General features: G+C 64.6%; 58 protein-coding genes (2 of these 58 only partly in view). 43 read left to right on the top strand and 15 right to left on the bottom strand.

Translation table 11 applies throughout. The features are described 5' to 3' along the window. From KVF90_RS12925 to KVF90_RS12915, 3 genes are all read left to right on the top strand, one after another. Nucleotides 1-328: the 3' portion of a glutathione S-transferase family protein gene (locus tag KVF90_RS12925; RefSeq protein WP_264391990.1), read on the top strand. Its footprint begins 323 nt before the window's first position; the window shows 328 of its 651 coding nt (coding positions 324-651); its start codon lies off the left edge, out of view; the stop codon is at nt 326-328. Nucleotides 329-389: 61 nt separating this feature from the next. Beyond that, nucleotides 390-1,883, top strand: a complete 1,494-nt coding sequence (locus KVF90_RS12920; RefSeq protein WP_264391989.1) for a sensor histidine kinase — start codon at nt 390-392, stop codon at nt 1,881-1,883. A gap of 25 nt (nt 1,884-1,908) precedes the next feature. Next, the gene (locus KVF90_RS12915; protein WP_264391988.1) at nt 1,909-2,265 is read left to right on the top strand and encodes a response regulator; all 357 of its coding nucleotides are present in this window, start codon (nt 1,909-1,911) and stop codon (nt 2,263-2,265) included. 27 nt (nt 2,266-2,292) lie between these two features. On the opposite strand, the gene KVF90_RS12910 is transcribed toward KVF90_RS12915, so the two are convergent. Genes KVF90_RS12910 through KVF90_RS12900 form a run of 3 tightly spaced genes read right to left on the bottom strand, consistent with a single transcriptional unit; the run spans nt 2,293 to nt 5,581 of the window. Further along, nucleotides 2,293-3,834, bottom strand: a complete 1,542-nt coding sequence (locus KVF90_RS12910; RefSeq protein ID WP_264391987.1) for a class I adenylate-forming enzyme family protein — start codon at nt 3,832-3,834, stop codon at nt 2,293-2,295. 35 nt (nt 3,835-3,869) lie between these two features. Next, complete coding sequence (locus tag KVF90_RS12905) at nt 3,870-4,118, bottom strand: hypothetical protein (protein ID WP_264391986.1); 249 nt, start codon at nt 4,116-4,118, stop codon at nt 3,870-3,872. 35 nt (nt 4,119-4,153) lie between these two features. Beyond that, nucleotides 4,154-5,581, bottom strand: a complete 1,428-nt coding sequence (locus tag KVF90_RS12900) for a glutamate ligase domain-containing protein (protein WP_264391985.1) — start codon at nt 5,579-5,581, stop codon at nt 4,154-4,156. Between the two features lie 56 nt (nt 5,582-5,637). On the opposite strand from KVF90_RS12900, the gene KVF90_RS12895 reads away from it, so the two are divergent. The 8 genes from KVF90_RS12895 (at nt 5,638) to KVF90_RS12860 (ending at nt 12,822) form a co-directional block, all read left to right on the top strand. Next, complete coding sequence (locus KVF90_RS12895) at nt 5,638-6,468, top strand: LD-carboxypeptidase (RefSeq protein WP_264391984.1); 831 nt, start codon at nt 5,638-5,640, stop codon at nt 6,466-6,468. Between the two features lie 34 nt (nt 6,469-6,502). Further along, nucleotides 6,503-7,441, top strand: coding sequence for an ACP S-malonyltransferase (gene fabD, locus KVF90_RS12890; protein ID WP_264391983.1), 939 nt, complete (start codon nt 6,503-6,505; stop codon nt 7,439-7,441). Next, nucleotides 7,441-8,019 (top strand): hypothetical protein, encoded by a 579-nt coding sequence (locus tag KVF90_RS12885; protein WP_264391982.1) that lies wholly within the window; start codon nt 7,441-7,443, stop codon nt 8,017-8,019. The genes fabD and KVF90_RS12885 overlap by 1 nt, the downstream gene beginning before the upstream one ends. Before the next feature lie 15 nt (nt 8,020-8,034). After that, on the top strand, nt 8,035-8,799 hold the full coding sequence (gene fabG, locus KVF90_RS12880; RefSeq protein ID WP_264391981.1) for a 3-oxoacyl-[acyl-carrier-protein] reductase: 765 nt from the start codon (nt 8,035-8,037) through the stop codon (nt 8,797-8,799). 37 nt (nt 8,800-8,836) lie between these two features. Next, entirely contained in the window at nt 8,837-9,385 is a 549-nt protein-coding gene (locus KVF90_RS12875) for a hypothetical protein (RefSeq protein WP_264391980.1), read from the top strand. 188 nt (nt 9,386-9,573) lie between these two features. Continuing rightward, entirely contained in the window at nt 9,574-10,701 is a 1,128-nt protein-coding gene (dnaN, locus tag KVF90_RS12870; RefSeq protein ID WP_264391979.1) for a DNA polymerase III subunit beta, read from the top strand. Between the two features lie 28 nt (nt 10,702-10,729). Next, nucleotides 10,730-11,815 (top strand): DUF2855 family protein, encoded by a 1,086-nt coding sequence (locus KVF90_RS12865; RefSeq protein ID WP_264391978.1) that lies wholly within the window; start codon nt 10,730-10,732, stop codon nt 11,813-11,815. A gap of 53 nt (nt 11,816-11,868) precedes the next feature. Continuing rightward, on the top strand, nt 11,869-12,822 hold the full coding sequence (locus tag KVF90_RS12860; RefSeq protein WP_264391977.1) for a glycerophosphodiester phosphodiesterase family protein: 954 nt from the start codon (nt 11,869-11,871) through the stop codon (nt 12,820-12,822). Nucleotides 12,823-12,888: 66 nt separating this feature from the next. Here KVF90_RS12860 and KVF90_RS12855 read toward each other — a convergent pair whose 3' ends face one another. Together KVF90_RS12855 and KVF90_RS12850 are read right to left on the bottom strand one after the other, a co-directional pair. Further along, nucleotides 12,889-13,749 (bottom strand): alpha/beta hydrolase, encoded by an 861-nt coding sequence (locus tag KVF90_RS12855; protein WP_264391976.1) that lies wholly within the window; start codon nt 13,747-13,749, stop codon nt 12,889-12,891. Nucleotides 13,750-13,881: 132 nt separating this feature from the next. Further along, nucleotides 13,882-15,579, bottom strand: coding sequence for a PHA/PHB synthase family protein (locus KVF90_RS12850; protein ID WP_264391975.1), 1,698 nt, complete (start codon nt 15,577-15,579; stop codon nt 13,882-13,884). Between the two features lie 342 nt (nt 15,580-15,921). Between KVF90_RS12850 and KVF90_RS12845 the strand changes: the two genes are divergently transcribed. The 3 genes from KVF90_RS12845 (at nt 15,922) to lepA (ending at nt 22,711) form a co-directional block, all read left to right on the top strand. Further along, entirely contained in the window at nt 15,922-18,492 is a 2,571-nt protein-coding gene (locus KVF90_RS12845; RefSeq protein WP_264391974.1) for an EAL domain-containing protein, read from the top strand. 153 nt (nt 18,493-18,645) lie between these two features. Next, entirely contained in the window at nt 18,646-20,826 is a 2,181-nt protein-coding gene (locus tag KVF90_RS12840) for a putative bifunctional diguanylate cyclase/phosphodiesterase (RefSeq protein WP_264391973.1), read from the top strand. Nucleotides 20,827-20,893: 67 nt separating this feature from the next. Further along, nucleotides 20,894-22,711 carry a translation elongation factor 4 gene (gene lepA, locus KVF90_RS12835; protein WP_264391972.1) on the top strand — a complete coding sequence of 606 codons (1,818 nt, stop codon included), beginning with the start codon at nt 20,894-20,896 and terminating at the stop codon, nt 22,709-22,711. Between the two features lie 196 nt (nt 22,712-22,907). Here lepA and KVF90_RS12830 read toward each other — a convergent pair whose 3' ends face one another. From KVF90_RS12830 to KVF90_RS12810, 5 genes are all read right to left on the bottom strand, one after another. Next, entirely contained in the window at nt 22,908-23,072 is a 165-nt protein-coding gene (locus KVF90_RS12830; RefSeq protein WP_264391971.1) for a Flp family type IVb pilin, read from the bottom strand. Between the two features lie 216 nt (nt 23,073-23,288). Further along, nucleotides 23,289-24,740: a hypothetical protein gene (locus KVF90_RS12825; protein WP_264391970.1), complete on the bottom strand. Its 1,452-nt coding sequence runs from the start codon at nt 24,738-24,740 to the stop codon at nt 23,289-23,291. 246 nt (nt 24,741-24,986) lie between these two features. Then, nucleotides 24,987-25,286 carry a CcdB family protein gene (locus KVF90_RS12820; RefSeq protein ID WP_264391969.1) on the bottom strand — a complete coding sequence of 100 codons (300 nt, stop codon included), beginning with the start codon at nt 25,284-25,286 and terminating at the stop codon, nt 24,987-24,989. Next, nucleotides 25,286-25,546: a type II toxin-antitoxin system CcdA family antitoxin gene (locus KVF90_RS12815; protein ID WP_264391968.1), complete on the bottom strand. Its 261-nt coding sequence runs from the start codon at nt 25,544-25,546 to the stop codon at nt 25,286-25,288. The genes KVF90_RS12820 and KVF90_RS12815 overlap by 1 nt, the downstream gene beginning before the upstream one ends. A gap of 237 nt (nt 25,547-25,783) precedes the next feature. Continuing rightward, a complete protein-coding gene (locus KVF90_RS12810; RefSeq protein ID WP_264391967.1) occupies nt 25,784-26,683 on the bottom strand; it encodes a hypothetical protein in 900 nt (299 codons plus the stop codon). 135 nt (nt 26,684-26,818) lie between these two features. Here KVF90_RS12810 and KVF90_RS12805 point away from each other — a divergent pair, with 135 nt between their 5' ends. From KVF90_RS12805 to KVF90_RS12795, 3 genes are all read left to right on the top strand, one after another. Next, nucleotides 26,819-27,604, top strand: coding sequence for an outer membrane protein assembly factor BamD (locus tag KVF90_RS12805; RefSeq protein WP_264391966.1), 786 nt, complete (start codon nt 26,819-26,821; stop codon nt 27,602-27,604). 185 nt (nt 27,605-27,789) lie between these two features. Then, on the top strand, nt 27,790-28,134 hold the full coding sequence (locus KVF90_RS12800) for a DUF6481 family protein (RefSeq protein ID WP_264391965.1): 345 nt from the start codon (nt 27,790-27,792) through the stop codon (nt 28,132-28,134). Further along, complete coding sequence (locus KVF90_RS12795) at nt 28,131-29,276, top strand: cupin domain-containing protein (protein WP_264391964.1); 1,146 nt, start codon at nt 28,131-28,133, stop codon at nt 29,274-29,276. The genes KVF90_RS12800 and KVF90_RS12795 overlap by 4 nt, the downstream gene beginning before the upstream one ends. Nucleotides 29,277-29,288: 12 nt before the next feature. Here KVF90_RS12795 and KVF90_RS12790 read toward each other — a convergent pair whose 3' ends face one another. Beyond that, nucleotides 29,289-29,837, bottom strand: a complete 549-nt coding sequence (locus KVF90_RS12790) for a pseudouridine synthase (RefSeq protein ID WP_264391963.1) — start codon at nt 29,835-29,837, stop codon at nt 29,289-29,291. Between the two features lie 159 nt (nt 29,838-29,996). Here KVF90_RS12790 and KVF90_RS12785 point away from each other — a divergent pair, with 159 nt between their 5' ends. From KVF90_RS12785 to KVF90_RS12720, 14 genes are all read left to right on the top strand, one after another. After that, nucleotides 29,997-30,347, top strand: a complete 351-nt coding sequence (locus KVF90_RS12785) for an ArsR/SmtB family transcription factor (RefSeq protein WP_264391962.1) — start codon at nt 29,997-29,999, stop codon at nt 30,345-30,347. 8 nt (nt 30,348-30,355) lie between these two features. After that, nucleotides 30,356-30,874: an arsenate reductase ArsC gene (locus KVF90_RS12780; protein ID WP_264391961.1), complete on the top strand. Its 519-nt coding sequence runs from the start codon at nt 30,356-30,358 to the stop codon at nt 30,872-30,874. Beyond that, nucleotides 30,871-31,929, top strand: coding sequence for an ACR3 family arsenite efflux transporter (arsB, locus tag KVF90_RS12775; protein WP_264391960.1), 1,059 nt, complete (start codon nt 30,871-30,873; stop codon nt 31,927-31,929). Before KVF90_RS12780 ends, arsB begins: the two co-directional genes overlap by 4 nt. Then, on the top strand, nt 31,926-32,669 hold the full coding sequence (arsH, locus tag KVF90_RS12770; RefSeq protein ID WP_264391959.1) for an arsenical resistance protein ArsH: 744 nt from the start codon (nt 31,926-31,928) through the stop codon (nt 32,667-32,669). The genes arsB and arsH overlap by 4 nt, the downstream gene beginning before the upstream one ends. Before the next feature lie 88 nt (nt 32,670-32,757). Continuing rightward, nucleotides 32,758-34,425 (top strand): DNA repair protein RecN, encoded by a 1,668-nt coding sequence (recN, locus tag KVF90_RS12765; RefSeq protein ID WP_264391958.1) that lies wholly within the window; start codon nt 32,758-32,760, stop codon nt 34,423-34,425. Further along, nucleotides 34,422-34,868: a hypothetical protein gene (locus KVF90_RS12760; protein WP_264391957.1), complete on the top strand. Its 447-nt coding sequence runs from the start codon at nt 34,422-34,424 to the stop codon at nt 34,866-34,868. Before recN ends, KVF90_RS12760 begins: the two co-directional genes overlap by 4 nt. A gap of 1 nt (nt 34,869) precedes the next feature. After that, nucleotides 34,870-35,778 carry an alpha/beta hydrolase family protein gene (locus KVF90_RS12755; RefSeq protein WP_264391956.1) on the top strand — a complete coding sequence of 303 codons (909 nt, stop codon included), beginning with the start codon at nt 34,870-34,872 and terminating at the stop codon, nt 35,776-35,778. Between the two features lie 58 nt (nt 35,779-35,836). Beyond that, nucleotides 35,837-36,748, top strand: coding sequence for an alpha/beta hydrolase (locus KVF90_RS12750; RefSeq protein ID WP_264391955.1), 912 nt, complete (start codon nt 35,837-35,839; stop codon nt 36,746-36,748). Nucleotides 36,749-36,761: 13 nt separating this feature from the next. Beyond that, a complete protein-coding gene (gene ligA, locus KVF90_RS12745; protein ID WP_264391954.1) occupies nt 36,762-38,912 on the top strand; it encodes an NAD-dependent DNA ligase LigA in 2,151 nt (716 codons plus the stop codon). Further along, the gene (locus KVF90_RS12740) at nt 38,909-39,892 is read left to right on the top strand and encodes a hypothetical protein (RefSeq protein ID WP_264391953.1); all 984 of its coding nucleotides are present in this window, start codon (nt 38,909-38,911) and stop codon (nt 39,890-39,892) included. The genes ligA and KVF90_RS12740 overlap by 4 nt, the downstream gene beginning before the upstream one ends. Beyond that, nucleotides 39,889-40,386, top strand: a complete 498-nt coding sequence (locus tag KVF90_RS12735; protein ID WP_264391952.1) for a CinA family protein — start codon at nt 39,889-39,891, stop codon at nt 40,384-40,386. Before KVF90_RS12740 ends, KVF90_RS12735 begins: the two co-directional genes overlap by 4 nt. An 81-nt stretch (nt 40,387-40,467) precedes the next feature. Beyond that, on the top strand, nt 40,468-41,640 hold the full coding sequence (locus tag KVF90_RS12730; RefSeq protein ID WP_264391951.1) for a sterol desaturase family protein: 1,173 nt from the start codon (nt 40,468-40,470) through the stop codon (nt 41,638-41,640). An 89-nt stretch (nt 41,641-41,729) separates the two neighbouring features. After that, nucleotides 41,730-42,089 carry a YciI family protein gene (locus KVF90_RS12725; RefSeq protein ID WP_264391950.1) on the top strand — a complete coding sequence of 120 codons (360 nt, stop codon included), beginning with the start codon at nt 41,730-41,732 and terminating at the stop codon, nt 42,087-42,089. Nucleotides 42,090-42,118: 29 nt separating this feature from the next. After that, a complete protein-coding gene (locus KVF90_RS12720) occupies nt 42,119-43,306 on the top strand; it encodes an RNA polymerase sigma factor (protein ID WP_264391949.1) in 1,188 nt (395 codons plus the stop codon). On the opposite strand, the gene KVF90_RS12715 is transcribed toward KVF90_RS12720, so the two are convergent. The 3 genes from KVF90_RS12715 to KVF90_RS12705 all read right to left on the bottom strand — a co-directional run bounded on the left by KVF90_RS12715 (nt 43,299) and on the right by KVF90_RS12705 (nt 45,836). After that, nucleotides 43,299-44,204 carry a 50S ribosomal protein L11 methyltransferase gene (locus KVF90_RS12715; RefSeq protein ID WP_264391948.1) on the bottom strand — a complete coding sequence of 302 codons (906 nt, stop codon included), beginning with the start codon at nt 44,202-44,204 and terminating at the stop codon, nt 43,299-43,301. The two genes, KVF90_RS12720 and KVF90_RS12715, sit on opposite strands and share 8 nt — an antisense overlap. Next, a complete protein-coding gene (gene bla / locus KVF90_RS12710; RefSeq protein WP_264391947.1) occupies nt 44,201-45,007 on the bottom strand; it encodes a subclass B3 metallo-beta-lactamase in 807 nt (268 codons plus the stop codon). Before bla ends, KVF90_RS12715 begins: the two co-directional genes overlap by 4 nt. Before the next feature lie 103 nt (nt 45,008-45,110). Then, nucleotides 45,111-45,836, bottom strand: a complete 726-nt coding sequence (locus tag KVF90_RS12705) for an SDR family NAD(P)-dependent oxidoreductase (RefSeq protein ID WP_264391946.1) — start codon at nt 45,834-45,836, stop codon at nt 45,111-45,113. Nucleotides 45,837-45,945: 109 nt separating this feature from the next. On the opposite strand from KVF90_RS12705, the gene sdhC reads away from it, so the two are divergent. From sdhC to KVF90_RS12655, 10 genes are all read left to right on the top strand, one after another. Continuing rightward, a complete protein-coding gene (gene sdhC / locus KVF90_RS12700; RefSeq protein WP_264391945.1) occupies nt 45,946-46,326 on the top strand; it encodes a succinate dehydrogenase, cytochrome b556 subunit in 381 nt (126 codons plus the stop codon). 12 nt (nt 46,327-46,338) lie between these two features. Continuing rightward, nucleotides 46,339-46,725, top strand: a complete 387-nt coding sequence (gene sdhD, locus KVF90_RS12695) for a succinate dehydrogenase, hydrophobic membrane anchor protein (protein ID WP_264391944.1) — start codon at nt 46,339-46,341, stop codon at nt 46,723-46,725. Next, a complete protein-coding gene (sdhA, locus tag KVF90_RS12690) occupies nt 46,725-48,593 on the top strand; it encodes a succinate dehydrogenase flavoprotein subunit (RefSeq protein WP_264391943.1) in 1,869 nt (622 codons plus the stop codon). Before sdhD ends, sdhA begins: the two co-directional genes overlap by 1 nt. Then, on the top strand, nt 48,593-49,066 hold the full coding sequence (locus KVF90_RS12685) for a hypothetical protein (RefSeq protein WP_264391942.1): 474 nt from the start codon (nt 48,593-48,595) through the stop codon (nt 49,064-49,066). Before sdhA ends, KVF90_RS12685 begins: the two co-directional genes overlap by 1 nt. 5 nt (nt 49,067-49,071) lie before the next feature. Then, a complete protein-coding gene (locus KVF90_RS12680) occupies nt 49,072-50,169 on the top strand; it encodes a saccharopine dehydrogenase NADP-binding domain-containing protein (protein WP_264391941.1) in 1,098 nt (365 codons plus the stop codon). Continuing rightward, a complete protein-coding gene (locus KVF90_RS12675) occupies nt 50,166-50,615 on the top strand; it encodes a thiol-disulfide oxidoreductase DCC family protein (protein ID WP_264391940.1) in 450 nt (149 codons plus the stop codon). Before KVF90_RS12680 ends, KVF90_RS12675 begins: the two co-directional genes overlap by 4 nt. 44 nt (nt 50,616-50,659) lie before the next feature. Further along, nucleotides 50,660-51,655 carry a C13 family peptidase gene (locus KVF90_RS12670; protein WP_264391939.1) on the top strand — a complete coding sequence of 332 codons (996 nt, stop codon included), beginning with the start codon at nt 50,660-50,662 and terminating at the stop codon, nt 51,653-51,655. 100 nt (nt 51,656-51,755) lie between these two features. Next, nucleotides 51,756-52,214: a DUF4442 domain-containing protein gene (locus tag KVF90_RS12665; RefSeq protein WP_264391938.1), complete on the top strand. Its 459-nt coding sequence runs from the start codon at nt 51,756-51,758 to the stop codon at nt 52,212-52,214. 17 nt (nt 52,215-52,231) lie between these two features. Further along, nucleotides 52,232-52,801, top strand: a complete 570-nt coding sequence (locus KVF90_RS12660; protein ID WP_264391937.1) for a TetR-like C-terminal domain-containing protein — start codon at nt 52,232-52,234, stop codon at nt 52,799-52,801. Continuing rightward, nucleotides 52,798-53,181: a PaaI family thioesterase gene (locus KVF90_RS12655; RefSeq protein WP_264391936.1), complete on the top strand. Its 384-nt coding sequence runs from the start codon at nt 52,798-52,800 to the stop codon at nt 53,179-53,181. Before KVF90_RS12660 ends, KVF90_RS12655 begins: the two co-directional genes overlap by 4 nt. On the opposite strand, the gene KVF90_RS12650 is transcribed toward KVF90_RS12655, so the two are convergent. Continuing rightward, complete coding sequence (locus tag KVF90_RS12650; RefSeq protein ID WP_264391935.1) at nt 53,178-54,776, bottom strand: esterase-like activity of phytase family protein; 1,599 nt, start codon at nt 54,774-54,776, stop codon at nt 53,178-53,180. The genes KVF90_RS12655 and KVF90_RS12650 overlap by 4 nt on opposite strands. A 125-nt stretch (nt 54,777-54,901) precedes the next feature. Here KVF90_RS12650 and KVF90_RS12645 point away from each other — a divergent pair, with 125 nt between their 5' ends. Continuing rightward, nucleotides 54,902-55,303: a BlaI/MecI/CopY family transcriptional regulator gene (locus KVF90_RS12645; protein WP_264391934.1), complete on the top strand. Its 402-nt coding sequence runs from the start codon at nt 54,902-54,904 to the stop codon at nt 55,301-55,303. Beyond that, nucleotides 55,300-55,923, top strand: the start of a protein-coding gene (locus KVF90_RS12640) for a M56 family metallopeptidase (RefSeq protein WP_264391933.1). Its footprint extends 1,059 nt past the window's final position; only the first 624 of its 1,683 coding nucleotides appear in the window; it begins with the start codon at nt 55,300-55,302; the stop codon falls past the right edge of the window. Before KVF90_RS12645 ends, KVF90_RS12640 begins: the two co-directional genes overlap by 4 nt.

The raw sequence follows: 55,923 nt of genomic DNA, 5'->3' as shown, positions 1-55,923 counted from the left end.
GCAGACGGTCTATATGCGCTTCTGTCTGTTCGAGAAGGACAAGGGGCTACAGGAGGCGGGCCACGCCTATGCCAAGTGGTTCCACAAGCGGCTGGTGAAGATTGAGCAGCGCCTCGAAACCCGCGAATTCCTCTGCGCCGACCGCTTCACCGTGGCGGACATCTGCGTCGGTTACGCGCTGATCCTTGCCCAGAGCGTGGGGCTGGACGAAGGCGTGCCGGACAGCCTCAAGGCCTACCGCGCGCGGCTGACCGCGCGTCCGGGCTATCAGCGGGCCTTTGCGCGGGAGGAAGAGGGACGACTGGCGCTCGACACCGGCAGCGCGTAAACCGTCGCTTCCCGTCTGCGGTGCTGCCTGCATCCGCGACGATATCCGAGCAAGGGGAAGCATGGTCGATACGATTCCCGAGCGAGGCGAAGAACGCCGCGCGATGCGCTGGATCGATAGCCTGCCGCTGACGCGATATGGTCAGGCATTCAATCTGGCCGCCACTCTCGTCATCGTCGTTGTGGCTTGGCAGTCCCGCGTCCTTCTGGATGACGCGCTGCCGCCCGGTTTCCCCTACCTTACGTTTTTTCCGGCAGTAATCCTGACCTCGTTCCTGTTCGGGGTGCGGCTGGGTTGCCTGTCCGCCCTGCTGTGCGGCGCGCTGGCCTGGTACAACTTCATCCCGCCGTTCCGTTCTTTCAGGCTCGCCGGGAATGAGGTGGCCCTGGGATTGTATGTTTTTGTTGTGTCGACTGAAATGGCACTGATCCATGGAATGCAAACGGCCAATCGGCAGCTGCGAAAAGAGCGCCAGATCAGCCAGGACCTTGCCGCAGCAAAGGCGCAAGTGGCCGAGGATCTTCAGAAGCGGGCTGAAGAACGCATGCAAGCTGTCGTGGCCCTGCGCGAAAGCGAAGTGAAAACGCATCTCGCCACGCAGACGGCCGGGATCGGGCTGTGGCAATGGCACATCCCGACCGGCAATGTGCACTGGGACAACACGATGTTCGAGCTGTACGGCATTACGCCGACGCCTGACGGGTCGGTGCAATATTCGGACTACATTGCGAGCGTTCATCCCGATGACGCAGCAGATCAGGACACCGTGCTGCAGCAAACCGTTGCCCAGTGCGCAGAGAGCACGCGCGAGTTCCGGATCAGACGTGGTGACGACGGCCGCGTGCGCCATCTGCGCGCTGTGGAAATCGCGCGGGCTGGCCCCGACGGGAAAACCGAGTGGCTTGTCGGCACCAACCTCGATGTCACCGAGCAGAAAAGCCGCGAGCGTCACGTTCAGCTGCTGCTGGGCGAGGTGAACCATCGTTCGAAGAACCTGCTGGCGGTGGTGCTGTCTGTGGCCAAACGGACGAGCGGTGAGAACCACGACGACTTTATCCAGAACTTCAATGCGCGGATCCAGTCGTTGGCAGCAGGGCAGGATCTGCTCGTCAAAAACGAATGGAAGGGTGTCGGGCTGAAAGCCTTGATCAGTGCACAATTGGGCCATTTCAAGGATCTGATCGGTGATCGCATCCTGCTGTCCGGCGACGATATTCCCCTGTCTTCCACTGCCGTTCAGGCCTTGGGCATGACGATCCACGAACTCGTCACCAATGCCAGCAAATATGGTGCATTGTCCGCGGATCGCGGCCGCATCACCCTCGATTGGCGGCGTGTTCATGGCGAACATGGCGACCGGTTTGTCATGACCTGGGTCGAAACTGATGGCCCGCCGGTGGCCGCGCCGACACGAAGGGGCTTTGGTTCAACCGTGACAGGCGATATGGTCCGCGCGAGTTTGGATGCGGAGGTCGAATGTGACTTCGCGCCATCCGGCTTGTCTTGGAAGCTCGACTCGTCCCTGACTGCAATCGTTGAGCAGGAGCCAACATGAAACCGGATCAACGAGCAGACTTTCGATGAATCCGCGGATCCTCGTCGTCGAAGATGAGTTTCTCATCGCGCAGGACATCGCAGACGCTTTGAGGCTTGGCGGCTTCGAGGTGTTGGGGCCATGCCCGACCGTCGAAAAGGCGCTGGCCTACCTTGACGATTCCGCTCGCTGCGATGCGGCGGTTCTCGACGTGTCTTTACGGAACCAGAGCTCGCTGCCGGTCGCAAAATTGCTGACAGAGCTGGGCATTCCCTTTGCGGTCGTGACAGGTTTCAGTCCGGGCCAGCTGCCTGCGGAGATGGCGGGGGTGCCCGTGCTGACAAAGCCTTGGGACAATATGGAACTTGTGAAGGTGATGCAGCGGCTCTTATCGCCCGGTTGATTTTCTTCGCTGGCCGGATGGCCTCGCTCAGGCAGCCTGATCGGGCGAGACGGGCCTTGCCGAAAGCTCGCGCCGCAGCAACTTGCCGATGGGATCGCGCGGCAGCTGGTCGACGAATTCGATATATCGGGGCCGCTTGTATCCTGCGATCTGGCCCTTGAAGCGCGCGGTGATGTCTTCGCGGGTGAGAGTGTGGCCGGGTCTCAGCACCACGAAGGCCTTCACCGCCTCGCCCCACTGCTTGTCCGGCACGCCGCAGCAGCCCGCGTCGGCGACCTCGGGCATGGCGGCGAACACCGCGTCGACCTCGGCCGGATAGACATTCTCTCCGCCGGTCTTGATCAGCTCCTTGGCGCGGCCAAGCAGATAGCCGCGCCCGCGCGCGTCCATGGTTCCGAGATCGCCGGTGCGCAGCCAGCCGTGGCCCAATGCCGCCTCGCTCGCTTCAGGATTGCGCCAGTAGCCGAGCATCACGGATGGTCCGCGCAGGCACAACTCGCCCTCCTCGCCCGGGGGAAGGTGATTGCCCTCCGGATCGAGCACGGTCATGGTCACGTGCGGCAGCGTCCACCCGATCGAGCGGGGTGCTTCGAGCATATCGGGGTAGTCCATGAAGGTCGCAAAGCCGCAAATCTCGGTCTGGCCGTAGCCGCCGACGACGCGGGCATCCCATTCCTTTTCGATGAACTCGTACATCTGCGGGCGGCCCATGCCGGCGCCCCCGGTGTAATTGGTGAGCGGCATCACGCCATTGCGGATGGGCTCCATTGCCTGCCACGGGAAAGAGATGGTCGGGAAGGCGCTGGTGGTGGTGCAGCCTTCGCGGTGGAGCAGATCGAGGATGGCCGCGTTATCATCGTCGCGGCCCGCGAACACCGATGTGCCGCCGCAAGCGAGCATCGCGGCGACCTGCTGCATGCCGACGACATGGAACAGCGGATTGACCGAAAGCAGCACCTCGTTGTGCGTGAAGCGCCGGTGCTGTGCAAAGCCGAGCGCGCTGGCGGCAACCGCGCTCCCGGCCTGAAGGCAGCCCTTGGGCCGTCCGGTCGTGCCGCTGGTATACATCATGTAGATCGGGCGTTCGGGCGCGAGGTCGAGACCCAGATCGAAGGCGTGGGGGGCCGGGGGGAGGGCGGTTGATGCGGCGGTTTCGAAATGCCCGTCCGCCGCATGGGCCTCGTCCACCATGTGCAACTCTCCCGCCTCGGCCCCGTCCAGCAAGGCGGCAAAGCGCGGGTTGGCGAAGGTCATTGCGGGCTCGGCATTGCCGCAAATCCACGCAATTTCGGCCGGGGCGAGCCGCCAGTTGAGCAGCACCGCAATCGCCCCGATCCGGCCGGATGCGAGCAGGATGGTGAGGAACGGCGCTCCATCGGTCAGCAGCAGCGCGATACGATCACCGGGGCCAATGCCGCGCGCCAGCATCCATTGCGCAAGGTTGGTGACGCGGGCGTCAAGCTCGGCCCAGGTCAGGCGCTGGTCGCCGTCGACGGTCGCAAGGCGGTGGGCATAGCGTGCAGCGCAGTTCGCCAGCAGCGTGTCGAGGGAGAAGTCGCGGGGATGCATGGCCGCAAACTAGCCTCGCATAGCCTCCTCAGCCATCAGCGATTTTGGGAATGGGCCTCGCCAAGATCGAGGCCGCAGCGCGTGCAGGTGCGATTGGGCCAGGGTACGACGAAGACCCCGCGGAAGAACGCATTCTTGCCGCAGCGAGGACAATTGAAGCGCCGCATCGGCACATTGGCGATGATCAGCAACATGATAGCCGCCGCAAAGGCGATTGTGGAATGACCATAGAACCGGTCAACTCCCACCACCAGCAGCACCGCCAGTGCGAGCACCCCCAGCATCCTCCAGGCGTGGCGCGCGGCGCGGGCGTAGAGACTCAGGTCAGGCGGGCGAGGATCGATCGCGCGAACTCCGTCAAAGTGTCGTCACGCGCACCCATCACCACGACCCGGTCACCCGGGCGGGCAAGCGCGATGATGCGCTCACCGCAGTCGGCGCGGTCGGGGATGTGTTCGGCATGCCCCCCGGCGGAGTTGATGAGACCGACAATCCGGCCGCTCCCCTCGCTGCGATCGACCGTGCCGCCAAAGTAGACAGGATCGCACAGGATCGTGATGTCGTCCGGCCCAAGCTCGCGCGCAAAGGTCTGCGCCAGCTCGGCACCCATTTGCCGTAAGGGTCCGTAGCCATGAGGCTGGAAGAAAGCGATGACCCGGCCCTGTGTCGCCTTCAAGGTGCGAAGGGTGGCGGCGCATTTCTCGGGGTTATGCCCGAAATCGTCGATCACCGTAGTCCCCGAAGGCGAGGTGCCGATCACATCGAACCGCCGCGCCAGTCCCTTGAAGCTGCGCAATGCATAGGCGGCATGGCCGACACTGATCCCCGCCGCGCTCGCCGCGGCTATGGCCGCCAGCGCGTTTGAAAGGTTGTGCAGCCCCGGCATTGGCAGGATCAGCGGAAAGACCTCGCGATTGCGGTTGTTGACGACGGCCGCACGGATGCCGAGTTCGCTCTGGTCGATGGAATCCGGATCCACAGTAATGTCGACACCACGCGCCTTGATGCCGAATGTCACTTTCGCTCCGGCACGCGGGACCAGATATCCAGCCTCCGGACTGTCGCAATTGATCACCGCAGTTCCTGCCGTCCCGACGTAATCGCCGAACAGCACCCTGAGCTCCTCGATGCTCTTGTGATCGAGGCTGACATTCAGCAGCACGCCGATCGTCGGCCGGTAGAGCGCGATCGACCCGTCGCTTTCATCCACTTCGCTGACAAACAATTCGCGCGATCCGATCCGCGCACTGGTGAAGGGGTTGGAAGCGGAGACGAAGTTCTTCATCACCGCGCCGTTCATCACTGTCGGTTGGTGACCGACTTCGGAGAGGATCCAGGCGATCATTCCCGTCACGGTCGACTTGCCCGAGGTCCCTCCCACCGCGACCGAGAAATCGGCTGCGTTGAACAGGCGCGAGAGCAGTTCGGCGCGGCTCATTCGTTCGCAGCCCAGCGCTTTGGCGCGGGCGACTTCGGGCACGGTATCCTCGATCGCGGCCGAGGCGACCAACACCTGATTGGCCGAAGTCACGCCGCTTCCGTCCTGCGGGTACAGCGCAAAGCCATTAGCTTCGAGCCAGGCGAACTTTTCGGGACTGCGGCCCTGGTCGCGGCTGCGATCCGAGCCTGCGACCGGATGGCCAAGCCCGTGCGCGATCTGCGCCAGCGGCAACATCCCGGACCCGCCGATGCCGCAGAAGAACAGCGGGCGTTGTGAAAACGACCCGGCCTTGACCCCATTATCCATATCCAGCTTGGTTATTGGCTTGCGCGCCCCCTGACAAGCGCCATAGGCTGGGCGCCATGACGAATATCGCCATCTGTGCGCCAGCCACGCCGATCACCCGCGATCATCAGACAGCACTCGAACAGCTGGTTGCTGCCGAGTTCCCCAGACACCGCGTGACCTTTCACGACCAGTGTTTCGAGCGGGAAGGGCATTTTGCAGGCGATGACCTGCGGCGCCTGACCGCACTGCTCGAATGCGCCAATGATCCCGCCTTCGACGTCGTGTGGTTTGCCAAGGGCGGTTATGGTTCGAACCGGATCGCCGAAGCTGCCGTTGCGCAGATGAACGCTGCGGCGCGGGCCAAGACCTATGTCGGCTTTTCCGATGCAGGCTATCTTCTCGCCGCGCTCTACCGCGCCGGGATCGGCCAGAGCGTGCATGGCTCCATGCCGGTCAGTGCGCGGTCGGAAGGCGGGCGCGAGGCGATCCGGCGGGTGCTCAAGTGGCTGGGAGGCGATACCAGCGGCGTCGAGCCGAGCCTTGATGGCACGACGCCTGCGGCGGCCTTCAACCTCATCACGCTCGCCATGATCGCGGGCACGCCAATGATGCCTGACCTTACCGGTCATGTGGTGATGGTCGAGGAAGTGGCCGAACATCTTTATGCCATCGACCGGATGTTCTTCCACCTTGCCGGAACATTGCCACGCCTTGCCGGACTGCGGCTCGGTTCGGTCACCGATGTGCCGGAAAACTACGTCGAATTCGGCCAGAGCGAGGAAGACATCGCCCGTTTCTGGTGCGCCCGCGCGGGCATCCCCTATCTCGGCCGCGCGCTGATCGGGCATACATCTGCCAACAGGGTTGTGCCCTTCGGCCTTGCCAGCCCGCCCGCCCGGACGTAACGGCGCGCCCCAAAACTCATAAAGAGGGTCGTCGATGCGCGCGTTCATTTTTCCGGGTCAAGGCAGCCAGAAAATCGGCATGGGCGCGGAGCTCGCCGAAGCGAGCGCAGCGGCGCGCGACGTGTTCGGCGAGGTGGACGAGGCGCTGAAGCAGAAGCTTTCGGTGCTGATGTTTGGCGGGCCGGAAGAAGAGCTGACCCTCACCGAGAACGCGCAGCCTGCGATCATGGCCAATGCGATCGCGACCCAGCGGGTGCTGGCGCGGGACTTTGGGCTGGCGACCAATATGACGGCCGATTGCGTAGCGGGCCATTCGCTGGGTGAATACACCGCGCTCTGCGCGGTCGCCGCGTTCGATCTGGCGACCACTGCACGGCTGCTCAAATTGCGCGGTCAGGCGATGCAGGCGGCGGTTCCGGTCGGCGAAGGCGCGATGGCGGCATTGCTGGGGGCCGATATCGAAAAGGCAAGCGCGCTCGCTGCTGCGGCGGCACAGGGTGAGATCTGCGAAGTAGCCAATGACAATGACCCCTCGCAGGTCGTCATATCGGGGCACAAGGGCGCGATTGAGCGCGCGATTGCGCTGGTCAAGGATTTCGAGATCAAGCGCGGCGTGCTGCTTCCCGTGTCAGCCCCTTTCCACTGCTCGCTTATGCAACCGGCGGCAGACCGCATGGCCGAGGCTCTGGCTGGTACGCTGATAGAGGCCTTTGCCCTCCCGCTTTATGCCAACGTCACCGCTGCTGCCCTGACCGACCCCGATGCCGAACGTGCACTGCTGGTCGAGCAGGTGACTGGCCGCGTGCGCTGGCGCGAAAGCGTGCTTGCCATGCGGGCCGATGGCGTGGAAAGCTTCGTCGAACTGGGCGGCAAGGTGGTCGGGCCGATGGTCAGCCGCACCGACAAGGAGGCGCAGGTGACGAGCCTTGTGACCATGCAGGATATTGAGGCCTTCGCGAAGGAGATGACGTGATGCGTGGAATGCTTTTTCTGGCCGGTGCTGCCCTGACGCTGGCTTCTCCTGCCGCTGCAGGCGATACGGGTGAGCTTGCGTGCCTCGAAAAGACTTATACCGCCGCGCAGCGGGCTGAGCTGAATGGTCTGATCGGCACGGTCAACATTCTCGGCACGGGCGAAGATCCCGCGCTGGCGAGGCTTGCCGAGCTGGTGACAACCACCGCTTCGGCATGCGCCGCGCAGCTTGACTGGAGCGAGGCTGAACTGCAGCCCGCATTGCTGTTCGAATTCGGGCGCCTGATGGAAGCGGGTTTCCTGCGCAACGACAAGCTGACGGAAGACGAGATGGCAGCGATCGACGCTGCACTCGCGACCGGTGACCGGTCCGACCTTTGGGCGGCGCTCGAACAACAGCTGGGTGCCGGCATGGCTGGCGACGCGGACACCGTGAGTGACCAGAACGTCGATATCTTCGGCAGCTTTATTCTGGAAACCGGCGTCGGACTTGATCTGGACAAGGCCGAGCTCGTCGGCGTCTATCTTGCCGCCAAGGCGATGCAGCGCGCCAGTGCCCGCCAGTTTGCTGCGATGTAACGGGAGCTGACCACGATGTTTTCACTCAAGGGCATGAACGCGCTGGTTACCGGAGCATCGGGCGGGATCGGCTCGTCGATTGCCCATGCGCTCGCCAGCCAGGGCGCTCGCCTTGCGCTTTCGGGATCGAACGCGGCCAAGCTGCGCGCCTTCCGTGACGAGCTGAACGAGGCCTATCCGCATCATGACCACGATGGGCACGTGGAAATCACCTGCGATCTGGGCAACACCACGCAGGTCGAAGAGCTGATCCCTGCGATGCTCGATACGCTCGGCACGATGGACGTGCTGGTCAACAATGCCGGCATCACCCGCGATAATCTGGGCATGCGGATGAAGGATGATGAATGGGATCAGGTGATCCGCATCAACCTCGAAGCCAGCTTCCGCCTGATGCGCGCCGCCGCCAAGCCGATGATGAAGGCGCGCTTCGGACGCATCATCAACATCACCAGCGTTGTCGGCGCGACCGGTAATCCCGGGCAGATGAACTATTGTGCGGCCAAGGCAGGTCTGACCGGCATGACCAAGGCCTTCGCGCAGGAAGTCGCCAGCCGCGGGATCACTGCGAACTGCGTCGCCCCGGGCTTCATCCGTACCGCGATGACCGCTGCGCTCGACGAAAAGCAGCAGGCCGCGATCAATGGCCGCATCCCGATGGGCCGGATGGGCGAGGGCGCGGAAATCGGCGCTGCGGTCGCCTTCCTCGCCAGTCGCGAGGCAGCTTACGTGACGGGCGAGACCCTCCACGTGAATGGCGGGATGGCAATGCTGGGCTAACGGCGGCACGGGCCGTGCTGATTGGGGGGGTACAAAGATGAAGTCGATCATGACCGCGGCGTTCGCGGTGCTTGCCCTGGTGCCCATGGCTCCTGCCCAGGCGCTGACCCCCGCTCAGGAGGACTGCGTGGGGCTTGGCATGCCCGAGGCTCTCCAAAGCCAGCTTGTCGATGAAATGCTGGCCAATGACAGCGGGGCGCAAACCACCGAAAAGATCATGGCGCTGGCAAAGGAATGCGCAGTCAAGACTGACGTCGCCCCAGCCAAGCATGACGCCTATATCAACTTTGCCGTGGCCAACGCGATCGTGCTGGAGGCCGGTGATCGGCTGGACAAGACCGGATACCCCATCACCACCCTGAATTCCGCGATTGATGCGATGGTGTTTCTCAGCAGCGATACCCAAGTGCCTTACTTCTCGAAGGAAGGGGTCACCGATGCCGGGATCGATTTCCTGTTCAGCTATTTCGACGAAAGGGAGATGAACTTCGAACCCAAGGGCGAAGCCAATCTCGTTCTGCTGTCGACCTATCTGGCCAGTGCGGGGAAGATCGTGTCGGTCTATAGTCAGCTTTTCGGCGGATAGTCGCCGGCGCGAACTGCAAAGCGCCCGCCAATAGCCACGGACCCTCCCTTATCCCCAACGGAGTCGCCCCTCGCCAAGTCGCCAGCTTGCCCGTACCGTGGTGCGCGCTAAGGTTTCAGGCACTTTTCCGGCGCTTGAGGGCGATTCCTTTGCCCCTCTGCCATATACAGGACCGATAGGGACTAGCGATGAAGGCCACGATCGAACGCGCGACGCTGCTGCGGTGCCTTTCCCATGTTCAATCCGTGGTGGAGCGCCGCAATACGATTCCCATCCTTTCCAACGTGCTGATCGACGCCAGCGATGGCGGTTCTGTGCGGGTCATGGCGACCGATCTCGATCTGCAGGTCGTTGAAACCATGGCTGCCGCCTCGGTCGATCAGGCCGGTGCCATCACCGTGTCGGCACACCTGCTGTTCGACATTGCGCGCAAGCTGCCCGAGGGGAGCCAGGTCAGCCTCACCACCAGCGACAACCGTCTCGAGGTCAAGGCCGGCCGTTCGAACTTCAAGCTGCCGACGCTGCCGCGTGACGACTTCCCGGTGATTGTCGAAGGCGACCTGCCGACCAGCTTTGAATTGCCGGCGCGGCTTCTGGCCGAACTGATCGACCGAACCCGCTTCGCGATCTCAACCGAGGAAACGCGCTACTATCTCAACGGCATTTTCCTGCACGTGACCGACGAGGACGAGCCGCTGCTCAAGGCCGCGGCCACCGATGGCCACCGTCTCGCCCGCTTCACCGTGCCGCGCCCCGAAGGCGCTGCCGGGATGCCCGACGTGATCGTGCCGCGCAAAGCCGTGGGCGAACTGCGCAAACTTCTGGACGAGGCGCTCGATAGCAACGTGCTGATCGACCTCAGCGCCAGCAAGATCCGCTTCACGATGGGCGGCGAGGGCGGCGTGGTGCTCACCAGCAAGCTGATCGACGGCACCTTCCCCGATTACAGCCGCGTCATCCCGACCGCGAATGACAAGCTGCTGAAGGTCGATCCCAAGCTGTTCTTCTCGGGTGTTGACCGCGTGGCGACCATCGCCACCGAAAAGACCCGCGCGGTGAAGATCGGGCTGGATCAGGACCGCGTGACGCTGTCCGTCACCTCGCCCGACAACGGGACCGCCGCAGAGGAAATCGCTGCCGATTACCGCGCCGAAGCGCTGGAGATCGGCTTCAACGCGAATTACCTCAAGGACATCCTCGGCCAGATCGACAGCGACACGGTGGAGCTCCACTTGGCCGATGCAGGCGCGCCGACGCTGATCCGCGAGAACGAACAGGCCCGCGCGCTCTATGTGCTGATGCCGATGCGGGTGTGATCCCCGCCGCCTAGGAGGGGAATTGCCCATGAATGCTGTTCAGGTTCACGTCCGCAAGGCGGCTCTGACCGATGCCGTCTTGGCCGAAGTGCCGGTTGGCGATCTGCCGGATGGCGCGGTGCGATTGGCCATCGAGAGTTTCTCGGTCACCGCGAACAATGTTACCTACGCCGTGGCTGGGGACAGCTTCAAATATTGGGACTTCTTCCCCGCGCCTGAAGGCATGGGCATTGTGCCGATGTGGGGCCATGCGCGCGTGATCGAAAGCCGTCATCCGGATATCGCCGAGGGCGAGCGGGTCTATGGCTACCTGCCGATGGCGAGCCATCTTGATGTGATCCCCGGACGGATCAGCGCAGGCGGTTTCATGGACACCGCAGCGCACCGCCAGCCGATGAGCCCGATCTACAACAATTACACGCGGCTTGCGGCCGACCCGGAGCATGATCCCGCGCGTGAGGCGGAGCGGATGATCTTCGGCCCGCTATTCCGCACCGGCTTCCTGATCGAATACTTCCTGCGTGCACAGGACTGGTTCGGGACGGAGCAGCTGATCGTCACCAGCGCCTCGTCCAAGACCGCGCTGGGCCTCGCCAGCGTTGCGCGCCAGACCTCGCCGGGGATCAGGCGGGTGGGGCTGACCTCGAAAAGCAATGTCGGCTTTGTCAGCGCGACGGGGCTGTATGATGAGGTGCTCGCCTATGACGATCTGGAGCGCTTGCCTGTCCTGCGCAGCGTGAGTGTCGATTTTGCGGGAAACGCGGAATTGCTGGGACAGGTGCATCGCCACTTTGACGCTGCGCTCGCCCATTCGGCGCTGGTGGGCATGACCCATATCGAAGCGCGATCGACCTTCGGCGGAGGCGGGGCGCCGCTGCCCGGGCCCAAGCCCGCGCTGTTCTTCGCGCCCGATCACGCTGTGGCGTTTTTCAAGGCGCACGGGCCGGAGGAGGGCGGCAGGCTGGTCGCCGCTGCTTGGCACGAGTTCCTGAAGGCCGCCGATGGCACCGTGGCGATCGAGCGCCACGCCGGTCTCGATGCCGCGCGTACGGTGTTTACCGCCATGGTCGCTGGTCAGATCGACCCTGCAAAGGGCATCGTGATCGCGCCCTGACGCACCACACCGGCGCGCGTTGCGAACCCGCTCTATTGGGCAAGGAAGTAAGAATGCATTTCGGATTGGCCGCCCGTGGGCTCGCCTTTGGACTTGTAGGATTGGCTGGCTGGTCCAGCCCGCTTGCCGCGCAGGACGCGGGCGCATGGCGGCTTGTGCCGGAAACCGACCTTTCCGCCATGCTCGATTGTTTCGAGACGAGCGGTCAGACGCTGGTGTCCGCGCACCGCGGCGGCCCGACACCCGGCCTACCGGAAAACGCAATTCCGACGATGGACGCGCTGCTGGCCGCTGTGCCTGCGATCATGGAGGTCGATGTGGGGCAGAGCGCGGACGGTGTGCTGTTCCTGCTTCACGATGACCGGCTCGATCGCACGACCACCGGAACCGGCGAAGCTGCGGCGCAGGATTGGGCCACGCTCAGCCGATTGAAACTGAAAGACAACTGGGGATGGATCACGCCCTATGCGATCCCGACGCTGGCCGATGCGCTTGTCTGGGCCAAGGGGCGCACCGTTCTCCAGATCGACTTCAAGCGATCGGCCAACATCGACAAGGTGGTCGCTGCGATCCGCGAGGCCGGAATGGGCGGCAACGTGGTCCTGATCGCCTATTCGGTCGAACAGGCAGCAAGCCTCCACCGCGCCGCGCCTGAAATGCTGCTCTCTGTTTCGATCGATGCGCCCGGTGACGTTGCAGCACTGGCCGCTGCCGGCATCCCGAAGGCACGGATGGTGGCCTTTACCGGCACGCGCCTGCCCCGACCGGAACTCTACCGCGAACTTGACCAGCAGGACATCGAGGTAATTTTCGGCACCCTCGGCCGCCCGCCACGATCAATCGATGCGGTGATTGACCGGTTGGGCACGGACGAACGCTATGCCGAGCTTGGCAAGGAGGGTGTCGACATCCTCGCCACCGACCGCCCGCGCGAAGCCGCCGCCGCTTTGACTGAGGCCGGGCGGTTGCCCAAGCCGGGGCAGTGCGGCGTCAGCCGGGGCGGGTAAGTTCCGCCACCGGCTTTAAGCCACTCCCGGATCACCGGTTCGCGCGATCCTGTCCGGTTGGCCGGGTCAGGCCGCCGCGCGTTTGGTTTCCTTGGCCGTGTCGGGCGAATCCAGAAATTCGCGGATCGCCGCCACGCTCTCGTCCGAATGAGTCAGCAGGAACAGGTGCCCGCCGCCTGCAAAGGTAATGAGCCGCGAATTGGGGATCATCGCGTTGAGGATCTTGCCGTTAACGACGGGGACGATCTGATCATCCTCACCCATCATGATCAGCGTTTCCTTCTTCATGAAGGGCAGCGCTGGCAGGCTGCTCCAGCCCATCATGCACATCAGCTGGTACATGTATCCACGCGGTGAGGGGGGCTTCAGCCGGCTGATGTGGCTGGACTTGTGGTCCTGATCGCCCGTCTTGGTCAGCCCGCCGTAAAGCGTCTTGAAGTGCTTCGCCATGAACTCGGGGTCCACGTAGCGGCGCGGGTCGGCCATCTTGGTGAAGGCGGCCGGATTGCCCGGCACCATCAGCATTCCCGGCGTGGTCGCGATCAAGGTCAACCGCCGTGTTCGCCCCGGATGCTGGAGCGCGAAGTGCTGCGCCATCGCGCCGCCCCACGACACACCCATGACGTCGACTTCATCGAGACCATATTTCGCCAGCAGCTGCGAAGCCGTCCAGCTCATGGTGAAGGGGTTGTAGGGGATCAGCGGATCGGGTGATTCGCCCGTGCCCGGCATGTCGAACATCAGGAACCCGCGTTCGGGCATGGTAGCGGCAAGCGGGGCGACAGCCTCGATATTGGCACCGATGCCGTTGAAGAACAAAACCGGCAGATGATCGGAGGGCATATCGAGCCGCCAGGCAGCAGTCCGTAGCGTCCGGCCGCCGACTTGCTCCATCGAGACGACTGCGTCGTCCATGGGATTGGTCACGTATTCACGTCCTTTCTCACGCCCCGGAAGTGGGGCGGGTTGGGCGCGCACGTCGATCCCTAAACGCGCGCGCCCACAAACTTGCGCAAGCTGGCAGCTACCCCCCGGTAACCCCTGCGCTCCGATACAATATCAGACTTCCTCTATAACGTAGAGTCCCGGTGCGGCTTCCATCGTAGGATAGGTAGCATTGCCAAGGCTGGTGGGTGCGGCCTTCTTCTTGCCCGAGCGTGCCTGCACCCACTCCATCCACAGCGGCCACCAGCTTCCCTTGACCTCTTCGGTGCCCTGCAACCACTCGTCTGCGGTGGGCGGAAGCTTGCCCTTCTTGGCCTGCACGAAGTACTTGGCCTTGGGGTTGGTTGGGGGATTGAGGATCGCCTGCATGTGGCCAGACTGGGACAGGACGTAGGTGACGTCCTTGGATCCGAACAGCTGGGTCGACCGGTACGTCGCCTTCCACGGGGTGATATGATCGGTCACGCCGCCAAGGATGAACAGATCGGCGGTGACCTTGCTGAGATCGACCTTGTGCCCTGCCATCTCGACCTCGCCCTGCTTGGTGAAGGCGAGAGTTTCGAACAGCGTCAGGAAGTCGCCCATCAGGGTGGAGGACAGGTTGGTCGCATCTGCATTCCAGAACAGCACGTCGAAGGCCGGCGGGTCTTGGCCGAGCAGGTAGTTGTTGATGACGTAGTTCCAGATGAGATCATTGGGCCGCAGCCACGCGAAGCCGCGCGCCAGATCGTCTGCCTTGATCACGCCCGCCTTCATCGCGCGCTGCCGCGCCAGCTGCATCCCGTTCTCGCTGACCAGCGAGCCGGCTTCGATATCTGTCGGCTTGGGGTGAAGCACGCAGACCATCAGCGTCAGCGTGCCGAGCACCGGATTGCCGGTCGCCGCGAGCTTCGATGCCAGCACCGAAGCCGTCTGCCCGCCTGAGCACCCGGCCGACACGTTGACCTTCTTGGAGCCGCTGATCGCCGAGACCACTTCAAGCGCTTTCTCGCAGGCCGCGATATAATCGTCCATGCCCCAGTGGCCCTGCTCCTTTGAGGGGTTGCGCCACGAGATCACGAAAGTCTGCACGCCGTTGTCGACCTGCCACTTGATGACTGATTTGTCGGGGCTCAGATCGTTGATGTACATCTTGTTGATCTGCGGCGGGATCGTCAGCTGCGGGATCTCGTAAACCTCGTCGGTCGTGGGCGCGTATTGCAGCACCTCCATGATCTCGTCACGGTAGACCACATTGCCCTTCGAGATCGCAATGTTCTCGCCCAGCTTGAAGGGGCGCTTGTCGACCTGGCTGACCATGCCCTTGTTATGGACCAGATCGTTATACGCGTTCTGGAGCCCCTTGATGAGGCTGAGACCGCCGGAATTGATGACCTGCTTTTGCGCTGTGGGGTTGCCGATCAGCGTGTTGGTGGGGGCCAGACCATCGAGAATGATGTTGGCGATGAAGTTGGCGCGATTCCGCTCAAGCTCGTCGAGCTCCAGATCTTCGAGCCAGCCTTTCATGCCCTTCTGCACGGCGAGATAATACTGCGCGCCGGCGCGGAAGAACGGGTTGTACTGCCACGCAGGATCCATGAACCGCTTGTCCTTGGGATCGGGGGCGAGTTCGCTCTTGCCGGTCAGGATCTTGACCATGTCCTGCGCCATTGCCGTCGAATGCCGGATGAAGCGGCTGGGGTCGGACGCAGTCTCGCGCAGCAGCAAAGCGACAGCGCTGACGAAATCCTCGCGAGCGACGCCGATGAGCGGCCCCAGAGCATTGGTGGACTGGGCTGCTTCGTTCTCGAGCTTCACTTCGCTGCGTGCCATGGAATCCCCTTTTTGCTGACCTTGCGCCCGCCGTTTCTGACGGCATTCTGTTAACGCGGTCTCGCCGTCCAGAATGCCGCTTCAAGTGCCAAGTTGCAAGCGCGCTAACGGGGGCGATCTCGTCCGGCGTATCGGCAATGGTTGAAGTATTAAGCATCGCGATTAACGCTTTCATCAGCCATCCCGAGGCAAGAGCGAGCGATGGCCGGGGAACCTATCCGAAAATTTGCAGCGCGCAGTTCGCGCGTGCGAGGCTCCGGGCCGGATCTGCGATCTGTCGCCGTTGCCGAACCGGCTGAAACAGACGCGCGCGGGCGCGGGGATCGGCGCGGAAGCGCGCGTGTGCACGCGGAAACGTCGGGTGCGCTGCACCGCGCAATCGACGAGCCAGCCAGCGAGCAGGTTTTCTTTCTTCCCCGAGAGGCGGGCGGCATGACGCTGTTCCTGCTGGCGGCCTACGGTATCGCGCTTGTCGTCTTTCGGGATCTGCCTTCAAACACAACGATGGGTTTCGCGCTGGCGTCAGCCGCGCTGTTTGCCTGCGGACCGCTTTTTGCAGCGACTGAACGTCAGGCCGAGAAGTTCGGTGCGCTGCAAGTTGCAAGCGTGATCTTGGGTATCGTTCTGCCAATGGCCTGCTCCGGCGTCGCGCTGGCCTTGTGGGTTGGCGAGGGGCTGCCTTGGCAGTGGGCCATCGGCACGCTGGTGTGCATCAACGCCGCTGCCGCCGCGCTGTTCGACATGCGGATCATTTCGCTGTTCTGCGGCAAGATCGCCAGCTGGGCGGGCTTTGCCGTGCTTGTCCCCGGTACGGTCACATTTGGTGCTGTCATCGCCGCCGCACTGACATTGTCGCTGATAGCGCGGCTCGAGTGGAACGCTGTCCAGAAGCGCCGCCTCGCACGCGAAGCGCGCGAGCGTGTTGCCGCGCGCGCCGAGGATATTCTGCGCAGCTTCGAGGAGACCGGGCAGGGCTGGTTCTGGGAAACCGACCGCCGCGGACTAATCACCTACATCTCGCCCAAGGCGGCGATGGCGCTGGGCAAGAGCACTGCCGAGGTTGTCGGCCGGCCGCTCAGCGAAATCGTCGATCCCACGCTCGGCTCCGCCGATGCCGAACGGACGCTGGCCTTCCACCTTTCAGCCCGTTCGGCGTTCCACGATGTCGAGGTGCGTGCCGCCACCAGAGGGGACGAGCGCTGGTGGGCGCTTGCGGGACGGCCGGTTTACGATAGCTACAAGAATTATTGCGGTTTTCGCGGCCACGGCACTGACCTGACCGAAAAGCGGCGCAGCGACCAGCAGGTCTCGCGCCTTGCCCACTATGACTCCCTTACAGGTCTCGCCAACCGTGTGCAGATGAGCCAGGCGCTTGAGCAGATCCTCGCCGCACCCAGTGCCCGCGAGCGGGCGTGCGGGGTGCTGATGCTTGACCTCGACCGCTTCAAGCACGTTAACGATACGCTCGGCCATCCCGCGGGCGATGCCTTGCTGAAGCAGGTTGCGCAGCGGCTTGAGCGTTCGATCGGCGGGGCAGGGCGGTGCGGGCGGCTGGGCGGCGACGAATTCCAGGTGATTGTCCCGGGCCATCAGGGTCGCGATACACTTGGCCACATGGCGCAAGAAATCATTGCGGCGCTTTCCCAGCCCTATTCGATCCAGGGGCAAAGCGTGGTGATCGGCGCCTCGGTCGGGATTGCGCTTGCGCCGGAACATGGGTCGACCAGTGACGAGCTGATCCGCAATGTCGACCTTGCGCTCTACGCTGCCAAGGACGCGGGGCGCGGCGTGTTCCGCTTTTATGCCGAGGACCTGCACGCCGCCGCGGAAGAGCGCGCGGAGCTCGAACAGGACCTGCGCGACGCCATCGCCAATGGCGAGTTCGAGCTTTACTACCAGCCGATCGTTTACGCTGCGACCGAGAAGATTGTCGGCTTCGAGGCGTTGATGCGCTGGAACCACCCCAAGCGCGGTTGGCTGAGCCCGGCCAAGTTCGTGCCCATCGCCGAGGATGCCGGGCTGATCGACCGCATGGGCCAATGGGCGCTTCGCACGGCTTGCGCCGACCTTGCCCGATGGCCGCGTTCGATCCGCTGTGCAGTCAATGTGTCCGCGCTGCAATTCTCCAATCCCGAGCTGCCGACCATCGTGGCCAACGCGCTCGCCCATGCGGGGGTCGCGCCTTCGCGCCTTGAACTGGAAATCACTGAAAGCGTGTTCCTGAACGATAATGCTGGCACCGATGCCATGTTCAAGGCGTTGAAGCGCGTCGGCGTGAGGCTTGCGCTCGACGATTTCGGGACCGGCTATTCCTCGCTGGGCTATCTCAAGAAAGCGCCGTTCGACAAGATCAAGATCGACCGCAGCTTCGTGCAGGGGGCAACCGAAGAGGGCAGCCGGAACGGTGCGATCATCGCCTCGATCACCAGCCTTGCAGAAGCACTGCACATGGATACCACCGCAGAGGGCGTAGAGACGCTGGACGAGCTCGAGCTCGTGCGCCTGCTCGGCTGTAGCCACATTCAGGGGCACATCTATTTCAAGCCAATGGACGCCTCGGACGCGACAACATTGGTCTCGGGCGATCTGATCGCGGAAGCCGATGGGCCGCAGTCAGCGCGCGCGCCGCGTCAGAACCTGCTGCGGCGCGTTGTGGTGGTGAACAATGGCAATCGCCTCAATGCCACGCTCCGCAATCTGTCAGAGAGCGGAGCGATGATCGAAGGGCTGTGGAATTTGCCGCCAGGCAGTCCGATCAGGATCGAGATTGATGCTGACAAATCGGTTACCGCGCAGGTGCGCTGGTCGCGCGAGAACCGGGTCGGGGTCGAATTCCACGCGCCACTGCGTCGACGTCCGGACGGTTCTCTTGCCGTGCTGAAAGGCGAGCCCGGACAGGCATGTGACTGGTAAACCACGGCCCGAACGCAGAGTTAGCGCCGCGTTAGTTATGTCCGGAAGGCCTCGATCTTAGCGGAAAAATAACCATCGGGCTTTACACCTTGCGAACACGGTCTGGCGACTTGGCACAATGCCGCGCCCAAGGTCTGGAGGATTGCCCGCGAGATGTCCCTCAAGGGTCTCTTGTCATCCCGCAATGGAGCCCCCTGGCGGGGCGCGACGTCGTCCGCCGCTTCGGCGCTGTCCGACGGCGAGCGGCTCGCCATGCTCGACGAGCTCGAGCAATCGGGTCTCGGCTGGTTCTGGGCGAGCGATGCGAGCGGCAACCTCACGTATCTGTCGGGAGCCATTGCGGCTCGGCTTGATGTTCCGCTCGGCGATCTGATCGGTCATGCGATGACCACGATCTTTGCCGCTGCCGACCGGGAAGGGCGTGGCAAGTCGCTCTCGCTCATGCTGGGCGCGCACAAGGGTTTTGCCGGGATGGCGGTGCGCGCGGCGCGAAATCCCGAAGGCGCAGTGCTGCGCCTGTCAGGTCAGCCCGTCACCAGCGCCGACGGCCGCTTCCTCGGCTTCCGCGGCACTGGCACCGACATCACCGAACAATATCACCGCGAGGAAGAAACAGCGCGGCTCGCGCGCTTCGATTCGTTGACCGGCCTTTCGAACCGGCACCGCATGGCGCACCAGATCGAAGCGACACTGACCGCTTTCAAGGCGGCGCGGCGCAGCTGCGCGGTGATGATGATCGACCTCGATCGCTTCAAGCATGTCAATGATACGCTGGGTCACGGGGCAGGGGACGAGCTCCTCAAACAGGTCGCCGCACGGCTTGAGCGGGCGATTGATCGCGAATGCGAGATCGGGCGTCTGGGCGGCGACGAATTCCAGATCATGCTCCCCGACATCGACGACCGCGGTGTGCTCGGCGATCTGGCAATGAAGATCATCACCATGCTGCGCCAGCCTTACAGTCTCGACGACGGGCGCTGCGTGATCGGTGCTTCGGTGGGCATCGCCATAGCTCCCCATGACGGGGTCACCCGCGAGGAGATCGTGCGCGCGGCCGACCTTGCGCTCTATGCCGCCAAAAATGGTGGCCGTGCGCAGTATCGGTTCTTTTCGGGAGAGCTCGAGAACGAAACCATTTTCCGCCGGCGACTGGAGCAGGATCTCGGCACGGCGCTCCGCGAGGAGCAGTTGTTCCTGCGCTTCGAACCGATTGTCGAAGCGTCGGCCGGCAACACGGTCTGCGCGCTTGAGGCGCATGTCTGCTGGAACCATGCCGAGCGCGGCGTCATCGACGAGGAGGAGTTTGCCAAGATCGTCGAAGGTTCGGCGATGCTGGGCGAAGTGGGGCGGTGGGCGATTGCCGCTGCCTGCGCGCGGGCGGCGCAATGGCCCGGATCGGTGCGCGTTGCGGTCAATGCGCCTGTCGCGCTGTTTCTGGCCGACGATTTCGTCACGGTCGTCGCCAACGCGATCGACAATGCGGGGATCATTCCGTCCCGCCTCGAACTCGAGATCAGCGAGGCGGTGTTCTTCGGCGATGCGAGCGTGGTCGATCGCACGCTTGCCGCGCTGTTTAAACTTGGCGTGCGCCTGACGCTCGACGAATTCGGCTCTGGCTATTCCTCGCTCGCCTACCTGCGCCGCGCGCCTTTCGACAGCATCAAGATCGACCAGAAGCTGGTAGCCGAAGCCGAGCGCCAGGACAGCCGCGAGTTGGGGCTGGTGCGCGCGATTGTGGCGCTCGCAGGGGCGTTGCAGATGGACACCATCGCCACCGGGATCGAAAGCGCGACCTTGCTCGCGTCCCTGACCGAATGCGGGGTGCGCTATCTCGAAGGCCCGATCTTCAGCGAGCCGGTAGACGAAGACACGGTCGAGCAGGAAATGGCCGGCGGCGCGTGGAACATCGACCCCGCTGCCGAACGCACCCGCCGCGCCCGCCGCCGTACGGTGTTCCGCAAGATCCAGGTGATCCATGACGACTATGCCTACGAGGTGACCCTGCGCAACCTCTCCAAGACGGGGGCGCTGATCGAGGGGGTGGCCGACGTGCCCAAGGGGACGCAGTTCGTGGTCGATCTGGGCGGCGGGCAACTCGCCGTGGCGACCGTGACGAGGTCTAACGGCGATGTGCAGGGGCTGGAGTTCGAGCAGTCGCTGATCGAGGACGGATCGGGCGGGCTGTGCACCCGCAACCGTGTCTCGCCCTATGCGCTGGCTGCAGCGGGAACGCCGCTTGCGCCGCTGGCCCCGGGCAAGTTCATCGGCATGGACCAAGGCGGGGTAGTGCCCAAGTTCGGATATGCCGCACCTGTGCGTGCGGATGCAGGGTGATGGCCTTACCGGGTGTTGCGTTTTTGGCGCATGACAAGGCGGCGCCTGATCGCTAATCGGCGGCGTAATGACCGACCTCTCAAAGATCCGCAACTTCAGCATCATCGCGCATATCGACCATGGCAAGTCGACGCTGGCCGACCGGTTGATCCAGTTCACCGGGGGCCTCACCGCGCGTGAGATGTCCGAGCAAGTCCTTGATAACATGGACATCGAGAAGGAACGCGGCATCACCATCAAGGCGCAGACCGTGCGCCTCAACTACACCGCGAAGGATGGCGAGACCTATCAGCTCAACCTGATGGACACCCCCGGCCACGTCGACTTCGCCTACGAGGTCTCCCGCAGCCTCGCCGCGTGCGAGGGCGCGCTGCTCGTCGTCGACGCCGCGCAGGGCGTGGAGGCGCAAACCCTCGCCAACGTTTACCAGTCGATCGAGCACGATCACGAAATCGTCCCCGTCATCAACAAGATCGATCTCCCCGCTGCCGAGCCCGACAAGGTCAAGGCCGAGATCGAGGACATCATCGGGCTCGACGCATCCAACGCCGTCCTCGCCTCCGCCAAATCGGGCATCGGCATCGAGGAAGTGCTCGAAGCCGTCGTCCAGCGCATCCCCCCGCCCAAGGGCAAGATCGACGCGCCGCTCACCGCCAGCCTCGTGGACTCATGGTACGACCCGTACCTCGGCGTCGTCATCCTCGTCCGCGTGATCGACGGCAAGCTCACCAAGGGCCTCAACATCCGCTTCATGCAGGGCGGCACCCAGCACCTTGTCGACCGCGTCGGCTGCTTCACGCCCAAGCGCACCGACTTGCAGGAACTCGGCCCGGGCGAGATCGGCTTCATCACCGCGCAGATCAAGGAAGTCGAACAGGCCCGCGTCGGTGACACCATCACCACAGTGAAGAACGGGTCTGACACCCCGCTTCCCGGCTACAAGGAAGTGCAGCCGGTGGTGTTCTGCGGGCTGTTCCCTGTCGACGCTGCGGACTTCGAGAAGCTGCGCGAGAGCATCGGCAAGCTGCGCCTCAATGATGCCAGCTTCAGCTTCGAGATGGAAAGCTCTGCCGCGCTGGGCTTCGGCTTCCGCTGCGGGTTCCTCGGCCTGCTGCATCTGGAGATCATCCAGGAACGCCTCAGCCGCGAATACGACCTTGACCTGATCACCACCGCGCCATCCGTGGTGTACCGCATCCACCTCGGCCATTCGAAGACCGAGGACGCCAAGGTGATCGACATCCACAACCCCGCCGATTGGCCCGATACCAACCGGATCGAGGTGATCGAGGAGCCGTGGATCAAGGCGGTGATCTACACGCCGGACGAGTACCTCGGCGCGATCCTCAAGCTGTGTCAGGACCGCCGCGGCATCCAGACCGAACTCACCTATGTCGGCGGCCGCGCGCAGGTGACCTATGAACTGCCGCTCAACGAAGTGGTGTTCGACTTCTACGATCGCCTGAAGTCGATCAGCCGCGGGTATGCCTCCTTCGATTACGAACAGATCGGCACGCGCGAGGGCGACCTTGTGAAGATGAACATCCTCGTCAACGCCGAGCCGGTCGACGCGCTGAGCCTGATCGTCCACCGCCACGTCGCCGAAGAACGCGGCCGCGGCATGTGCGAGCGGCTTAAAGACTTGATTCCGCGACATCTTTTCAAGATTCCGATCCAGGCCGCGATCGGCGGCAAGGTGATCGCCCGCGAGACCATCGCCGCGATGCGCAAGGACGTGACCGCCAAATGCTACGGCGGCGACATTTCCCGGAAGAAGAAGCTGCTGGACAAGCAGAAGAAGGGGAAGGCGCGGATGCGGGAGTATGGGAATGTCTCTATTCCGCAGGAAGCCTTCATCGCGGCGCTGCGGATGGGTGAAGAATAAGGCCCTATAGCCCCCTCATCTTCAGAGGAGGGGGTTGGGGGTGGTGGTATGCCCGGGCGCGCCGCTGCGCGCCGCGCAACCACCCCTCGATCCCCTCCTTTGAAAAGGAGGGGAGGAAGATGCCCAAATCCTCCCGTTGTCCCTGCGGAACAGCTGCGCTTCCAGGGGAGGGGCTCGCCACCCCGATCCGAACGCCCTAAAAATTCGTCCGCAGCGCAGCGCTGATCCGGTCGAACACATCCGACAGCGTGATCCCGAGCGACTGAAACGCAATGATCGCGGCGAGCGAGATAATGGCGATAATCAAGCCATACTCAATCGCGGTCGCCCCCGCCTCATCACCCCTCAACCGCGCAAACATGATGTTTCCTTTCAAAGCCTTGCGCGAAAATGCGGGCGAAAGGTTGCGTGGGAATGAGTGGGGATGGTGAATGGGGTGGTAGGGGTTGGGGGGGTGCTTGCCCCTTCCGTTTGCGGGAGGGGGCAAGACCCCATCCTCCCCTCAAGGGGAAGGGAACCACCGAAGGTGGTTGAGGGGCGAGAGGCGATTATGCCTTATGTCGGTTAAATCATGCTGTCACATCCCCTCAGACATGTACCCAGCAAATTGCCTTCGCATCCAAGATCCAGATAAGCCATTCATTTGGCTGACTGTGTTAAACATAATATACATGGATGGACAATATTCAACGGGAGAGTAATTTTCATAATTTGCTGAAATCGTGTAAAATCTCTCTAATGCAGCTTCATCATTTCCTAGAGCTGACAATATATCTTTCGCGAACGCATTTTCAGCTATTGCAATTTGCTTTTCAGTGAGTTGGATGGGTTTGGGATAGTCTTCCACTTCAGCAATCAGAGCAGACCTAAGAATGCGAAGGTAGTCGCGCAAATTGTCATTTCCAAGTTTCTGAATTATAGCAAATTCATCTACTGACGCTTCTGATTTGACATCCGCCAGTGCACTGCAATTTGTCAGATTTTTCTCGAACGCCAATGCATAAATTGAGAACAATTTGTCTATGTCATTTTGAGCAAGCCGCCTCAGGCCCTTAAGTTGAGATGAAGTAGAAAAATTGAAAATAATAACACGAGCAGAATCCGGATCTTTCACGGGATCGATCGCCGCTGCCTGGAATTCTTGGCTAATGCGCAGAAGCACTAAATCATTCGCGAGTATTTGGGTTAAATGATCTGCCAAAATACTAACAAGAGGGCCCTGAGCTCCGATCGACTTTGCCCCATTGACGGCATAATCTGGACTATTCCGCATTGAAACCAGCCACTGATATGATGACTGGGCGGAGCTAGAGATAGGGTTAGAGCGAGTAGCGGGGCGGGTTTGGATTGGCGGCGGTATTGAAACTACCGCCGGCTTCGCCGAGTCCTTCCAAACAGTGAACTCAATCGGCACCGATCCTGAACTTTCGGCCCTGATCCATTCGACCTTGTCAGGCGGCGCTAAAGTAGTGAAGACTACTGCTGATTCTGATAAATTAAGTTGCGACAGATAAAAGCCAACCATAGCGTTCGCCACGCCGCTCTCAACCTTCCGGCCTCCTTCGTCGACATAGCTGGCGTGAAAGCCAATTTTTCCGTCGCCACTTAAAATACGCTGCGTTCCAGCCAACCAAATAAGTGCGCAAGCCGATGCGCATTCGTCGTCTTCCATGACGAGAGTGCGATAACCTCGCAGCCGTATTTGGCGCCCAATCTCCAATGCAGGCTTCAACATCCCACCGGAGCTGTTCAGAACAACTATTGCGTTTTGATACTTTACGGATAATTCTCTAAAGCGTTCTTCATCTCCAGATGAAATCGTACCGTTGAGGAATATTACCTCGGTTCCATTTTCAAGTGTCTCGTTGTAGAGTTCCGCGCCGAGTGCGGAGGTACTAGCTCCGACCAGCATCAGAGCAGACACAAAGAACTTGATTCCGCGCCCCAACTCGCCCTCCAATGGATATTTTTGAAAAGGGAAAATTCTGTTTCCGTCAGCATGATGGGGTTTTTGTGTGGCACTGTCCATCCATGTCTCTCGGTGGATACCAAGCACACCGACTTTAGACGATCACAGCCAACACCGAATCTCGATCGGAGAGAGTCGCAGAGGCAAAGAATAGTGCGGCGCATCGGCATCCAGTGGTGCCAACCTCGCCGCAACCGCGCCTGCCCCTCCGCCATCCTGCGGATGGTCCCTCCTTCGAAAAGCTCAGGACACGCTCTCCCCTGGAAGCGCAGCTGTTCCGCAGGGACAACGGGAGGATCGCTCGGCTCACACCCCCGTCAGCAGAAAATCCAGCGCCCCCAGCACCGTCTCGCCCTCGCTGTCCAGCGACCCCACCTTCGCCCCCAACTCGCGCACCTCAACCGCTGAGAGAAACTGCGCCATCAGCACAAACCGCTCCCCGCCAATTGCAAACACCGGATTGAGCGTCCGCGCAGGCTTGGGCGCATCGCTTTCCGCAATCAGCGGCACCACCACGCGGGTTTTCAGCCCATCCAGCAGGTCAGCCTGACAATCGACCACCAGCGCACCACCGCGCTTCAGCGCGTAAACATCGAAGCGCGCCATCAGAACAGGCGGCGATCCGCGAGCGGCAGGCCGTTAGCCTCCACCCAGTCATTCGCCGCCGCGACCGCTTCGCCATTTTCTTCGAGCCAGCGCGCCGCCTCGGCCTCACTTATCGCGTCGCGCAGGCCGCGCTCGGCGGCCTCGGACACGGTAATGCCAAGACGCTTGGCATCCGCGAGGTAATCGGGCCGGATCGTCATGGTGGTGCGCTTGCGCGGGGCGCTTGGCGCGTTGCGGCGGTTTGGAGTGTGGCTGTTCATGGGGGCAATGTATATGCATGAAGTGTATGCATCAAGAGGTGGATTGCCACGGCAAAGCCGCGGCCTCACGTCGAACGGGACAGCTGACGCCGCCCCGGCCGGGGGGTGTGATGCGCTGGCGCGTACCGGTTTTAAGCTTGGCCTTTGCTGCGTCTCGATCAACCTCACCTGCCCCTCCACCATCCTGCGGATGGTCCCCCTCCCCTAGAGGGGAGGATCGCTGCGCGCCTTCTGGCATCACGGATCAAACCCCCCATCCTTCACCGTCCAAGACGTCTTGACCGGCGGCACCTCGGGCGGTTCGGGCTTCTGCCATTGCTTCACTAGCGGCTCCGGCTCGCTGGCCGGTGCGGCGTAGCCCGGTATCTGGCGCACCGGTTTGCCGCTTGGCTCGAAGACATCGCCCTTCGCGTCCCATTGCACTTCCACCAGCTCGCGCGCCTTGGCGTCGGCGTTCATTGCGGCGAGGTCGCGGGTGCGCAGGGCCACATAATGCGCCCAGGCCGCGCGGGTCTCGTCTGACAGGGCGGCCCATTGCGCCTGCCGCTTGGGCTCCAGCGACATGCGGATGATCTCGATCTTGCGGTCGATGCTGGCGCGGATCTGCTCTGCGGTGACGTGGGGCTTCTTGGCCTCGTGTTCCTTGATCCACTGCTTCTTGAGCCGGTCGAGCTGCATCTGGCTGACCGCGCCGAGGCCCCTGCCGCCGCCGCTGCCCGCCCCGAACCGATCGGGCGCGCGGTTGCGCAGGATGAACATCAGCAGCCGGTCGTTATACTTGATACGCGTGCCGACGAGTTCGCCGTAGGAATAGACCGGTTCCTCCACCCCGTTCATGGCGCGGTCCATGGCCAGATCCTCGATCCGCTGGATGCCCATGTCCAGCGCGGCCTCCCATGCGGCGCGGAAGCTGCCGCCTTCGGGATGGTTGCGCAGCTTGTAGATGTGGTGCTCGCCCACACCCATGCGGCGGCAGGCGGCGCGCACGCTGCCGGTTTCGACAAGGTGGTCGATGAATTCGCGCTGCCGCGCCGCGCTCCATCCGCCGCGCCGCATCCGCTGGCGCGGTACCGGGGTGAAATCCAGTGGATCGGGGGCGGGGAGGCGGGGGGTGCGGGGGTCTTTCTTGCGGGTCATGGGGTGTGGCTTTCTGGCGGGGGCGTAGCGCGGGAGAGCAACACAAAACGGCCGAGTAGGAAAATGTGGGGGCAGGGGGGCATGGGCTTCACCCTTCACTTGGCGTTCAGCGCACCCCTCGCTATAGGCAGCGCCATGCAAGTTAAGCTCACCGCCCGTATCGCGCTCGCCGCCGCGACCATCGCCATGCTCAGCGCCTGCGCCGGAAGCGGGGAGGGCAAGGATGTCGCCTATGTCGCCCGCGACGTCGAATCGCTCTATTCCGAGGCGCAGAAGCGGCTCGACAAGGGCAATACGCTACAGGCCGCGGCGCTGTTCGACGAGGTGGAGCGCCAGCACCCCTATTCGCCCTGGGCCCGCCGCGCCCAGCTGATGAGCGCGTTCAGCTATTACATCGCCCGCGATTACAACAAGGCGATCCAGAACGCGCAGCGGTTCCTGTCGATCCACCCGGGCAACAAGGACGCGCCCTACGCGTACTATCTGATCGCGCTCAGCTATTACGAGCAGATCAGCGATGTGAACCGCGACCAGAAGATCACCGAGCAAGCGCAGACCGCGCTGCGTGAGGTCAACCGCCGCTTCCCGCAGACCGAATATGCGGCTGACGCGCGGCTGAAGCTCGACCTTGTGGCGGATCACCTTGCGGGCAAGGAGATGGAGATCGGCCGCCACTACCAGCGGATGGGCATGTGGCTCGCCGCCGACATGCGGTTCCGCAACGTGGTCGAGAAGTTCCAGACCACCAGCCACACCGCCGAAGCGCTTTATCGCCTCACCGAAAGCAGCCTCGCGCTGGGCGTGCCCTCCGAAGCGGTGAAGTACGCTGCGGTGCTGGGTGCGAACTATCCGGGCAGCGAGTGGTACGAACGCGCCTTCAAGCTGGTCGACAAGAACGCCGGGGGCGTGACGACCTCCTGATCGCCCTCCCGCCGCCGGGCAGCGGTCGCCGGGCTGGAGTCGCTCCGGCTCCGTGGGAGCTGGGCGGACTTGTGCAGGCGCAACGGGCTATAAGCTAACGGCCGGGAACCTCGCTGCGGCAGGGCACCCGGCAATCACCATTTTGAGCCGCGCTGCGATCCGCACCCCGGCAGGAGTTAATCACCATGAAGGGCTACAAGGCACCGAGCTTCCAGGACAGGGCCGCCGCATCGGCGCTCGCCAAGGAAAAGGCTCTGGCAAAGATGAAGGCGGCGCCTCAGCCGACCGCGGAAGAACTGGCCGAACGCGCTGCCCGCGCTGCCGAGCGCGAAGCGCTGGCCGCCGAGAAGGCCGAGAAGGCACGGGCCGCCCGCGAAGAAAAGCAGCGTCTCGCCGACGAAGAGCGCGAAGCTGCCAAGGCCGAGCAGGCGCGGATCGAAGAAGCCAATGCGCCCCCGCCCAAGAAGACCGAGGAAGAGCTGAAGGCCGCCCGCGACGCGCGTTATGCCGCGCGTAAAAAACGCAAGTGAAGCTCCACAACTTCGACGTCGCGGCATTCCTGCGGGATCACTGGCAGCAAAAGCCGCTGCTGATCCGCAATCCGTGGGCAAGCTGGATCAACCCGGTCGAGCCTGACGAGCTTGCAGGCCTCGCCTGCGAGCCGCTCGTCGAATCCCGCATCATCACGCGCCGCAAGACCGCGTGGGAACTCGAACACGGCCCCGTTCCCGAAACCCGCTTCGCCAAGAAAGCCCGCGATCCGTGGACGCTGCTGGTGCAATCTGTCGATCACCATTTTGCGGACGTTGCCGCCTTGCTCGATCCGTTCCGCTTCGTGCCCAATTGGCGGATCGACGATGTGATGGTCAGCTATGCCGTGGATGGCGGCGGGGTGGGCGCGCATTTCGATCATTACGATGTGTTTCTGGTGCAGGGTCTGGGCCGCAGGCGCTGGGAAGTGGGCGCGCTGTGCGACGAGGACACGCCCTTGCTCCCGCATGACGGGCTGCGCCTGCTCGCGGATTTCGAAGCGACCGAGGAATGGATCCTCGAACCCGGCGATATTCTCTACGTCCCTCCGCGCGTCGCCCATCGCGGCACGGCGGTCGGCGATGATTGCATGACCTATTCGATCGGTTTCCGCGCCCCTTCGCGCGCCGAACTGATCGAGGCCTGGGCCGACGACATGGTCCCCGATCTGCCCGATAGCGACCGCTATGGCGATCCGCATCTGGCGCCGGCGGACAACCCCGGAGAGATCGACGCAGAAGCGATTGCCAAGCTGCAAGCGATGATCGCCGAAACCGTCCATGATCGCAGCCGCTTTGCCCGCTGGTTCGGACAATACAACACCGCGCCCAAGAACCCCGAGATCGACTGGCGGCCCGAAGAAGCCATGGACGCCGGGGAGATCGCCCAGCATCTGGCAGCGGGCACGCCCTTGCTCCGCAATCCGGCCAGCCGCTTCGCTTTCGTCCGCGAGGAGGATTCCGCGATCATGCTGTTCGCCGACGGGGACGCCTATCTGTGCACGGCGCAGGCCGCCGAATTCGCGCAGGCAATCTGCGGTGCTCCGCAGCTTGTTGCGGCTCCCGATAATTCGCCCGAGACGCTGGAACTGATCGCCGCGCTGTACAACGCAGGCAGCCTCGCTTTCGATAGCGGAGAGTAGCGCAAGCCGCGTTCAGGCCGATGTTTCGGCGAAGGCGCCCGGTGCGATTCCTTCGACGGTCCAGTCCCCGATCGACCAGCGCACCAGCCGCAAGGTGGGCAGGCCGACTGCCGCTGTCATCCGCCGCACCTGCCGGTTGCGTCCTTCGCGGATGGTGATGCGCAGCCAGCTATCAGGCACCGACTTGCGTTCGCGGATCGGCGGATTGCGCGGCCACAGATCCGGCGCGTCGATGCGCACGACTTCGGCGGGCAGGGTCATCCCGTCCTTCAGCCGCACGCCTGTGCGCAGCGGTTCAAGGTCCGCATCCTGCGGATCGCCCTCCACCTGCACGAGGTAGGTTTTGGGCATCTTGAAGCGGGGATCGGCTATCCGCGCCTGAAGCCGCCCGTCATCGGTCAGCAGCAACAGCCCCTCGCTATCGCGGTCAAGCCGCCCGGCGGGATACACGCCCTTGATCGCAATGAATTCCGAGAGCGTCGCCCGCTCCGTCGGCGATTTGCTGTCGGTGAACTGCGACAGGACGCCGAAGGGTTTGTTGAAGAGGATCAGCCGGGACATGCCTGTGCCCATAGCCGCCGCCGGACGCTGTGTCTTGGGGGGTGTCAGCAACGCACGCACTTGCAGCGCGGCTGTTGCTGGAGTTTTCGATAATTCTCGAATTATGGCTTGATATCTGTCCGACAGACGGTATTTCGATATTTCTCGAAAGGTGGCCATATGGATGATCTCAGCACGCAGGTGTGGGCGGTGGACGCGCTTGGCGCGATGGCGCACGAAACCCGGCTTTCCGTATTCCGGATGCTGGTCAAAGCCGGGCCAGACGGCATGATTGCCGGAGCCATCGCCGAGCATTGCGGTGTGCCGCCTTCCACCATGTCGCATCACCTTGCCACGTTGGAACGCGCCGGGCTTGTGAGGTCAGAGCGGGAGAGCCGGTTGATCCGTTATCGCGCCGACTTTCCGGTGATGCGCCGCTTGCTGGCCTTCCTGATGCAGGATTGCTGCCAAGGCATGCCCGAAATGTGTTCCGCCCTGATGGCGGGGCTCACCTGCGAACCCCTGAATTGAGGCATCCCATGTCCGACACCGCCTTTACCGTGCTGGTGCTCTGCACCGGCAATTCTGCCCGCTCGATCCTTGGCGAGGCACTGATCAACCAATTGGGGCAATCCGGTTCGGGGGCGCGGGTGCGGGCCTTCAGCGCGGGGAGCAAGCCCAAGGGCGCGGCCCATCCGGGGGCGCTGCGGTTGCTGGCGCGGCGCGGGATCGACACCGCGCCGTTCCGTTCGAAAAGCTGGGACGAATTCAGCGGCCCCGGTGCACCGGCCATCGACCTTGCGATCACCGTTTGCGGCAATGCGGCGGGCGAGGCCTGTCCGGTGTTCCTCGGCAGCCCGTTGAAAGCCCATTGGGGTCTGCCCGATCCCGCCGACGTGACCGGCAGCGAAGCGGAGGTCGATGCCGCGTTCGAGGAGACATGGCGGCTGCTGGAGATGCGGGTGCGTGCGTTCCTGTCGCTTGACCGCGCAGCGATGGACGCGCCCGCGATGCAGGCCGCACTTGCCCGGATCGGCGCGATGGAAGGGGCAGCATGATGAACGATACCACCTCACCGCTCGGCCTGTTCGAGCGTTATCTTTCGGTCTGGGTGCTGCTTGCCATTCTGGCAGGGCTGGGGGTGGGGTTGGTCGCCCCCGATGCGGTCGGCGTGCTTGCCGGGCTTGAATATGCCTCGGTCAATCTGGTGGTCGCGGTGCTGATCTGGGCCATGATCTTTCCGATGATGGTCGGTGTCGATTTCGGCAGCATCCGTGACATCGGGCGCAAGCCAAAGGGGCTGGTGATCACGCTGGCGATCAACTGGCTGATCAAGCCTTTCACGATGGCCGCGCTGGCCGTGCTGTTCTTCGACTACGTCTATGCGGACCTGCTGCCCCGCAAGGATGCGCAAGAGTATATCGCGGGGCTGATCCTGCTGGGCGCTGCGCCCTGCACCGCGATGGTGTTCGTGTGGTCGCAGATGACCCGCGGCGACCCCGCCTATACGCTGGTGCAGGTGTCGGTGAACGATCTGGTGATGATCGTCGCCTTTGCGCCGCTGGTCGCGCTGCTGCTGGGTGTGACGGAGATTGTCGTGCCGTGGGAGACGCTGCTGCTCTCGGTGGTGCTTTACGTGGTGATCCCGCTGGTGGCAGGCGCCATCGTCCGTGGCCGCGTGATCGCCGGGCATGGCGGGGATGCGGCGGCGGTCGATGCGTTCACGGCGCGGCTCAAGCCGTGGTCGATCATCGGCCTGCTGGCGACGGTCGTGCTGCTGTTCGCGTTTCAGGCGGCCACGATCATCGCCAACCCGCTGCTGATTGCGCTGATCGCGGTGCCGATCATCCTCCAGTCCTACGGCATATTCGCGGCCGCCTATGCCTGGGCCTGGGCGTGGAAGGTGCCTCACAATATCGCTGCGCCATGCGCGTTGATCGGCACCTCGAACTTCTTCGAGTTGGCCGTCGCGGTCGCCATCGGGCTGTTCGGCCTTTCGAGCGGCGCGGCACTCGCCACGGTGGTGGGCGTGCTGGTCGAGGTGCCGGTGATGCTGTCGCTGGTCGCCTTCGCCAACCGCACCCGCGCGAACTTCCCCGGAGACCCGGCATGACCGACTACGCACGCCTGCGCACTTTGCCCGATCCGGCGCACCTGCCTGCGCTGAAGCCGGAATATGTCCATCACCGTCCCGCGCTCGGCTTGGGGCCACTCGATCCGCCGCCGCGCGTGCTGCTGCTCTACGGCTCGCTGCGGGAGCGGTCCTTCTCGCGCCTCGCTGTGGAGGAGGCTGCGCGGCTGCTGCAATTCTTCGGCTGCGAGACGCGGATCTTCGATCCGTCCGACCTTCCTTCGCCCGATCTGTACCCCGGCGATGATCATCCCGCCGTGCACGAGCTGCGCGAACATTCGCTGTGGTCAGAGGCGCAGGTATGGTGCAGCCCTGAACGCCACGGCACGATCACCGGGATCATGAAGGCGCAGATCGATCACCTCCCGCTCGCCTACAAGGGCCTCCGCCCGACGCAGGGACGCACGCTGGCGGTGATGCAGGTCAACGCGGGATCGCAGAGCTTCAACACCGTCAACTCCCTGCGCATCCTCGGCCGCTGGATGCGGATGTTCACGATCCCCAACCAGTCCTCGGTTGCCAAGGCCTATGAGGAATTCGACGAGGCCGGGCGGATGAAGCCGTCGAGCTATTACGATCGCATCGTCGACGTGATGGAGGAACTGGTGCGCTTCACCGTGCTGCTGCGCCCCCACGCTGACATGCTGGTCGACCGCTATTCCGAACGGGTCGAAAAGGATCTGCCGGTCGAGACCCCGGCGGACAAGGCCGGGATTGTCTGACGAGAGCAGACCCGCTCCTGTCCTTGGGGATTTGCTAACCTTCCGCAGGTGACGCGGGGCAGGGTGTGCGCTATCTGTTCCGCTATCCATGCTGACCCGCCTGTCCATCCGCAACATCGTCCTTATCGAAGCGCTCGATCTCACCTTCGCGCGCGGGCTGGGCGTGCTGACGGGGGAGACGGGGGCGGGCAAGTCGATCCTGCTCGATGCGCTGGGGCTGATCCTGGGCGACCGGGCGGAGACCAGCCTCGTCCGCGCGGGCGAGGACAAGGCCAGCGTCACCGCCAGCTTCGAATTCGCCGCGCTGCCTGCCGGGATCGCTGCCGCGCTGGATGATGCCGAGATCGCGATCGAGCCGGGAGAGCCGCTGCTGATCCGGCGGCAGGTGAAGGCTGATGGCGGGTCCAAGGCTTTCATCAACGATCAACCCGCCAGCGTCGCCCTGCTGCGCGAACTGGCGCCGGCGCTGGTGGAACTGCACGGCCAGCACGATGATCGCGGGCTGGTGAACCCGCGCGGGCACCGCCTGCTGCTCGATCGCTATGCGGGCACCGATGTGACCGGCATGGAGCGCGCCTATGCCGATTGGGCGCGCGCCGAAGCCCAGCTTTCCGAAGCGCGCGATGCGGTGGAGCAGGCCAGGACCGATCAGGACCTGCTGATCGCGCATCTCGCCGAACTCGCCGCATTGGAGCCGGTCGCGGGCGAGGAAGCGCGGCTCGCCGGGGCGCGGGCCGACATGCAGAAGGGCGAGAAGCTTTCCGATGATCTCGAAACCCTGCGCCACCTGTGGGATGGTTCGGATTCGCCGCTCGCCGCGCTGCGCGTCGCGGCGCGCAAGCTGGACCGGATCGCCGATCAGCATGCCCTGCTGACCGAGGCGCTCGCGGCATTGGACCGCGCGGTGATCGAAGCGAGCGAGGCGGAGGACAAGCTGCGCTCTGCCGCCGAGGCGCTGGTGCACGATCCGCACGAATTGGAGCGCGCCGAAACGCGCCTGTTCGAACTGCGGGCGGCGGCGCGCAAGCACCGCTGCGAAGTCGATGATCTGCCCGAACTGATGCGCACCATGCGCGCGCGGCTCGATGCCATCGAGGGCGGGGAGGCGCAGCTCGACGCGCTGGAAGCCGCCGCCAAGGAAGCGCGCACCGCCTATGTCGCTGCGGCGGAGAAAGCCCATGCCGCGCGGGTTGCGGGGGCAGAGCGGCTCGACGCGGCGGTGGCGGCGGAGCTCGCACCGCTGAAGCTGGACGCCGCGCGGTTCCGCACTTCGGTGACGTTGCTGCCCGAGGATCGCTGGGCCGCTTCCGGCATGGACGCGGTGGAATTCCTGATCTCGACCAACCCCGGCGCGGACTTTGCACCGCTGGGCAAGATCGCTTCGGGCGGCGAGCTGTCGCGCTTCATCCTCGCGCTGAAGGTCGCGCTGGCGGAGAAGGGCGGGGCGGCGACGATCATCTTCGACGAGATCGACCGCGGCGTGGGCGGGGCGGTGGCTTCCGCGATCGGCGAACGCCTCGCGCGGCTCGCATCGCAGGAAGGGCAATTGCTGGCGGTGACGCACAGCCCCCAGGTCGCGGCGCGCGGCGGCCAGCACTACCTGATCGCCAAGGCCTCGAGCGGAATCGTGACCAAGACCAGCGTGGTACTTTTGGATAGCGCTGGGCGGCGGGAGGAAATCGCCCGGATGCTCTCGGGCGCGGAGGTGACGCCTGAGGCGAGAGCGCAGGCGGACCGGCTGCTGGAGGGGGTGTGATCACCCGCGATGACATAATGGGCTTGGTTCGCGCGCTTGATCCGCGCTTCGAGGAGGTGGCCAAGGTCTTTCTCGAGCAATGGGCCGAGGATCCGACAGCTGAAATAGATGGCCTTCCGCACTATCTCTATTTCGCCGAGATTGCCGATATCATCGGTTCGGATTTCGCAGCCGGTGTTGAATTTAAGCATCGCTCGACCTTTCAACTCATCGACCGGCTCATCGTCGAAGGCGAGCACTATGTGTCCGAGGCAGCAGTTGTTGGTTTGCTCGAGGACATCCAAAACGCATTGAAGCGGAGGCGGATACCTCTGCACCGTGCGCACGCTCTTCTACCGAGCGAGTCCCGATATCAGTGGGACGATCTCGTCCGCTTTTGGACCGACATCGAGCAACGGAAGCCAGATCTTCGCCCACTAAGCAGGCGACCTAAAAGGGACTGACATGATCCGCTTCCTCCCCCTTCTCCTCGCCGCGGCCGCAACTGCCTGCACCCCCACCACGCCCGCGCCTCAGGAGGCCAAGTCCGCCGTGCAGCCCAACAACGCCACCTACGGCACCGACGCCAACCTCGCTGCGTCCACCCCCGACGCGGTCCTGCGTTACACCGATCATCCGCGCGGCTTTGCGGAACTGCGCCTTCCCCAAGGCAAAGGCCCGTTCCCGCTGGCGGTGATCTATCATGGCGGGTGCTGGAAGACCGGGATCGCCTCCCAAGCCTACATGGCCCCTCTCGCCACCCGCTGGCAGCAGCTGGGCATCGCGACCCTCAATGTCGATTACCGCGAGGTGGGCGATGGCGGCGGGTGGCCCGGCTCGTTCGAGGACTGGGCGGCGTCCACCAAGCTGATCGAGCAGGTGACAGCGCGCTATCCCGTTGATCGCGACGCGGTGACGCTGGTGGGCCATTCGGCAGGCGCTTTGCCTGCGCAATGGTTGGCAAGCGCACAGGGCGAGGATGGCCCGCTCGGCACGCGCAAACCGCTCAGGGCGCGCGCGGCCATTGTGCTCGACGGCCCTGGCGATGTGGGGGCAGAGCGTCCTGCCTTCGATGCCTTGTGCCAGTTCTCCGCGGTCGATCCCTTCATGGGCGCTGGCCCTGAGGCCTATCCGAGGCGCTATGCTGCGATCTCGCCCGCCACCACCGCGCCGCAGCTCGCCGCGCTGCTGTTTGTGCAAGCCAAGCTCCCCGCGCCCTCGGCGGCTACGCAATCCGCGCTCGGCTCTGGCGGCGCGCAGGTCACGGTGCGCGAAAACGTCGGCGTCAGCCACTTTGCCATCATCACCCCCGGCAATCCGGCCTACACCGCGAATGAGCCTGCGATGCTGGCGGTGCTCAAAGGCGAAGAATGACCGGTTGCCCGTTGCCGCTGCGGCGCTAAGCTGCGGTAACACGAGCAGAGGGGCCCACATGATGAAGCACGCATCGTCCACTTTCGCGCTTGCGATCCTGCTCGCGGGCTGTGCGCCCGTGACGCCGCCCGTACCCGACACTTCCTTCGCGGTTACCGACACCAGAGACTACGATCCCGTCACGCTCGACGCCGTTCCCTCCGATCCGCCGACACTGCGGGTCGCCTATGGCACAGCCTCGGCGCGGCAATATGGCGAGCTGCGCGTGCCGGAGGGCAAGGGGCCATTCCCGATCGCGGTGATCTATCACGGCGGGTGCTGGATGGGGCTGGGCAGCACCGCCAATGTGGCCGCACTCGGCAGCTTCCTTGCGCGCAATGGCGTTGCCGTGTGGGCTCCCGGCTACCGCGAGCTTGGCTCGGACGGCGGCTGGCCTAACACCTTTACCGATTGGGCGCAGGGGCTTGGCTATGTCCAGACGCTGGCGGAGACGCACCCGCTCGATTTGAAGCGGATCACCGTGATGGGCCATTCTGCCGGGGTGACGCCGGTGATGTGGCTCCCCACGGGGGACATGGGCGATGACGTGATCCGGCCCGATCTGCCGCGGGTCCGCGCGGCGGTGGCGATCGATGGGCCGCTGCGTATCAGCGATTTTGTCGGCCTGGATGCGATGGCCTGCGGACAGCCGGTGATTGCGGGGATGATGGGCGGCACGCCTGCCGAAGTTCCGGCGCGCTATGCCATGCTCGATCCGCTCGCCAACAAGCCGCTGGTGAAGCGGCTGCTGGTGGTTGACGGGGCAGTGCGCGATCCCGATCCGGCGCTGATCGAGGGGCTGCGCGCACAAGGCATCGCAGTCGAGGTGATCAGGGTCGATCAAGAGCAGCATTTCAACATGCTGGTGCCGGGGACCAAGGATTTCGCCGCGATTGCTCCGGCGCTGCTGGACATTGCCAAGGGTCGGTGAAAAAGCGGAACGCATGAGCACCGAAGGCTTGAGCGAGGCGGATGCCGCCAACGAGTTGATGCGCCTTGCCAAGGCCATCGCGCACCACGACCGGCTGTATCACGCGGAAGACTCGCCCGAGATTTCCGACGCCGAATATGACGCGCTGGTGCGCCGCAATGCCGAGCTTGAGGCAGCCTTCCCGCACCTGATCCGTGAGGATTCGCCGTCGCGCAAGGTCGGGCATCAGATTGCCGCCTCACCATTGGGCAAGGTGGCGCACGAGGTTCGGATGATGAGCCTCGATAATGCCTTCTCGCCCGAGGAGGTCGCCGAGTGGCTGGCGCGGATGCGGCGCTTCCTCAACCTTCCCGAAGGCGAGCCGCTGGCGTTGACGGCCGAGGACAAGATCGACGGGCTGTCGTGCAGCTTGCGCTATGAAAACGGGGTGCTGGTGCGCGCCGCGACGCGCGGCGACGGGCAGGTGGGCGAGGACGTGACCGCCAATGTCGCGCACATCCCGGACATTCCGCAGCAACTCCGTTCGTCTCGAGCGAAGTCGAGAGACCTCTTCGAGCAAGGCGTCTTGAGTTGGCTTGACGCTAACGGTGACTGGGATGGACCCGCCATCTTCGAGGTGCGCGGGGAGGTCTATATGGAAAAACAGGCCTTTACCGCACTCAATGCTGCGCAGCATGAAGCGGGCGCAAAGATCTTCGCCAACCCGCGCAATGCCGCTGCCGGATCGCTCCGCCAGAAGGATGCGAGCGTCACGGCCAAGCGTCCGCTGCGCTTCTGGGCGCATGGCTGGGGTGCGGCTTCGGCGGTGCCGGGGGTGACGCAGAGCGAGGTGGTTGCCGCCTTGCGCCAATGGGGTTTCCCCGTCTCGCCGCTGTTCACCCGCATCGAGGGTGACGCCGACGCTTTGGTCGCCCACTTCGATGCCATCGGCAAGGCGCGGCCCGATCTGCCCTATGATATCGACGGCGTGGTCTACAAACTCGACCGGCTCGATTGGCAGGAGCGATTGGGCTTTGTCGCCAAGGCCCCGCGTTGGGCGCTGGCGCACAAGTTCCCGGCGGAACGTGCCGAGACGATTGTGCAGGGCATCGACATTCAGGTGGGCCGGACGGGCAAGCTGACCCCGGTGGGCCGCCTCGCGCCGGTGCTGGTCGGCGGGGTGACGGTCACAAACGTCACGCTCCACAACCGCGACGAGATCGCGCGGCTCGGCCTGCGCATCGGCGACCGCGTGGTGATCCAGCGCGCGGGCGACGTGATCCCGCAGGTGGTGGAGAACCTCACCCGTGAGGAGGAGCGCGCCGCCTTCCCGTTCCCCGATCACTGCCCCGAGTGTCAGTCTGAAGCGGTGGCCGAGGAGGGCGAGGTCGATGTGCGCTGCACCGGCGGGCTGATCTGCCCCGCCCAGCGCACTCAGCGCCTCGAACACTTCGTCAGCCGCAAGGCGCTCGATATCGAGGGGCTTGGCGAGAAGACCATCGCGCAGTTCTTCGCGCTCGGCTGGCTGGAAAGCCCCGCCGACATCTACCGGTTGCGCCGCCGCCGCAGTGAAATCTTGAGTCTTGAAGGCTGGCAGGAAAAGTCGGTCGACAACCTCCTCGCCGCGATCGAGGCCAAGCGCGAGCCTGACGCCGCGCGGCTGCTTTTCGCGCTCGGCATCCGCCATGTCGGCGAAGTGACGGCGCGCGACCTGATGAAGCATTTCCACGAATTGCCGCTGCTGCGCGACGTGGCCGAGCGGGCGCATGGCGGGGACGCCGAAGCGGCGGGCGAACTCACCGCCATCGACGGCATCGGCCCCTCGGTGGTCGAGGCGCTGGGCGACTTCTTCCACGAACCGCACAATGTCGCCGTGTGGGAAGACCTGCTGAACGAAGTCACCCCGCCGCGCTACGAGGTGAAAACGGTCGCCAGCCGGGTCGCGGGCAAAACGGTGGTGTTCACCGGCAAGCTCGAAACCATGAGCCGCGACGAGGCCAAGGCGCAGGCCGAACGGCTGGGCGCCAAGGCTGCTGGTTCTGTCTCGCCCAAGACCGACCTGTTGGTCGCCGGGCCGGGGGCGGGGTCGAAGCTCAAGAAGGCCGCCGAACTCGGGATCGAAGTGATCGACGAGGCGGGTTGGGCGGCGATCGTGGCCGAGGCGCTGGGAGGGATACCATCATGAACCTCGCCAGACCTGTCTTGCTGCTGTGCGCCGCCCTGTGGTTTGGAACTGCCGCAACGGTACTGGCAAAGGACCCCCCTGCTAAGACTGCCGCCCCCGAAACTATAACCATTCCCTTCGCGCCGCCCATTGACGCACCGCTCACCTATCGCCTGCGCTTCGAGCGCAAGCGCGAGAGCGGCGACAGCGTGATCGAAGTCGATCAGAGGCTGACCTTCGCCAAGACCGAAAGCGGATATGCGCTTACCCTCGAGCCGCTGTCGATCGGCATGGCGGGGCAGCGGCTCGAACTTGCGGATAAGCGGGTGCTTGATGATATACCACCCGCCTTGCGGATTTATCTCCTGCCGGTGGTGATCGAACTCGATGCCACAGGCGAGATGGTCCGGATGCGCAATTGGGAGGCGATGCAGGAAAGCCTGCGCGATATGCCCGAGGCGACCGGGAGGCTCTCGGGCAGGCCGGTGAACGAGGGCGCGTTGGCGGCGATGCGCAGCGTGCTCGAACCTTATATCAACAGCACGGCAGAACAGGCGCCCGCCCTTATGATCCGCGGTTGGCCTGCCATGCTAGGCTATGGCGGGGGACAATTCGTGTCGGGCGCGGTGGCCGAGGGTGACGTCGAGATTGCCACTCCGTTTTCGCCCACCCCGATTCCGGCCGTGTCACAAGGATCGGTGACCCGCACGCGCGAGGGCAATATCAGCCTCGTGCAGACAACGCGCATCGATCCTGAGGTAATGCGCATGCTGATGCTGGGCGTGATCGAGCGGATGCGGACGCAGGCGGCCTGGAAGGGGACCGGCGAACCGGCGAACGAGATCCGCGGGCTCGAAGTCACCGACGAGATTGGCCTGACGCTTGACCCCGTCACCGGCTTGCCGATCATCGGCCACACCAAGCGGCTTACCAGCGTCACCACGCCGACCGGATCGCAGGTCGGGGGCGAGATCACCACGATCACCCGGATTGCGCCGTGAGCCACCTCCTCGCCGATCTCCACCCCCAGGCCTTGCGCATCGCGGCTCTGCTGCGGGAACGCGGCGAGAAGGTCGCGGTGGCCGATGGGGCCACGGGCGGCTTGATCGCGGCGAGCTTGCTGAGCGTGCCGGGCGCGCTCGACTTTTTCGTGGGGGGCGGGGTGGTCTATTCCTTGCGCGGCCGCGACGTGCTGTTCGCTCTGCCGCGCGAGGCATACAAGGGGATGCGCGGGGCGAGCGAAGATTATGCGCTGCTGCAAGCCCGTGCGATCCGCGACAACTTCGGTGCGGATTGGGGGCTGGCTGAAAGCGGCTCTGTCGGTGGTTCCACCCACCCGAGCGGCGCGCCTGCCGGTCGCTCCGTGGCAGCGCTTGCGGGGCCGGGCGGCGAGCACACGCGCCTGCTCGAAACTGCCAGCGACGACCGGATCGCCAACATGGCCGCCTTCACCCGCAACGCGCTCGCGCTGCTCGAGGATGTGCTGGCGCGGTGAGGGGCTTGAGGGGGCAGGTCACCCTTTGGTAAGCATGTCGCGGTTAACGAAGCAAAAGCAAGCCAAGGCAAGTGGGGCGATATGGCAGGGTATTTGCAAAAGCTGATGCGCGATCTGGAATCGCCGGTCGAAGTGCGGCGGTTCGGCTCGGGCTGGTTTTCCGGATTCTTCGGCCTGCTGTTCGCGATCAGCGGCTTTGTCATGGTGGTCGCGCTCAAATTCCCGGCCTGGTTTACCACGCCCGAATTGCAGATCGTGCGCGACTGGGGCGGATTTCGCACGGCGATCCATGTGATCCTGTTGGCGAGCTATGCGCTCGCGCTGCTCAGCCTGCTGCTGCGCCCGCGCAAGGTGCTGGGGATGACGGCGCTGATGATCGGCCTGGGCGCGACCCTGCTGGGCGGCGCGGCGGTTGAGGGGGATAATGCCAGCGGCTGGGGAATGTTCTTCGGGCTCGATTTCTTCATCGTCAATCTGCTCGCGACGGGCTTTATGTGGGCGCCGCTGGAGCGTTTCGTGCCGCACCGGCGCGAGCAACGCCTGTTCCGCCACGAATGGCGCGAGGACCTGTTCTACTTCCTTGTCAGCACCATGTTCGTGCAGGTGCTCGCCTTCCTGACGCTGGCCCCTTCGCAGATTATCAACGCCAATACGAACAGCTGGGACACCTTCCGCGCCCTCGTCGCGAGCCTGCCGTGGCTCGTGCAGTTCGCCATCGTGCTCGTTGCCTCGGACATGCTGCAATACTGGTACCACCGCCTGTTCCACAAGGTTCCGTTCTTGTGGGGCTTCCACGCGGTGCACCACAGCGCCAAATCGATGGACTGGCTCGCCGGATCGCGGATGCACATCGTGGAGGTCGTGCTGCTGCGCGCGATAACATCTCTGCCGCTGTTCACGCTGGGCTTCGATGCGGCGGTGATGCAGGCCTATATCGGGTTCATCTATGTCTGGTCGTCGCTGCTGCACGCCAATGTCGGCGGGAACTTCAACACGCTGGGCCACTGGATCGCCACGCCGCGCTTCCACCACTGGCACCACGGGCTGGAGCGCGAGGCTTTCGATGTGAATTTCGCGATCCACTTCCCCTGGATCGACAAGCTGTTCGGCACCTTCCATCTGCCGCAGGATCGCTGGCCCAAGGATTACGGCATCCCTGAAGACGTGCCGAGCGGTTATGCCGGGCAATTCCTCTACCCCTGGACCCGCACCGGCAAGAAGACCGACGAGCCTGGCGCCGAACCGGCGGAATAATTTTCACGCGCCTGTCGAATTCGGCTTGGCAACCGCGTCTCCCTGTCAGAGCCTCGCCATTCCGGCGGGGCCCGTGTTGGAGACGTGCGATGCAATTCATGCTGATGATCAACGAGGACGAAAGCGCCTATGCCGGCGCTGACGGCGCGGCGCTGCTTGAGGCGACGCTGGCCGGGCACATGAAGCTGGCCGAGGATCTGATCGCCGCCGGTGTGCCGTTCTCGGGCGAGCGGCTGAAGCCTGCCGCCACCGCCACGACGATCCGCTGGGATAATGGCGCGGCGAGCCTGCATGATGGCCCCTTTGCCGAAACCCACGAGGAGCTGGGCGGCTTCTACATCATCGATGTCGCCAGCCTCGATGACGCGATCGCGTGGGCCAAGCGCATCCCCGTGCCCAAGGGCGGGATCGAGGTGCGCCCGGTCTGGCCGATGGGGGCCGAAGGCTGAGCCTCGCGCGTAACAACGCTTTGGCGATCATGGCGGCGCGGCCCCGGGTGGTGGCCGCGCTTGCCGCGCAGTTACGCGATCTCGATGCGGCGGAGGATGCCTTCGCTGATGCCGCCGCATCCTGCCTCATGCTGCCCGAGCCGCCCCGCGATGTGCCTGCGTGGCTGTTCGTCGCTGCCAAGCGGCGCGCGCTCGATGCGCTGCGGCGGCAGCACAGCGAGGCGCGGACCGCTGATGCTTTGGCGGAGGTTTCCGACATGGCCGATATCCTCACGCTGCCCGAACCGATCCCTGACGAGCGGTTGCGGCTGCTGTTTATCTGCTGCCACCCCGCGCTGGGTGCCGAGGTGCGCGCGCCGCTGGCGTTGAAGGTGATCTGCGGCCTGCCGGTAGCGGCTATCGCGCGGCTGTTCGTGGTGAGCGAGCCGACCATGTTCCAGCGCATCACCCGCGCCAAGGCCAAGGTGCGCGAGGCGGGAATCGCCTTCGAACTGCCCCCGCGCCGCGATTGGCCCGAGCGGCTGGGCGCAGTACTGCTGGCGCTCGAACTCGCGTTTACCGCTGCCTATGCCGATGCGGGCGGCGAATTGTCGGCGGCGCTTGAGGAGGATCTGGGCGCAGAGGTCGAGCGGTTGGCGCAGCTGGTTGCCGAGCTTTTGCCGCACGAGCCCGAGGCGCTCGGCCTCGCCGCGCTTGTGCTGCTCGCCCGATCACGTGCCGGGGCGCGGCTGGACGGGGAGGGGGCGATGGTGCCGCTTTCGCAGCAGGATGCGGCGAATTGGGATCAGGCGCGGATCGCTGCGGCGCGGGACCTGATGGACAAGGCTGCCGGGCTGGGGCGTTCCGGTCCCTATCAGGTGATGGCGGCGATCCAGCTTACCCACACCCGCCGTGCCTTCGATGGGGTGGTCGATTGGGGCGCGGTGCTGCGGCTCTACGATGTGCTACTCGCCCTGCGGCCTTCGCCGATGGTGGCGTTGAGCCGCGCGCTGGCATTGGCGCAGGTGGAGGGGGTCAAGGCAGGGCTGGCGGCCGTCGAGGCGCTACCCGCCGAGCGGCTGGCTTTGGCGCGGCCTTACCATGTGGCGCGCGCCGATCTGCTGGCACGGGCGGGGCGGGCAAGCGAAGCGGCGGCGGCGCTGGATGCCGCGCTGGCGCTCGATCCGCCACGCGCCGAGAGGCTGTGGCTGAAGCGGCGGCGCGCTGCGCTTACCTGACCCGCCGCCTGCGCAGCCACAGGATCGCCCAGTCGCCGCGCTGGAGCCGTGCAGCCATGCGGAAACCGGCGCGATGCATGGCCCGCTTGACCGCCGCTTCCTGTTCGCCCGCGAGCAATCCCGCCAGCAGCAGGCTTCCGCCCGGCGGCACCGCCTTGGCGAAGTCTGGCGCGAGGCTGACCAGCGGTCCGGCGAGGATGTTGGCGATCAGGAGATCATAGGGGCCGCGCAGCTGCAACAGCGGATCGTCCATCCCGTCAGCGACGATCATCACCGCCTCGCCCGCGCCCGCGCCCATCGGGATGCCGTTGAGCCGCGCGTTTTCCTCGACCACGCCGACGCAGACCGCGTCGATATCGGTCAGCGTGCACAAGGCGCGCGGCCACAGCGCGAGCGCGGCAAAGCCGAGCAGTCCGGTGCCGGTGCCGATGTCGGCGACATTGCGCGCCGTGACGCCGCTCGCCTTCATATGGCCGAGCATTTCGAGGCACCCGGCGGTGGTCTTGTGCTGCCCGGTGCCAAAGGCTTGGCTGGCGGGAATGATGAAGTCGATCAGGTCCGCCTCGGCCGGGTAATCGGGCGTATGGACATGGAACCGACCGGCGCGGATCGGCGCCGCATTGTGCTGGCTGAGTGTCACCCAGTCTTCGGGGGGCAGTTCTTCGACGGCGATCTTGGGCGCGGGCCCGTCGAACAGACCGGCGAGCGCGGCTTTCTCCGCCTTGCCCGGCTTGCGCGGATACCAGCCTTCCAGCACCCAGTCGTCAGGCCGGTCCTCAGCCTCCTCGCGCCCCGCGATGACGAGTTCGTAGTCCCAATCGTCGATCAGGTCATGTGCGAGCAGCGCGGCCTGCACCACCGGTTTGGGCGCGAAGGCGGTGAGTTTCCAGGTGTTCATTGCGGCGCGGCTTCTTTCGCCAGCCTTCCATCAAGTGCATCGGTCTTGCTCGCGGCATAGTCGGCGCAGCTCGGCCCTGTGGCCATCGTGCCCGTCTGCGCACGGGCGATCATGTCGCTCGCCGAAGGGTGCGGGGTAATCAGCATGTCGCATTCGAGCCCCGCCATCCGCGTGATCCCGGTGCGGAACATCGCAACATAGTCCGGGTGGTCGGTGAAGCGGTATTCATCGGCGCTGACGGGCGAGAGGCTGTCTCCGTAAACGATGGTGATGCAGCCGTTCGCATCGCAGCTTTTCCACTGCCAGCTCATCGCGCCGATGGTGTGACCGGGGGTGGCGAAGCCGGTAACGGAGACGCCCGCGATATTGACCACTTCGCCATCCGCCACGGCGCGCAGCGGGCCGGTGACAGGCGTCATCGGCGCGTGGAGCCCCGTCTGCGGATCGCGCGGATCGTCCTTCCCGGTACGGATCACCTCGACCGCGTCCGCTCCGACCAGAACCGGCGCGCCGGTCAGGCCCTGCATCCGTGCGAATCCGCCGACATGATCGAAATGTTCATGACTGCCGAGCATCGCCTTCACATCGCTCAGCTTGACGCCGAGGCTTTCGATATTGGCAGCGATCACTTCGGAACCCTTTGCAGTTCCTGAGTCGATCAGCACTGCGCCATCATCGCCCTTGATGAGGATGGCCGCGATGCCGCAGGTGCCGACATACCAGGTGTCGCCATGGATGCGGAACGGCGCGGTCGGCTTGTCCCAATCGTCCCAATCCTCGCAAGTCGCGGCAAAGCGGGCCATGTCGCCTGCTTCTGGCACGGCTTGGGCGCGGGGCGCACTATCCGGTTCAGCAGCGGCAACATTGCATCCGGCGAGCGCCAGAGTGGTGGCAACAGACAAGCATCTAACGAACAAAGCTCGCTCCATTGGCGTCGATGACCGCGCCGGTCATGCTGGGGGGCGCGTCGAGCGCGCAGAACGCGATGATGGTCGCAATTTCGTCCGGTGTCGCCACCCGGCCCAGCGGAATGTCCGCCAAAAGCCCCGGCCCGCCGCGCGAGGCAAGGTAGTCGTCCGCCATGCTGGTATCCGTAAAGCCCGGGGTGACCGCGAAGCTCAGGATGCCGTCCTTGGCATAGGCGCGGGCGATGGTCTTGTGCATGCCGATCATCCCGCTCTTGGCGGCGGCATAGTGCCAGTGCGCAGGGCTGTCCCCGCGATAGGCGGCGCGGCTCGCCACGTGCACCAGCCGCCCGGCAAAGCCGCGCTCTTGCCAATGCATCACCGCAAAGCGCGAAAGCTGCGCTGCGGAGGTGAGGTTGACCCGCAAGGTATCATCCCACGCATCGAGCCATTCGATATCCGACCGGTCGAGCCGGTTCGCCTCGAACCGCCCGGCATTGTTGACCACCGCGTCAATCTCGCCGTCGGCCAGTTCCAGCGCCGCTTCCCACAGGGCCTGCGCGGCGAGCGGATTGCCGAAATCGGCAGCGATGATCGGCGTTTCGCCCTCGGCTCCGCTGACCGCGCGCGAGGCGTGACCGATGACCTTGGCACCCCGCGCGGCCAGTGCATCGAGCGCTGCCCTGCCAATTCCGCGGCTTGATCCGGTTACTAGAATGTGTCCCATGCAATCGCCTATCCAAAACTTTGCAAGCCATGTCCACCTGTCGCCGCTTGCCTCATGCGTCAGCGGCGCTAAGTGGGAGGGCCGAAGACAGGGACCAGACGGGATCAACATGAATCAAAGACCGCTTTCTCCCCATTTGCAGGTGTGGCGCTGGGGGCCGCACATGCTGGTATCGATCCTCCACCGCGCGACAGGCGATGGCCTGGCACTGGTCGGGCTGGGCGTGCTGGTGTGGTGGCTGGGCGCGATGGCCAGCGGGCCGGAGGCTTACGCGACATTCCAGTCGGTGATGGGTTCATGGTTTGGCATGATCATACTGGTCGGCCTGTCATGGGCGTTCTTCACCCACATGATGAGCGGTCTGCGCCACTTCGTGCTGGATATTGGTGCGGGCTACGAGCTGGACACCAACCGCATGTGGTCGATCGCCTCGCCGATCATCGCGATTGTTCTCACCGCGGCCTTCTGGGCCCTGATCCTGCTGCGCTGAGGAGCGACAACTATGGGTAACGGAACCTCCATCGGCCGCGTGCGCGGTCTGGGCGCGGCGCACCACGGGCCGCATCACTGGCTGCTTCAGCGCTTCACCGCGATCGGCAATGTCGTGCTGATGAGCTGGCTGCTGATCAGCCTCGTGCTGCTCGGCGATTTCGGCCACGCCAATGTGGTCAAGTGGCTCTCGCATCCGCTGAATGCGACGGCGATGATCCTGCTGGTGCTGAGCCTGTTCTGGCATGCACGGCTCGGGCTTCAGGTGCTGATCGAGGACTATGTCCACGAGGCCGGCTCCAAATTCGCGGCGATCGCCGCGCTCAATCTTGCAACCATCGGCGGCGGCGCTTTCGGGATTTTCAGCGTTGCCGCACTCGCATTCGGAGGACAGGCCTGATGGCTACGTCGGCAGCTAGCGGAACCGCCAATGATGTGGGCGGGGCGCATCTGAAGGGCGCTTACACGATCGTCGATCACACCTATGACGTGGTCGTGGTCGGCGCGGGCGGATCGGGTCTGCGCGCGACCATGGGCGCGGCGGAATCGGGCCTGCGCACCGCGAACATCTCAAAGGTGTTCCCGACGCGCTCGCACACCGTGGCCGCGCAGGGCGGGATTGCCGCATCGCTGGGCAACAATTCGCCCGACCACTGGACCTGGCACATGTATGACACCGTCAAGGGGTCGGACTGGCTGGGCGATCAGGACGCGATCGAATATCTCGCGCGCGAAGCTCCGGCTGCGGTTTACGAGCTGGAACACGCGGGCGTGCCGTTCAGCCGCAATGCCGATGGCACGATCTACCAGCGGCCCTTCGGCGGGCACATGCAGAACATGGGCGCTGGCCCGCCGGTGCAGCGTACCTGCGCCGCGGCGGACCGCACCGGCCACGCCATGCTCCACGCGCTGTACCAGCAGAGCCTGAAGTATGATGCGGACTTCTTCATCGAATACTTCGCGCTCGACCTCATCATGTCGGATGTGGGCGGCGTGAAGCAGTGCGTCGGCGTGATCGCGATGTGCCTCGATGACGGCAAGATCCACCGCTTCCGCGCGCAGTCTGTGGTGCTGGCGACCGGCGGTTATGGCCGCTGCTACTACACCGCAACCTCGGCCCACACCTGCACCGGTGACGGCGGCGGGATGGTGCTGCGCGCTGGCCTGCCCTTGCAGGACATGGAGTTCGTGCAGTTCCACCCGACCGGCATCTACGGCGCGGGCGTGCTCATCACCGAAGGGGCGCGCGGGGAGGGTGGTTATCTCACCAACTCCGAGGGCGAGCGCTTCATGGAGCGTTATGCGCCGTCCGCGAAGGACTTGGCCTCGCGCGACGTGGTGTCGCGTTCAATGGCGCTGGAAATGCGCGAAGGGCGCGGTGTCGGGCCGGATGGCGACCACATCTACCTGCACCTCGATCACATCGATCCCAAGGTGCTGGCCGAGCGTCTGCCGGGCATCACCGAGAGCGGCAAGATTTTCGCGGGTGTTGACCTGACCCGCCAGCCGCTCCCCGTCACCCCGACGGTGCATTACAACATGGGCGGCATTCCGTGTAACTACCACGGGCAGGTCGTGACGCTGGGGCCGGATGGCAATCCGGATACCGTGATCCCCGGCCTCTATGCCGTGGGCGAGGCGGCTTGCGTGTCGGTGCACGGGGCCAACCGCCTCGGTTCCAACTCGCTGATCGACCTTGTGGTGTTCGGCCGGGCGACCGGCCACCACCTGCGCGACAATCTCCAGCCCAAGGCCAAGCAGCCCGAGCTTCCGGCCGACAGCGCCGATTTCGCGCTGACTCGTTTGGATCACTTCCGCTATGCGCAGGGCGACTCGCCCACTGCGCAGATCCGGGCCGAGATGCAGAAGGCGATGCAGAAGCATTGCGCCGTGTTCCGCGACCAGAAGCTGATGGACGAAGGTGTGGCCAAGCTGGCCGAGCAGAACAAGCGGATGGAGGACATCCACGTCACCGACAAGTCGCTGATCTGGAACTCCGACCTGATCGAGACGCTGGAGCTCGACAACCTCATGTCGCAGGCCAATGTCACCATGGCATCGGCAGCGAACCGCAAGGAAAGCCGCGGCGCCCATGCGCACGAGGACTTCCCCGATCGCAACGATGCCGAATGGATGAAGCACACCATCGCATGGTTCGATGGCTGGGGCGGTCGCGGCAGCAACAGCCGCATCGATTATCGCCCGGTCCACGAATACACGCTGACGGACGATATCAAGTATATCGAACCCAAGGCGCGGGTGTATTGATGCACAAGCTGCGGGCAGGTCTGGTTATTGCTCCGGCCCTGCTCGCGCTTGGCTGTGTGCTTCCCGCAGGGGCGAGTGCAAAAGCCGAGCGGGCCGAAACGCCGCTCGCGCAAACTGCGCCTGTGGCCGATGCCAACCCATCGCCGGTGGACACGCCACCCGGGGAACCCGTGCCCGAAAAGCTGCTCGGCACATGGGTCTATTCGCATGAGGAATGCGAACAGGATTCCGAAACCACGCCCGACCCGCGCAAGATTCTGGCTTCGATCTCCTTCGAGGCTGATCGCACCTATCGGCTTAATGTCGAAGGCTTTGAATTCATGGGTCGCTACCGCTATTCGGGCGGCAACTATCCCCGGCTCACGCTCGATAATCTGCTGAACTTCGCGGTCGAGGGTGACACTCTCCAGAACTGGAGCGAGGGCGAAGCGGTCTATCTTTGCGGCCGCGTGTTTGTGCGCGAACAGCGGTAAGGGTGTTGCTGCGCGTCGCCATCATCGGTGGCTACGGTAACTTCGGCGCGCATGTGGCGCGCAGCCTTGCATCTGATCCTGCCATCCAGCTGATCATCGCCGGGCGCAGCCACGCCAAGGCTGTGACTTCGGCAGCGAAGTTGGGTGCAGCCAATCCGGCCGAAGCAGGCGTCTATGACCTCACCGGACCGCCCGAGGCACTGGCGGCGCTGCGTCCCGATCTCGTCATCAACATGGTCGGGCCTTACAACGGGCAGAGCTATGCCGTGGCCGAGGCCGCTATCGCCTGCGGGGCGCATTATTGCGACATCGCCGACGCGCGCGACTTCGTTACCGGAATCGGGGTGCTCGACGAGGCGGCAAAGGCGGCAGGAGTCGCAGTGCTGGCGGGAGCCAGTTCGGTTCCGGCGCTGACCGCCGCCTATATGGACGAAGCGGCCAAGGACATGCGCACCATCCGCGCGGTCGAATACGGCATCAGCGGCGCGGAGCAATCGAACGCGGGCGCGGGAACCGTCGCGGCGGTGCTGTCTTTCGTCGGCCAGCGCTTCACCCAGTTGGTCGGCGGGCAAATGGCTCCGGTGACGGGCTGGGGTGACCTGCGCCGCGTCCACCTGCCGGGCGTGGGTTATCGCTGGTTCGGTCGCGCCAATGCGCCTGACCTCGATCTGTTTGCGGCGCGCTATCCCGGTCTTGCCGATCATTCCTTCTGGGCGGGCCATGCCATTGCGCCGCTGCATTTCGGCACGGCGGCGATGGGCTGGCTGGCGCGCATCGGTCTTCTGCCAAGGCTCGATCGCTTCGCCCCGCAACTGGTGCGTCTGGCATCGCTGTTCGATGGGCTCGGCACCGGCACCAGCGGGTTCTTCATGACCATCACCGGCGAGGGCGCGGACGGCGCAGCCCCGACCCGCCGCCACTGGATCATCGCACGTTCGGGCCACGGGCCTTATATCCCCTGCATCCCGGTGATTCTGATCGCCCGCCAGATGGCCGCCGGGCGCCGCTTCGATCCCGGCGCGCGGCCTTGCCTGGGCATTATCAGCCTCGCCGAATACCGCGATGAATTCGCCCATTTCGATATCGAGGTGACCGACGCATGACGCCTGCGCCCTACAGTTACCGCGAAAACGCCGCCGTTCCCGCGTTCGACGACAGTCGCCCGGTGTTCATCTTCGACCACGTCTGCGTGCTGTGTTCTGGCGGGGTGTCCTTTATCATGAAGCACGATCGCAAGGGCACAATCGCCTTCACCCCCGCGCAGGGCCCGCTGGGATCGGCGCTGTGCCGGCATTTCGGGATCGATTGGGACGAAAGCTACGTCTTCATCCGCAACGGCCAAGCCTACACCAAAAGCACCGGCTATTTCGAAGTCGCCCGCGCGCTCGGCGGGTGGTGGCGGCTCGGGCTGGTGTTCCAGATCATTCCGCGTCCCTTGCGCGACTGGGTCTATGACATAATCGCCCGCAACCGCTACAGCTGGTTTGGCAAGACGGCCGAGGCCTGCGCGCTGCTCACCCCCGAACAGCGATCCCGGCTGATCGGATAGCGCTTGCTTGACGCTTGCGCCGATGGCGGGCAGCTTGCTCGCAGATGAACAGGGGCAGGATCATCACCGGGTTTTGGGCAGGCGCGCTGGCGGCGCTGATCGCCATGCCTGCGCTATCGCAATCCGCGCCTGCCAATCCCAACCAGCCCCCGCCGCACACCGCTCCCTTTCCTGACCTCGGTAGCGGGGAGAGCCGGGCCGAGCGGCGGCTGAGTTACGAGTTATCGCCCGAACTGCACCGGGGCCTGTCCGCCGCGCATATCCGCGAACAGCAGCGCAGGCTCGATGCCGCGCTTGCGGCGCTTCCGCGGAACAGGCCGGGGACGTCAGAGGCCTATGTCCTGACCATCGCGCTCGATAGCGATCCGGTCTTCGCCCGCGAGGCGCGCGAGGCGGCGCGGGTGCTAGGCGCGCGCTACGGGGCCGAGGGGCGCACCCTGACGCTGGCCGGGCCGGATGGCACCCGCGACGATGCGCCGCATGGTTCGATTTCGGCCTTGCTGCTGACCTTGAACCACCTCGGCACTCTGATGGATGGCAAGGAAGATGTGCTGGTGCTCTACACCACCAGTCACGGCAATGATCTGGGCCTTGCCTATCATTACGGCGACAGTGGCTATGGCGTGCTCTCCCCGCCCAAGCTGAAGGCGGCGCTGGCCGAGGCGGGGATTGCGCGGCGGGTGCTGATCCTTTCGGCCTGCTATTCGGGCGTGTTCGTGCCGGCGCTGGCGAGCCCCGACACTGCGATCCTGACCGCCGCCGCCAGCACGCGCAGCTCCTTCGGATGCGTCGCCGAGAATGACTGGACCTTCTACGGCGATGCGTTGATCAACCGTGCGCTGCGCCAACCGGTCGCGCTGGAGGAGGCAGCGCAGATGGCCGGGCGATCGGTCGCCGCGTGGGAGAGCAAGGCGCGCTTCCTCGCCTCCTTGCCGCAGGTCAGCATCGGCGCGGGCGCGAAGGGCTGGTTGCCCCAGATCGAAGCGCAGATGCCCCGCGCGGCGAGCAAGCCAGTGGGCCGCCCTGCCTTCGCCGAATAGGCGTTTGATCCAATCAGACATGCAGGATCTGGAGGAGGATTGACCTTGTGCGATCTCAATGTATCCAGTGGATACATATACACCGCACTTGGAGATTCGCATGACCCCCTTTGATGCCTTGAAGGCCCAGCTTTCCGCCGTCGTCCCTTTCGCGACCTATGTGGGCGTTGCCATCGAGGAGATTGGCGAGGGCAGGGCTACCGCCACGCTCGACCAAACGCACAATACCAGCAACCATATCGCCACCATGCACGCCGGGGCGCTGTTCACGCTGGCGGAAGCGGCGTCAGGAGCGGCGATGGCGGGGCTGTTCCTTGAGCGCCTTGCTGCCCTGCGCCCGGTGGCGGCAGGTTCGACCATCGCCTACGCCAAGCCGGCCAGGGGCCTGATCACCGCCCATGCGGCGGTTGATGGCGAAAAGGCGGCGCTGTTCGCGACGCTCGATGCCGAGGGCAAGGTGCGCTTTCCCGTCACGATCCGCATGACCGACGCAACCGGCCGGGAGGTCGCGCACATGAGTGTCGACTGGCACGTCTCTGCCTTGGCGCAGGCTGCGTGATTGCCTAAGCGGGGTGGATGACCCGGCGCATGGCCTATCACCACGGCGATCTGGCCGCAGCCGCGCTCGACACGGCGCTCGAACTGGTGGCCGAAGATCCATCGGCCGGCTTCTCCTTGCGCTTGCTGGCAGAGCGGCTGGGCGTGGCACACCGCGCGCTCTACAATCACTTCGCCGACCGCGAGGCGCTGATGACAGCGCTTGCGGCGCGCGGGTTCGACCGGCTCGCCGCCGCGCTCGCGCCCGCGCCTGATCCGGCGGCCTTTCTCGCGGCCTATGTCCGCTTCGCGCTGGCGCAGCCCGGGCTTTATGCGGTGATGACCGGGCAGCGTTACGACCAGATCAACGCCAGTGCTGCGCTGCGCGCGGCGGTTGACCGGGTGATCGCCGTTGCGCTTCAAGCGCTCGCCACACCAGGAGCGGATGACGACGCGCGGCGCCGCGAAGTGATGCGCGTGTGGATGCTCGCCCACGGCGCGATCGGGCTCCAGCGTGCCGGGATGCTGCGTCTGCGCAGCGATGCCGAATTTGCCGAGGAAATCCTGCGCATCGCAGGTCTGGAACCATCACAGGAGCAAGCCCCATGAACCCTGCCGACGCCATGCCCTTTTCAAAACTGATGGGCGTTGTGGTCACCACCGCCTCTGCTGAAGCGGTCGAGGGCGAGATCATGGTGCGGGACGATCTGTGCACCGCAGGCGGGATCATGCATGGCGGGGCGATCATGGCCTTTGCCGATGCGCTGGGTGCGGTGGGTGCGGTCGCCTGCCTGCCCGAAGGCGCCAAGGGCACGACCACGATTGAGAGCAAGACCAACTTTCTCGGCGCAGCGCCTGCCGGTATAATGGTCAAGGGGCGCAGTGTCCCGCTCAAGACCGGGCGGCGCATGTCGGTGTGGCAGACCGCGATCGAGACCGCCGATGGCAAGCCGGTTGCGGTGGTGATCCAGACGCAGTTGGTGCTCTAGGGCTGCACTCGCCGCGCGCTGATGATCTTCACCGGCTCGCTGAGCATCTGGCCCTTCAACACGCCTTCGCCCGCGTCGGGATCGCGCGGGGCGGCGCTGATGGCGGCGATCACGTCCATGCCTTGGGTGACATAGCCGAACACTGCATAGCCTGCGCGCAAGCCCGGATCGCTGGCGGCGGGATCGGCGTCGAAACCGGGCTGATCCTCGATCATCACGAAGAAATCTCCGTCCGCGCCGCCGGGCGCGAGCATCGCCATCGACAGCGCGCCATGGCTGTGGGTGAGGCCCGTCGCGCTGGTCGGCTCGTGCGCGATCGGCGGCAGCACCTTGGCGGGGTCGCTGCGCGTGCCGCCCTGGACGATTCCCGCAGGCAGGCGTTCGCCGCCCAGATCCATCGCGCGGTAGAAGTCAGTGCCGTTAAGCCGCCCCTGCTCGACATAGCGCAGGAAATTGCCCGCGGTGACGGGCGCCCGCTCGGTCTCGAGCGCGATGGTGACTGGGCCGAGGCTGGTCTCCAGCACCACGGTGACGCTGGCGGCTTCGGGATGGGGACGCACGCCCGGACGCCCGGCGGGGAGCGTGGCAAAGTCGGCGGCGGTCACAGGGGCGGGGCCTGCGGGCGGCGGGGGCAGTTCGAACTTCATCAGCAGCGTGCGCTGGCAGCCCGGCTTGGCGGCAGTCTCGCAATTGCGGAAATTGTCGTCGGAGACGAGGTAGAGGACAGTCTTGCCCGGCTCCTCGCGCACCGCCAGCCCCTCGAAATTGTCGAGCGTCATCGGCGGGGTGAGGACGGCGAGGGTGGTCGCCGCGTTGTCAGGGGCAAGGGACACCACAGCGGCGCGGTTGCCTTCGCTGGCGTTATAACTGCGGAACAGGACGTAGCAGGTGCCGTCGGCCTTGCAGGTGGCATCGGTCGGCACGCCGCCTGCTGCGGCGATCCCCTCGGGCGCGGGGAGGTGGAAGGAGGCAGTTCCGCTGTCGGTAATCCGCAGGCAGTTGGGCCGCGCCGGATCGGCCCATTCGCCGCAGGCCAGCATCCCGCCCGGATAAGCGGCGAGGGTTTCGATCCCCTCGTTGGGAGCGGCTGCGGCGGTCAGCGTGGCGGCGCGGGTGTCTGTGCCGGTCGCGGCACCTTCCAGATCGGCATAGCGCCAGATGCGGTGGTCCTGCTCGAAAGCGACCAGCCACTCGCCTGACGCAAGCCGCGTGATCGCTTCGGCATCGCCGCGCTTCTTGGCATCGAGTATCTCGCCCGATGGATCCAGCAGCGGGCCGAGGCGCACGCCCGAGACATCGACCAGCTTGCCCGCCACCTCGTCGATGAACAGCTGCATCCAGCGCCCGTCATCCGTGACCGCGAACAACGCGCCGCCATGCCATTCCAGCCCCGAAATGCCGCCGATATCCGCCTTGTCCGGCGCAATTTCCACGCCGCCGCGGAAGGTGAGTTCACCCGCCCTGGTGTCCGCCTCTCCTTCGGCCAGAGTGACCGGCGCGGTCATTGGCAGGAAGGCATCCTCGGGAACCTGCGCCGACAATGCAGAGGTCAGCAGGGCGAGGGCGGAAAGGGTGAGCGTGCGCTTCCATGTCATTCGTCCGGGTCTATCGCCGCTTCGACGAAGTGCAAGCCATGCCATGCGCCGTTCAGCCGCGCGCAAGGTTTACAAATGTAGTCGCCGTGACTACAGGTGTAATCACCAAGCGATGGAGGCGCCCCGTGACCGCTGCTGACGACAGTCCCCAAAACGGGCCAGGCGAACGCATTACCGATGCCGAACACGCGGTGATGGAAGTGCTGTGGGATCGCCCCCGCCAGACCGCCGCCGAAGTGTGCGAGGATGTCTGCGCCAAGCGCGGCTGGAGCCTCGCCACGGTCAAAACGCTGCTGTCGCGCCTCGTCCAGAAGGGCGCGCTGGCGGCGGAGCCGGATGGCCGCCGGTTCCTCTACACGCCCCTGATTGCGCGCGATGATTATGTCGGCGGCGAATCCCGTAGGCTTGTTGACCGGTTGTTCGGTGGTAGTGCCGCCTCGCTGGTCGCGCACCTTGCCGAAACCGAAGCCCTGACCGAGGATGACCTCGCCGAAATCGAGGCTCTGTTGAAGGAGCTGCGGCCATGACCGACATGCTCCTGCACACGCTGGTGTGGACCGGCGTGCTGATCGCCGCCGTGCTGCTGCTGCGCCGCCCGGTGACGCGCCATTTCGGGCCCGAGGTGGCCTATGCCCTGTGGGCGGTGCCAGTGCTGCGCCTGATTATGCCGCCGGTGACCCTGCCTGCGTGGATGGCACCCAAGGCGGACACTCCTGCGCCTTTGCCAAGCGAGACGCTGGCCGCCGCGCCGCCGCCGCCTGACGCAGTGATCTGGCAGGCAGCCACTCAGGCCCCCGCCGGTGTCGTCCCCGCGCCCATGACCGTGCCGATGGAAAGCGCGCCGCAAGCCGGGTTCGATATGCTGGCGGGGATCGCCGAATGGCCGATTGTCGAGGCGCTGTTGCTGGTTTGGCTTGGCGGCGCAATCGTCAGCCTGTGGCTTCGCTTTTCCGCCTATTTCGCCCTGCGTGACGAATTGCTGGCGGAGGGCCGCGAGGTCGGGCGCGCCAAGGGTCTGCTGTTCAAGGTGCGGCTGGTCGAAACCCCTGCAACCACCGCGCCGCTCGCCATGGGTGTGCTCGATCCGGTGATTGCCTTGCCTCCGGGCTTCATGGCGCTCCACGACCGCGAGGCCCGCGATCTGGCA

It is taken from the genome of Porphyrobacter sp. ULC335, from assembly GCF_025917005.1.
GTDB lineage: Bacteria > Pseudomonadota > Alphaproteobacteria > Sphingomonadales > Sphingomonadaceae > Erythrobacter.
Note: the sequence above shows the minus strand (reverse complement) of the source record. Positions and strands in the feature narration are given on the sequence as shown.

Bases quoted from the DNA above. Each gene is read 5' to 3' on its own strand.
- fabD (WP_264391983.1), top strand. From the start codon at position 6,503: ATGCGCGCGTTCATTTTTCCGGGTCAAGGCAGCCAGAAAATCGGCATG.
- KVF90_RS12785 (WP_264391962.1), top strand. From the start codon at position 29,997: ATGGATGATCTCAGCACGCAGGTGTGGGCGGTGGACGCGCTTGGCGCG.
- KVF90_RS12915 (WP_264391988.1), top strand. From the start codon at position 1,909: ATGAATCCGCGGATCCTCGTCGTCGAAGATGAGTTTCTCATCGCGCAG.
- KVF90_RS12830 (WP_264391971.1), bottom strand. From the start codon at position 23,072: ATGTTTGCGCGGTTGAGGGGTGATGAGGCGGGGGCGACCGCGATTGAG.
- KVF90_RS12685 (WP_264391942.1), top strand. From the start codon at position 48,593: ATGCACAAGCTGCGGGCAGGTCTGGTTATTGCTCCGGCCCTGCTCGCG.
- KVF90_RS12755 (WP_264391956.1), top strand. From the start codon at position 34,870: ATGATCCGCTTCCTCCCCCTTCTCCTCGCCGCGGCCGCAACTGCCTGC.
- KVF90_RS12650 (WP_264391935.1), bottom strand. From the start codon at position 54,776: ATGACATGGAAGCGCACGCTCACCCTTTCCGCCCTCGCCCTGCTGACC.
- recN (WP_264391958.1), top strand. From the start codon at position 32,758: ATGCTGACCCGCCTGTCCATCCGCAACATCGTCCTTATCGAAGCGCTC.
- KVF90_RS12790 (WP_264391963.1), bottom strand. From the start codon at position 29,837: ATGTCCCGGCTGATCCTCTTCAACAAACCCTTCGGCGTCCTGTCGCAG.
- bla (WP_264391947.1), bottom strand. From the start codon at position 45,007: ATGGCCCGCTTTGCCGCGACTTGCGAGGATTGGGACGATTGGGACAAG.
- arsB (WP_264391960.1), top strand. From the start codon at position 30,871: ATGATGAACGATACCACCTCACCGCTCGGCCTGTTCGAGCGTTATCTT.
- KVF90_RS12750 (WP_264391955.1), top strand. From the start codon at position 35,837: ATGATGAAGCACGCATCGTCCACTTTCGCGCTTGCGATCCTGCTCGCG.
- KVF90_RS12715 (WP_264391948.1), bottom strand. From the start codon at position 44,204: ATGAACACCTGGAAACTCACCGCCTTCGCGCCCAAACCGGTGGTGCAG.
- KVF90_RS12860 (WP_264391977.1), top strand. From the start codon at position 11,869: ATGCATTTCGGATTGGCCGCCCGTGGGCTCGCCTTTGGACTTGTAGGA.
- KVF90_RS12670 (WP_264391939.1), top strand. From the start codon at position 50,660: ATGAACAGGGGCAGGATCATCACCGGGTTTTGGGCAGGCGCGCTGGCG.
- KVF90_RS12920 (WP_264391989.1), top strand. From the start codon at position 390: ATGGTCGATACGATTCCCGAGCGAGGCGAAGAACGCCGCGCGATGCGC.
- sdhD (WP_264391944.1), top strand. From the start codon at position 46,339: ATGGGTAACGGAACCTCCATCGGCCGCGTGCGCGGTCTGGGCGCGGCG.
- KVF90_RS12875 (WP_264391980.1), top strand. From the start codon at position 8,837: ATGAAGTCGATCATGACCGCGGCGTTCGCGGTGCTTGCCCTGGTGCCC.
- KVF90_RS12905 (WP_264391986.1), bottom strand. From the start codon at position 4,118: ATGCTGGGGGTGCTCGCACTGGCGGTGCTGCTGGTGGTGGGAGTTGAC.
- KVF90_RS12910 (WP_264391987.1), bottom strand. From the start codon at position 3,834: ATGCATCCCCGCGACTTCTCCCTCGACACGCTGCTGGCGAACTGCGCT.
- KVF90_RS12660 (WP_264391937.1), top strand. From the start codon at position 52,232: ATGACCCGGCGCATGGCCTATCACCACGGCGATCTGGCCGCAGCCGCG.
- KVF90_RS12705 (WP_264391946.1), bottom strand. From the start codon at position 45,836: ATGGGACACATTCTAGTAACCGGATCAAGCCGCGGAATTGGCAGGGCA.
- KVF90_RS12820 (WP_264391969.1), bottom strand. From the start codon at position 25,286: ATGGCGCGCTTCGATGTTTACGCGCTGAAGCGCGGTGGTGCGCTGGTG.
- KVF90_RS12900 (WP_264391985.1), bottom strand. From the start codon at position 5,581: ATGGATAATGGGGTCAAGGCCGGGTCGTTTTCACAACGCCCGCTGTTC.
- KVF90_RS12725 (WP_264391950.1), top strand. From the start codon at position 41,730: ATGCAATTCATGCTGATGATCAACGAGGACGAAAGCGCCTATGCCGGC.
- sdhA (WP_264391943.1), top strand. From the start codon at position 46,725: ATGGCTACGTCGGCAGCTAGCGGAACCGCCAATGATGTGGGCGGGGCG.
- KVF90_RS12800 (WP_264391965.1), top strand. From the start codon at position 27,790: ATGAAGGGCTACAAGGCACCGAGCTTCCAGGACAGGGCCGCCGCATCG.
- KVF90_RS12780 (WP_264391961.1), top strand. From the start codon at position 30,356: ATGTCCGACACCGCCTTTACCGTGCTGGTGCTCTGCACCGGCAATTCT.
- KVF90_RS12730 (WP_264391951.1), top strand. From the start codon at position 40,468: ATGGCAGGGTATTTGCAAAAGCTGATGCGCGATCTGGAATCGCCGGTC.
- KVF90_RS12825 (WP_264391970.1), bottom strand. From the start codon at position 24,740: ATGGACAGTGCCACACAAAAACCCCATCATGCTGACGGAAACAGAATT.
- KVF90_RS12840 (WP_264391973.1), top strand. From the start codon at position 18,646: ATGTCCCTCAAGGGTCTCTTGTCATCCCGCAATGGAGCCCCCTGGCGG.
- dnaN (WP_264391979.1), top strand. From the start codon at position 9,574: ATGAAGGCCACGATCGAACGCGCGACGCTGCTGCGGTGCCTTTCCCAT.
- lepA (WP_264391972.1), top strand. From the start codon at position 20,894: ATGACCGACCTCTCAAAGATCCGCAACTTCAGCATCATCGCGCATATC.
- arsH (WP_264391959.1), top strand. From the start codon at position 31,926: ATGACCGACTACGCACGCCTGCGCACTTTGCCCGATCCGGCGCACCTG.
- KVF90_RS12655 (WP_264391936.1), top strand. From the start codon at position 52,798: ATGAACCCTGCCGACGCCATGCCCTTTTCAAAACTGATGGGCGTTGTG.
- fabG (WP_264391981.1), top strand. From the start codon at position 8,035: ATGTTTTCACTCAAGGGCATGAACGCGCTGGTTACCGGAGCATCGGGC.
- KVF90_RS12675 (WP_264391940.1), top strand. From the start codon at position 50,166: ATGACGCCTGCGCCCTACAGTTACCGCGAAAACGCCGCCGTTCCCGCG.
- KVF90_RS12810 (WP_264391967.1), bottom strand. From the start codon at position 26,683: ATGACCCGCAAGAAAGACCCCCGCACCCCCCGCCTCCCCGCCCCCGAT.
- KVF90_RS12805 (WP_264391966.1), top strand. From the start codon at position 26,819: ATGCAAGTTAAGCTCACCGCCCGTATCGCGCTCGCCGCCGCGACCATC.
- KVF90_RS12720 (WP_264391949.1), top strand. From the start codon at position 42,119: ATGGCGGCGCGGCCCCGGGTGGTGGCCGCGCTTGCCGCGCAGTTACGC.
- KVF90_RS12850 (WP_264391975.1), bottom strand. From the start codon at position 15,579: ATGGCACGCAGCGAAGTGAAGCTCGAGAACGAAGCAGCCCAGTCCACC.
- ligA (WP_264391954.1), top strand. From the start codon at position 36,762: ATGAGCACCGAAGGCTTGAGCGAGGCGGATGCCGCCAACGAGTTGATG.
- KVF90_RS12865 (WP_264391978.1), top strand. From the start codon at position 10,730: ATGAATGCTGTTCAGGTTCACGTCCGCAAGGCGGCTCTGACCGATGCC.
- KVF90_RS12740 (WP_264391953.1), top strand. From the start codon at position 38,909: ATGAACCTCGCCAGACCTGTCTTGCTGCTGTGCGCCGCCCTGTGGTTT.
- KVF90_RS12885 (WP_264391982.1), top strand. From the start codon at position 7,441: ATGCGTGGAATGCTTTTTCTGGCCGGTGCTGCCCTGACGCTGGCTTCT.
- sdhC (WP_264391945.1), top strand. From the start codon at position 45,946: ATGAATCAAAGACCGCTTTCTCCCCATTTGCAGGTGTGGCGCTGGGGG.
- KVF90_RS12895 (WP_264391984.1), top strand. From the start codon at position 5,638: ATGACGAATATCGCCATCTGTGCGCCAGCCACGCCGATCACCCGCGAT.
- KVF90_RS12815 (WP_264391968.1), bottom strand. From the start codon at position 25,546: ATGAACAGCCACACTCCAAACCGCCGCAACGCGCCAAGCGCCCCGCGC.
- KVF90_RS12665 (WP_264391938.1), top strand. From the start codon at position 51,756: ATGACCCCCTTTGATGCCTTGAAGGCCCAGCTTTCCGCCGTCGTCCCT.